The organism is Arcanobacterium pluranimalium, from assembly GCF_016907845.1.
In the GTDB taxonomy this organism is placed as follows: Bacteria; Actinomycetota; Actinomycetes; order Actinomycetales; family Actinomycetaceae; genus Arcanobacterium_A; species Arcanobacterium_A pluranimalium.
Genome location: NZ_JAFBCS010000001.1, coordinates 288,358 through 346,028, shown reverse-complemented (window position 1 = coordinate 346,028; position 57,671 = coordinate 288,358). Strand labels below are relative to the sequence as shown.

47 protein-coding genes and 3 tRNA genes (2 of these 50 only partly in view) are annotated in these 57,671 nt (G+C 50.2%); 24 read left to right on the top strand and 26 right to left on the bottom strand.

What is annotated here, in order from left to right:
* Positions 1-1,826, top strand: partial view of an oxidoreductase gene (locus JOD55_RS01425; protein ID WP_204398002.1) — the 3' portion only. The gene continues 448 nt to the left of window position 1, outside the view; only the last 1,826 of its 2,274 coding nucleotides appear in the window; its start codon lies off the left edge, out of view; the stop codon is at positions 1,824-1,826.
* Between the two features lie 192 nt (positions 1,827-2,018).
* Here the strand turns inward: JOD55_RS01425 and JOD55_RS01420 are convergent, their stop codons facing one another.
* The 8 genes from JOD55_RS01420 to rpmH form a co-directional block, all read right to left on the bottom strand.
* A complete protein-coding gene (locus tag JOD55_RS01420) occupies positions 2,019-3,326 on the bottom strand; it encodes a ParB/RepB/Spo0J family partition protein (protein WP_204398000.1) in 1,308 nt (435 codons plus the stop codon).
* 294 nt (positions 3,327-3,620) lie between these two features.
* Positions 3,621-4,622 carry a ParA family protein gene (locus JOD55_RS01415; RefSeq protein ID WP_275587004.1) on the bottom strand — a complete coding sequence of 334 codons (1,002 nt, stop codon included), beginning with the start codon at positions 4,620-4,622 and terminating at the stop codon, positions 3,621-3,623.
* Positions 4,623-4,927: 305 nt separating this feature from the next.
* Complete coding sequence (rsmG, locus tag JOD55_RS01410) at positions 4,928-5,584, bottom strand: 16S rRNA (guanine(527)-N(7))-methyltransferase RsmG (protein ID WP_204397998.1); 657 nt, start codon at positions 5,582-5,584, stop codon at positions 4,928-4,930.
* Between the two features lie 120 nt (positions 5,585-5,704).
* The gene (locus JOD55_RS01405; RefSeq protein WP_204397996.1) at positions 5,705-6,286 is read right to left on the bottom strand and encodes a Jag family protein; all 582 of its coding nucleotides are present in this window, start codon (positions 6,284-6,286) and stop codon (positions 5,705-5,707) included.
* Between the two features lie 34 nt (positions 6,287-6,320).
* The gene (gene yidC, locus JOD55_RS01400) at positions 6,321-7,478 is read right to left on the bottom strand and encodes a membrane protein insertase YidC (protein ID WP_204397994.1); all 1,158 of its coding nucleotides are present in this window, start codon (positions 7,476-7,478) and stop codon (positions 6,321-6,323) included.
* Between the two features lie 67 nt (positions 7,479-7,545).
* A complete protein-coding gene (gene yidD / locus JOD55_RS01395; protein WP_204397992.1) occupies positions 7,546-7,956 on the bottom strand; it encodes a membrane protein insertion efficiency factor YidD in 411 nt (136 codons plus the stop codon).
* Positions 7,949-8,332, bottom strand: coding sequence for a ribonuclease P protein component (gene rnpA / locus JOD55_RS01390; protein WP_204397990.1), 384 nt, complete (start codon positions 8,330-8,332; stop codon positions 7,949-7,951). The genes yidD and rnpA overlap by 8 nt, the downstream gene beginning before the upstream one ends.
* 7 nt (positions 8,333-8,339) lie before the next feature.
* Positions 8,340-8,480, bottom strand: a complete 141-nt coding sequence (gene rpmH / locus JOD55_RS01385; RefSeq protein WP_084707475.1) for a 50S ribosomal protein L34 — start codon at positions 8,478-8,480, stop codon at positions 8,340-8,342.
* A gap of 401 nt (positions 8,481-8,881) precedes the next feature.
* Here rpmH and dnaA point away from each other — a divergent pair, with 401 nt between their 5' ends.
* From dnaA to JOD55_RS01335, 10 genes are all read left to right on the top strand, one after another.
* Positions 8,882-10,552: a chromosomal replication initiator protein DnaA gene (gene dnaA, locus JOD55_RS01380; RefSeq protein ID WP_204397988.1), complete on the top strand. Its 1,671-nt coding sequence runs from the start codon at positions 8,882-8,884 to the stop codon at positions 10,550-10,552.
* Between the two features lie 396 nt (positions 10,553-10,948).
* Complete coding sequence (gene dnaN / locus JOD55_RS01375) at positions 10,949-12,082, top strand: DNA polymerase III subunit beta (RefSeq protein ID WP_204397979.1); 1,134 nt, start codon at positions 10,949-10,951, stop codon at positions 12,080-12,082.
* Positions 12,083-12,094: 12 nt separating this feature from the next.
* A complete protein-coding gene (gene recF, locus JOD55_RS01370; RefSeq protein WP_204397971.1) occupies positions 12,095-13,324 on the top strand; it encodes a DNA replication/repair protein RecF in 1,230 nt (409 codons plus the stop codon).
* The gene (locus tag JOD55_RS01365) at positions 13,321-14,013 is read left to right on the top strand and encodes a DciA family protein (protein ID WP_239538930.1); all 693 of its coding nucleotides are present in this window, start codon (positions 13,321-13,323) and stop codon (positions 14,011-14,013) included. The genes recF and JOD55_RS01365 overlap by 4 nt, the downstream gene beginning before the upstream one ends.
* Positions 14,014-14,375: 362 nt before the next feature.
* Complete coding sequence (gene gyrB / locus JOD55_RS01360; protein WP_420827030.1) at positions 14,376-16,352, top strand: DNA topoisomerase (ATP-hydrolyzing) subunit B; 1,977 nt, start codon at positions 14,376-14,378, stop codon at positions 16,350-16,352.
* An 83-nt stretch (positions 16,353-16,435) separates the two neighbouring features.
* The gene (gene gyrA, locus JOD55_RS01355; protein ID WP_204399664.1) at positions 16,436-18,952 is read left to right on the top strand and encodes a DNA gyrase subunit A; all 2,517 of its coding nucleotides are present in this window, start codon (positions 16,436-16,438) and stop codon (positions 18,950-18,952) included.
* Between the two features lie 66 nt (positions 18,953-19,018).
* On the top strand, positions 19,019-19,459 hold the full coding sequence (locus tag JOD55_RS01350; protein WP_239538929.1) for a DUF3566 domain-containing protein: 441 nt from the start codon (positions 19,019-19,021) through the stop codon (positions 19,457-19,459).
* A gap of 230 nt (positions 19,460-19,689) precedes the next feature.
* A tRNA-Ile gene (locus JOD55_RS01345) sits at positions 19,690-19,763 on the top strand.
* The gene (locus JOD55_RS01340; RefSeq protein ID WP_204397965.1) at positions 19,730-19,918 is read left to right on the top strand and encodes a hypothetical protein; all 189 of its coding nucleotides are present in this window, start codon (positions 19,730-19,732) and stop codon (positions 19,916-19,918) included. Before JOD55_RS01345 ends, JOD55_RS01340 begins: the two co-directional genes overlap by 34 nt.
* Before the next feature lie 24 nt (positions 19,919-19,942).
* A tRNA-Ala gene (locus JOD55_RS01335) sits at positions 19,943-20,015 on the top strand.
* Positions 20,016-20,260: 245 nt separating this feature from the next.
* Here JOD55_RS01335 and JOD55_RS01330 read toward each other — a convergent pair.
* The gene (locus JOD55_RS01330) at positions 20,261-21,616 is read right to left on the bottom strand and encodes a DUF5692 family protein (RefSeq protein ID WP_204397964.1); all 1,356 of its coding nucleotides are present in this window, start codon (positions 21,614-21,616) and stop codon (positions 20,261-20,263) included.
* A gap of 204 nt (positions 21,617-21,820) precedes the next feature.
* Between JOD55_RS01330 and JOD55_RS01325 the strand changes: the two genes are divergently transcribed.
* Positions 21,821-22,912: a hypothetical protein gene (locus JOD55_RS01325; RefSeq protein ID WP_204397963.1), complete on the top strand. Its 1,092-nt coding sequence runs from the start codon at positions 21,821-21,823 to the stop codon at positions 22,910-22,912.
* Positions 22,912-23,940, top strand: a complete 1,029-nt coding sequence (locus JOD55_RS01320) for a DUF5692 family protein (RefSeq protein ID WP_239538928.1) — start codon at positions 22,912-22,914, stop codon at positions 23,938-23,940. The genes JOD55_RS01325 and JOD55_RS01320 overlap by 1 nt, the downstream gene beginning before the upstream one ends.
* Before the next feature lie 143 nt (positions 23,941-24,083).
* On the opposite strand, the gene JOD55_RS01315 is transcribed toward JOD55_RS01320, so the two are convergent.
* Both JOD55_RS01315 and JOD55_RS01310 read right to left on the bottom strand, forming a co-directional pair.
* Positions 24,084-24,881, bottom strand: a complete 798-nt coding sequence (locus JOD55_RS01315; protein ID WP_204397962.1) for a CAMP factor family pore-forming toxin — start codon at positions 24,879-24,881, stop codon at positions 24,084-24,086.
* 319 nt (positions 24,882-25,200) lie between these two features.
* Positions 25,201-26,130 carry a hypothetical protein gene (locus tag JOD55_RS01310; protein WP_204397961.1) on the bottom strand — a complete coding sequence of 310 codons (930 nt, stop codon included), beginning with the start codon at positions 26,128-26,130 and terminating at the stop codon, positions 25,201-25,203.
* Positions 26,131-26,261: 131 nt separating this feature from the next.
* Here JOD55_RS01310 and JOD55_RS01305 point away from each other — a divergent pair, with 131 nt between their 5' ends.
* Together JOD55_RS01305 and JOD55_RS01300 are read left to right on the top strand one after the other, a co-directional pair.
* The gene (locus tag JOD55_RS01305; protein WP_204397959.1) at positions 26,262-26,783 is read left to right on the top strand and encodes a peptidylprolyl isomerase; all 522 of its coding nucleotides are present in this window, start codon (positions 26,262-26,264) and stop codon (positions 26,781-26,783) included.
* 8 nt (positions 26,784-26,791) lie between these two features.
* Complete coding sequence (locus tag JOD55_RS01300) at positions 26,792-27,424, top strand: rhomboid family intramembrane serine protease (RefSeq protein ID WP_204397958.1); 633 nt, start codon at positions 26,792-26,794, stop codon at positions 27,422-27,424.
* A gap of 484 nt (positions 27,425-27,908) precedes the next feature.
* On the opposite strand, the gene JOD55_RS01295 is transcribed toward JOD55_RS01300, so the two are convergent.
* Entirely contained in the window at positions 27,909-28,184 is a 276-nt protein-coding gene (locus JOD55_RS01295; protein WP_204397957.1) for a cell division protein CrgA, read from the bottom strand.
* Between the two features lie 164 nt (positions 28,185-28,348).
* On the opposite strand from JOD55_RS01295, the gene JOD55_RS01290 reads away from it, so the two are divergent.
* Positions 28,349-29,272, top strand: a complete 924-nt coding sequence (locus JOD55_RS01290; protein WP_338022170.1) for a class E sortase — start codon at positions 28,349-28,351, stop codon at positions 29,270-29,272.
* A gap of 44 nt (positions 29,273-29,316) precedes the next feature.
* Entirely contained in the window at positions 29,317-29,472 is a 156-nt protein-coding gene (locus JOD55_RS01285; protein ID WP_204397956.1) for a hypothetical protein, read from the top strand.
* 283 nt (positions 29,473-29,755) lie between these two features.
* Here JOD55_RS01285 and pknB read toward each other — a convergent pair whose 3' ends face one another.
* The 6 genes from pknB to JOD55_RS01255 form a co-directional block, all read right to left on the bottom strand.
* Positions 29,756-31,591: a Stk1 family PASTA domain-containing Ser/Thr kinase gene (gene pknB, locus JOD55_RS01280; protein WP_204397955.1), complete on the bottom strand. Its 1,836-nt coding sequence runs from the start codon at positions 31,589-31,591 to the stop codon at positions 29,756-29,758.
* Between the two features lie 115 nt (positions 31,592-31,706).
* Entirely contained in the window at positions 31,707-33,143 is a 1,437-nt protein-coding gene (locus JOD55_RS01275) for a peptidoglycan D,D-transpeptidase FtsI family protein (protein WP_204397954.1), read from the bottom strand.
* A complete protein-coding gene (locus JOD55_RS01270) occupies positions 33,140-34,705 on the bottom strand; it encodes an FtsW/RodA/SpoVE family cell cycle protein (protein WP_204397952.1) in 1,566 nt (521 codons plus the stop codon). Before JOD55_RS01270 ends, JOD55_RS01275 begins: the two co-directional genes overlap by 4 nt.
* Positions 34,705-36,147: a PP2C family protein-serine/threonine phosphatase gene (locus JOD55_RS01265; protein WP_204397950.1), complete on the bottom strand. Its 1,443-nt coding sequence runs from the start codon at positions 36,145-36,147 to the stop codon at positions 34,705-34,707. Before JOD55_RS01265 ends, JOD55_RS01270 begins: the two co-directional genes overlap by 1 nt.
* Positions 36,144-36,641 carry an FHA domain-containing protein FhaB/FipA gene (locus JOD55_RS01260; RefSeq protein ID WP_204397948.1) on the bottom strand — a complete coding sequence of 166 codons (498 nt, stop codon included), beginning with the start codon at positions 36,639-36,641 and terminating at the stop codon, positions 36,144-36,146. The genes JOD55_RS01265 and JOD55_RS01260 overlap by 4 nt, the downstream gene beginning before the upstream one ends.
* Positions 36,638-37,336: an FhaA domain-containing protein gene (locus tag JOD55_RS01255; RefSeq protein ID WP_204397946.1), complete on the bottom strand. Its 699-nt coding sequence runs from the start codon at positions 37,334-37,336 to the stop codon at positions 36,638-36,640. The genes JOD55_RS01260 and JOD55_RS01255 overlap by 4 nt, the downstream gene beginning before the upstream one ends.
* Positions 37,337-37,690: 354 nt before the next feature.
* On the opposite strand from JOD55_RS01255, the gene JOD55_RS01250 reads away from it, so the two are divergent.
* The 3 genes from JOD55_RS01250 to JOD55_RS01240 all read left to right on the top strand — a co-directional run bounded on the left by JOD55_RS01250 (position 37,691) and on the right by JOD55_RS01240 (position 40,525).
* A tRNA-Leu gene (locus tag JOD55_RS01250) sits at positions 37,691-37,774 on the top strand.
* Positions 37,775-38,027: 253 nt separating this feature from the next.
* Positions 38,028-39,143: an IS1249 family transposase gene (locus JOD55_RS01245; protein ID WP_204397472.1), complete on the top strand. Its 1,116-nt coding sequence runs from the start codon at positions 38,028-38,030 to the stop codon at positions 39,141-39,143.
* Between the two features lie 710 nt (positions 39,144-39,853).
* Positions 39,854-40,525: a hypothetical protein gene (locus JOD55_RS01240; RefSeq protein ID WP_204397944.1), complete on the top strand. Its 672-nt coding sequence runs from the start codon at positions 39,854-39,856 to the stop codon at positions 40,523-40,525.
* Positions 40,526-40,756: 231 nt separating this feature from the next.
* Here JOD55_RS01240 and JOD55_RS01235 read toward each other — a convergent pair whose 3' ends face one another.
* Both JOD55_RS01235 and JOD55_RS01230 read right to left on the bottom strand, forming a co-directional pair.
* Positions 40,757-41,161, bottom strand: coding sequence for a GtrA family protein (locus JOD55_RS01235; RefSeq protein ID WP_204397942.1), 405 nt, complete (start codon positions 41,159-41,161; stop codon positions 40,757-40,759).
* Positions 41,158-42,759: a xylulokinase gene (locus tag JOD55_RS01230; protein WP_204397941.1), complete on the bottom strand. Its 1,602-nt coding sequence runs from the start codon at positions 42,757-42,759 to the stop codon at positions 41,158-41,160. The genes JOD55_RS01235 and JOD55_RS01230 overlap by 4 nt, the downstream gene beginning before the upstream one ends.
* A 132-nt stretch (positions 42,760-42,891) precedes the next feature.
* Between JOD55_RS01230 and JOD55_RS01225 the strand changes: the two genes are divergently transcribed.
* Complete coding sequence (locus JOD55_RS01225; RefSeq protein ID WP_204397940.1) at positions 42,892-44,352, top strand: aspartate aminotransferase family protein; 1,461 nt, start codon at positions 42,892-42,894, stop codon at positions 44,350-44,352.
* Positions 44,349-45,341, top strand: coding sequence for a class II aldolase/adducin family protein (locus tag JOD55_RS01220; protein WP_204397939.1), 993 nt, complete (start codon positions 44,349-44,351; stop codon positions 45,339-45,341). Before JOD55_RS01225 ends, JOD55_RS01220 begins: the two co-directional genes overlap by 4 nt.
* Positions 45,342-45,531: 190 nt before the next feature.
* Here the strand turns inward: JOD55_RS01220 and JOD55_RS01215 are convergent, their stop codons facing one another.
* Positions 45,532-51,132, bottom strand: coding sequence for a S8 family serine peptidase (locus tag JOD55_RS01215; RefSeq protein ID WP_204397938.1), 5,601 nt, complete (start codon positions 51,130-51,132; stop codon positions 45,532-45,534).
* A gap of 275 nt (positions 51,133-51,407) precedes the next feature.
* On the opposite strand from JOD55_RS01215, the gene nadE reads away from it, so the two are divergent.
* Positions 51,408-52,229, top strand: a complete 822-nt coding sequence (gene nadE, locus JOD55_RS01210; protein ID WP_204397937.1) for an ammonia-dependent NAD(+) synthetase — start codon at positions 51,408-51,410, stop codon at positions 52,227-52,229.
* A 51-nt stretch (positions 52,230-52,280) separates the two neighbouring features.
* Here nadE and JOD55_RS01205 read toward each other — a convergent pair whose 3' ends face one another.
* The 5 genes from JOD55_RS01205 to JOD55_RS01185 form a co-directional block, all read right to left on the bottom strand.
* Positions 52,281-53,216 (bottom strand): DUF808 domain-containing protein, encoded by a 936-nt coding sequence (locus tag JOD55_RS01205; protein ID WP_204397931.1) that lies wholly within the window; start codon positions 53,214-53,216, stop codon positions 52,281-52,283.
* 99 nt (positions 53,217-53,315) lie between these two features.
* Positions 53,316-53,426: a methionine/alanine import family NSS transporter small subunit gene (locus tag JOD55_RS01200; protein WP_204397930.1), complete on the bottom strand. Its 111-nt coding sequence runs from the start codon at positions 53,424-53,426 to the stop codon at positions 53,316-53,318.
* 64 nt (positions 53,427-53,490) lie between these two features.
* Positions 53,491-55,152: a sodium-dependent transporter gene (locus JOD55_RS01195; protein WP_204397929.1), complete on the bottom strand. Its 1,662-nt coding sequence runs from the start codon at positions 55,150-55,152 to the stop codon at positions 53,491-53,493.
* A 211-nt stretch (positions 55,153-55,363) separates the two neighbouring features.
* On the bottom strand, positions 55,364-56,107 hold the full coding sequence (locus tag JOD55_RS01190; protein ID WP_204397928.1) for a TRIC cation channel family protein: 744 nt from the start codon (positions 56,105-56,107) through the stop codon (positions 55,364-55,366).
* Positions 56,108-56,114: 7 nt separating this feature from the next.
* On the bottom strand, positions 56,115-57,020 hold the full coding sequence (locus JOD55_RS01185) for a macro domain-containing protein (protein ID WP_204397927.1): 906 nt from the start codon (positions 57,018-57,020) through the stop codon (positions 56,115-56,117).
* Between the two features lie 260 nt (positions 57,021-57,280).
* On the opposite strand from JOD55_RS01185, the gene JOD55_RS01180 reads away from it, so the two are divergent.
* Positions 57,281-57,671 carry the 5' portion of a ribonuclease H family protein gene (locus tag JOD55_RS01180; RefSeq protein WP_204397926.1) on the top strand. The gene runs 83 nt beyond the window's last position, so the window shows 391 of its 474 coding nt (coding positions 1-391); its start codon is at positions 57,281-57,283; its stop codon lies beyond the right edge, outside the window.

Here is a 57,671-nt window from a genome sequence, read left to right as displayed (position 1 = left end):
AGCTCACCTCCGGTTTAGGACGTGTTGGTAACCCAGAATGCCTCGTGCACCAAAAGAAGTTCCCCCAATCGGCGTCGCTCAATCCAAACTTCTACATTCCTTCCATTCCTTCCCTCCCAATGTCTGATGTGAAACTTGGAAAGATCATCAAAAACACTGGTCAAGCTGCGGCTACAGCGAAAGCTATGGAAATAGACGGCGTTTATCTCCATGGGCATGAGGGATATTTGCTCGACCAAATGACCAGCCCGGCATTCAACCGCCGTAAGCTCGGAAAATATACCGACTGGCAGCGCTTTGGTGTTGATACTGTCAAGGAAATTAGGCGTCGTGTTGGGCCAGATTATCCCATCATGTATCGAATCGATTTGTCCTTAGCGCTGGAAGAAACGTATTCCGATAAGGTGCTCGATTCTACTTACCTCGGCAAATTCCGTGGTGGTCGCACGGTGGCCGATACCTTGAATTATATGGAAAGCCTAGTGCGTGCCGGCGTCGATATTTTCGACGTTGATCTCGGCTGTTACGACAACTGGTGGCTTCCTCATCCTCCCGCTTCCATGCCTGCCGGTTGTTTCCTTGATGTTTCCAAAATCGCGAAGGAACATTTCGAGCGCCATAATATCCTCTCCAACGCTGGCGTGCCTGTGCCGATCGTTGCCGTTGGTAAACTTGGTTATCCTGATCTTGCTGAGCGAGCACTGCGGGAGAATATGTGCGATATGGTGATGCTTGGGCGTCCATTGCTCGCCGACCCACAGTGGCCCGCGAAAGCGCAGGCAGGAGCGGTAAAAGACATTATTCCATGTATCGGTTGCCAAGAGGGCTGCGTGAACGAATTCGTTGAAGGTGGCCACCCTCAGTGCGCCGTCAATCCACGCACGTCATTCGAGTTCAAGTTCCCTCCGGTGCCGCCACGTACGGACAAGCCAAAGAAAATCGCGGTGATCGGTGCCGGTCCGGCCGGCTTAACCTTCGCCCACACTGCTTTTGCCCGAGGTCACGAGGTACATCTTTTTGAGGCTAGCGATCGCATCGGCGGACGTATTAACGCAGGTAGCGTGCCACGCACGAAGTTCGACGTCGGAAACTACCTTCGTTTCTTACAGCGGCGGCTTGACGACGACGTCGCCAAGGGTTTGGTTTTCAAAAAGAACACCGCAGTTACCCGTTCCGATCTGAAGGATTACGACGCCGTTGTAGTTGCGGTTGGTACCAATAATGCACTTCCGCCAATTGACGGAATCGATACGGTAAAGTGCGCACAAGCTGTGGATTTGTTTGAAAATCCGGCTTTGCTTGAGGGTGTAAAATCGGTGACCGTCATCGGTGGTGGATCGGTAGGTTGCGAGTTGGCGCATTGGCTAACTTACGAACATCATCGGGATGTAAAAGTGGTTGAAATGCGTAACCATTTCATGGACGGTACGTGCACAGCCAACCGTGGCCATCTCATCCACGCTCTCGAAGCAGCTGGCGTAGAGTTAATTAACGCTGCGAAAGTTGAGCGGATCGCAGGCGATAACGTTCAGATTGCACGAAATGTGCATAAGAACGTACCGAATCCTTACAATACATGGACACCAATTTTGCCAGAGAATATCGAGAATCCGCTGGCACCTAAAGTAGGTATCGAGATTGAGCGGCGCACCATTAGTGCTGATCTTGTGGTATTTGCTGCTGGCGGCTACGCGAATGACTCACTCTATTTCGATTTAGTTCACGCTGGCGAGCACGCAGAGGTACACAATATTGGTGACTCTTTCAAGGGCGGACGTATCTGGGAAGCTGTTAGTGCCGGATACCGACTCGGCCTAACTGTGTAATGACGGCGCTATTAATATTGCGAGCGTAACTTTGCCGGCGATATATCTAGGCCGGCAAGACAATTGGGCTTGGCGATATATCTAGGCTCGCAATACGACTACTATCCGGCAATACGACTATGCTGGCGGTGCTGTAACAACGGTCGTCTTCCGTTGTTACAGCACCGCCAGGCCGAGATTCAATTTCTTCTATCAATCACGCTTGATAACGTTAAGGATTCTTTCGAGATCATCCATCGAAGCGAAGTCAATCGTGATCTTACCTTTACGCTGACCCATCGTAATTTTCACCCGAGTATCAAAGGTGTCGCCAAGTTGAGCTGCAATATCTGCAAGTTCAGGTACCTGTGCACGTGCGCCTGTAGCGCGTTTGATCTTTGGCTGGGTATCGTCGCCCATCGCAACGAGTTCTTCGACTGCGCGTACAGACAGTCCTTCCGCTACGATCTTCTGCGCCACTCTTTCCATTGCTGCTGGATCTGGCAATCCAAGCAAAGCGCGGGCATGACCAGCAGAAATAACTCCGGCAGCCACTCGGCGTTGCACTAATGGCGGCAGTTTAAGCAAACGTAAGGTGTTGGAAATCTGTGGGCGCGAACGCGCGATACGACGCGAAAGTTCTTCTTGTGTGCACCCAAAATCGTCCAGTAGCTGTTGATATGCAGCAGCTTCTTCCAAGGCGTTGAGTTGTGCTCGATGTAAGTTTTCCAGCAAGGCGTCGCGAAGAAGATCGCCATCTTCGGTTCGGCGCACCACCGCTGGCACAACTTTATTTCCTGCTAGTTGTGATGCTCGCCAGCGGCGTTCACCCATAATAAGCTCGTATCGAGCATCAGGATATTCGCTTATCGGAGCGACTAACGGCCGCACTACGATAGGCTGGAGCACGCCAACTTCTTTAATGGAATCTGCAAGCTCCTGTAAATCCTCTTCATCGAAAACTTGCCGTGGCTGCTTCGTGTTTGGAACGATCTGTTCCACTGGAATCTCACCGAATGTTGCTCCTGGCACAGGTAGCAGTTCTTCGGATGTTTCACGTGAAACATCACCGTTCATATTCACGCGAACGGAATTCTCAGTAATGTTGTCAGACTTGCTCCGAGTAGCGTCTTTCGCTGTAGACTCTTTCTTACGAGAAACGCTCTTCTTCGATTTAGCCACAGGCTGTGAATTTCCGCCCTTGCCATGCGGACCAGCCTGCTCTATATCGGGCATGGTCGCAGATTTTGTTGCTACGAAACTTCCAGCGGCGTCTGAGTCACCGCGTGTGCGCACGGATTTACTGCGTTCCGTTTTTTCAGTAGCGTTCTTAGATTTGCGCGAATTTCCAGCTGTATCACTTGCTAATGTTTCACGTGAAACATCGGAAATCGCATTCGGTTTTTTATCTTCGTGTGGATTGTTGAAGAATACGTCGATAGGACTGTATCTATTTTCAGTCTGGCTCTCTGGAATGAGTGCACCAATGCCTCGCCCAAGACCTCTACGTTTCTCAGCCATATCTACTTATCCTCATCTTTCACTTTTCATTGGAAACACTAGTTTCGATAATCTTTAGTAAGTCATTTCTGGCAACTCAGAACCGCCAGAACACTAACGCTTGCCTAAATTATAAAGGAGCCGCTTAAATTACAAGGGCGCCATATTGATCTGGTGCAGCTTCGTTATATACATCAATACGTCCCTCACAATGCAAATAACTCCACGTATCCGCTTCTCTTCATCGTGAATTACCTCGAAAACGTTTCATTGGAAACTCTTCACATCGATCGTAACGCGCGGTAACGAAATCTTTCATGCCCGCGATGCCAGTTCTTTTGCTGCTGCCAAATAAGCAACTGCGCCTGTAGACCGTGGATCATAAGTAATCACGGTTTGCTGGAAACTCGGAGCTTCTGAAATACGAATATTTCGAGGAATCTCCACGCTGAGCGTCTGTTGTGGAAAGTAATTTCGAACTTCTTGAGCCACGTCTTGTGAAAGATTTGTTCGCTTGTCGTACATCGTGAGCAATATCGTGGAAATAACAAGCTGAGGATTGAGCGATTTTTGTACGTAATCGATCGTTTTCATGAGCTGAGTCAAACCTTCAAGCGCGTAGTATTCCGTTTGAATTGGAATCATGATTTCTTGTGCGGCGACCAAGGCATTCAACGTGAGCAGTCCCAACGACGGCGGGCAATCAATGATCACGTAATCGACATCAAATGTTTCACGTGAAACATTGACGAGTTCGTCTACGGCTCGCTTCAACCGATATTCACGCTCTTGCTCCGTTACTAGTTCAATTTCCGCAGATGAGAGATCCACCGTAGCGGGAGCGAGATATAGACGGTCTAAGTCCGGGCACTTAATCAATATTTCAGAAAGCGATCTTTTATTTGTAATAACGTCGTAGATCGACGGGATACCGGATTGATGGTCAACGCCAAGTGCGGTGGATGCGTTTCCTTGCGGATCAAAATCAATCACGACAACGTTCAATCCGCCATCTGCTAAAGCTGCAGCCATATTCACAGCGGACGTGGTCTTTCCAACGCCGCCTTTTTGATTCGCCACGGTGATCACACGGGCCTTAAGTGGCTTTTTGAACTTTGAGGATTTTACTTTTCGCAGTAGTTCTCGGTCTTGTGCCAATTGAGCACCAAGGGGTGAGTCCTCTGAAAATGACGAAACAAAAGAAGATGACTGCGCTTGTGATCGCTTTTCGGTGAACTGATTATTAGCGCTGCCTGAATCGGCATCGACCATTTTTCTTGGATCTACCACAATCACTCCTTGTTCTTGATACAACATGTAGTCTACCGTGATTCGCAAATATTCAATACCGAGGCCAAGAAATACAGAAGTATTATTTCACACGCTCACAATATACCCACTGGGAATTACGTCGTATAAACCGTCGATACATCGTCAAATAAAAATTTATACGCCTCAGCATCGGCCACGAAAACAGTGATACATCATCGATGTCAAAGCCAAAACACTGCGATACGCAAATGTTTCACGTGAAACATTGCTATTGGTTTGCTAACCATCACTGCAAACACTAACACGTTTTAGGATTTAACTGCTGACCACCAATCATCACTCATACGAATTCACGAAGCATGCTTGCGCAGTTCAACTACTCGCGTTCCTTCATCACAGCCCCATACCGGCACATCATGAACGTCGGCCCATTTCACCTTGTACTTTTTCAAATATGGAATAGCATCATCAATTTCTTGTTCGGCCTTTCCACCTTTCAAAGCCAGCAATGAACCACCCGGTTTCGTTAATGGTAACGTCCACGGAATTAGTTTCTTTAATGCAGCCACAGCACGTGCCGTCACGTAGTCGGTGGCATGTTTTCCTACCAATTCCTCAGCGCGCGAATGAATAATTTCAACGTTTCGCAGCTCCAACTTCTCCACCACATAACGCAGCCAATCGACACGTCGCTCCATCGTCTCAATCAAGTAAACTTTGACGTCTGGGCGCACAACTGCTATCACAACACCTGGAAAACCAGCTCCAGAACCCACATCGGATAGTGAAGAATTCTTATCTAAATATTCGCAAATTGGCAAGGAATTGAGGATATGGCGATCCCATAAACGTGCCATTTCACGTGGTCCAACTAATCCTCGTAACTGCCCCTCGTCCTCAAGGAGCTTTGCAAAAAGCAATAATTTGGCCCAAACATCAGCCCCAAAATGTTCAGCACCGCCTGCAGGCGCACACTGTACCGCAACATCTTCATTTTGATTCGTCATAATATAAGTTCACCATGATTCTTCGAAAAGGAAAACTCTCCGGCGAAAGCCGAAGAGTTTTCCTAAATATTTGCCTAATAATGAGCTTTAAGCTGATAAATAGCTAGCTGAATTTCAAATTCACTCAGCGCTATCTACATCCTCATCATCGGCAAAAGAGTCTTGATCGTCGTCGTGATCCTCGATTTCTTCATCATCACGAAGAGAAATAACTACGTGCCTGCCAACTCCAAAACCGGAGGAATCCGAGAATAAGCCGGCGGCAGCGACGACGTCGTGAACGACTTTGCGCTCGAAAGGATTCATCGGCTTAAGCGAAACATCCTCACCGGAAGCCAATACTTTCGCAACAGCTTCTCGTGCAATCTCCTGGATTTCCTTGCGATGACCCTCGCGGTAACCGAGAACGTCGAGCATCAAGCGCGAACGCATACCAGTCTGGCTCTGCACAGCCAAACGCGTAAGCTCTTGAAGTGCGTCAAGCGATTCGCCACGCTTGCCAATCAAACGCTTGAGCCGGCGGTCACCGCCATCATCGGCAACGATCGCCACGGCTGCACGATCCGCTTCCACCGAAATTTCAATATCCCCATCTAGATCTGCAATATCTAGCAATTCCTCAAGATAATCGGCCGCAAAATCGCCTTCTTCATCGAGGTTAGGAACTACGACGTCGTCCATTTCAAGTTCTTCTTCAGTCATTGTTTTCCTTCACGTCATTGCCTTGGTGGCAAAATCAGAAATTTCGATCCTTTTTAGTGTTTTGCTGCTTCTTTTTGCGTGCGTTCTTCTTCTCTTGTGCACGCTGGCGTTCAGCAAGGCGACGCTCGTAGCGCTTCTGTGCGCGTTCGGCGTCGGTAAGTCCATCTAGCCCGCGTACTTCGGTCGTCTCGTTCTTTTCTTCAGACGACGCCGTTTCCACAGGAATATTTTTTGCTACAGCTTTCTTTGAGCGAGCTTTGCCCAATGGCTGAACTCGCTGGCCACTTGGGCCTTCGAGCCCATTGTCATTTTCTTCCGGAGGAAGACCTTTTGCGATGCGCTTTTGACGGATCTTCTCCTGGCGCTTGCGATATGCCTCCGAACCTGGAGTTGGATTGTTGTTGAGCATCCACGTCTGCTGGCCAATATTCCAAATATTTCCGGTAAGCCAGTAAACCAATACGCCAATCTGGAATGTGGTACCAGTGAAAATGTAGATCATTGGCATGCCATAGAGCATGTATTTTTGCATCTTGTATGCAGGGTTCGACGGATCGAGTGCGCTTTCAGGCATGTTCTTCGTCATGAGCTGTTTCTGAGTGAAGAACAGTGTTGCAATCATCAACGCAATGAGTACAACGGCCACGACGATCACCGAACGTGGAGAGCTGAAGTTTCCTGATGTTCCAATCGAACTAGCCAAAGGTGCGCCAAATAGCTTCGATTCAGCGATATGCTTTGCTACTTCCTCATTGATTGGACCAAGTGAAGGGCGCATGTATTTACCCTCAGACAGTGGCAAAACTGCGTAAAGAAGCCTAAACAGTGAGAAGAAAATAGGCATCTGAATGAGCATGGGCATACACGAAGCAAATGGGGAAGTGCCATGTTCGCGGTATAGTGCCATCATTTCTTCTTGTTGGCGCTGCTGAGAAAGAGGATCTTTGCGACCTTTGTACTTCTTTTGAATCTTCTGGATTTCAGGATTGAGCTGCTGCCCGAGTCGTGCTGCTTTCGTCTGCTTATTAAAAAGCGGAATCATCAGGGCACGAACCACGATGGTGAGGCCGACGATGGAAAGTACCCAGGCAGCGCCAGCGCCATCACTCATACCTATCGTGGTAAGAAGCGAGTGAACGCCGGACATAATCCAGGCAATAATCCACATGATCGGATAAAGAATTGTATCCACTGTTCTACTTTCGGTTTAGATATTGGTCTGTAAATCCCATTCGAACGATTTGTTCGTTACGCCGCTTTTAATCCTGTTGATTAGACGTAGCACTGGAATCTAAAGCTTGTTTTTGCCTATATTCGATTAGTTCTGCATAGCCGAGTGGCTTTTTTGGCCATTGACCAGGTTCAGGAACCCAATCAACACCGCCTTTGCTCCACGGATTGCAGCGGAGAATTCTCCAACTAGTCAAAAGTGTACCCTTGATTGGCCCGTGAATCTGAATTGATTCAATAGCATATTGAGAGCAGGTAGGTTGATATCGGCAACGACGGGGAGTAGCTGCAGAAATATTGCGTTGATACCATCTAATACATGCGATGAATACGCGAGAGAACGGATTTCGCGAATACCGATGTCGGCTCAGCGGCGGAGTATCGTTCGATTCATTCACAGATTGTGAGCCGCCATGACAGGAATTTTCTTCGCTACTCATCACGATTCCTCAATATATGAAGGCGGCGAAACTCCCGAAGCAGAGCTTGCTCGAGTGTGTGCGAATCTGCTTCAGCAGCAGGGCTAAGAGCTCTAACAACGAGCGCACTACACTCTAGATCTTCGATGTAATTCCTGAGGATATGGCGCAGTTTACGAGTAACGCGATGGCGTACCACTGAATTGCCCACAGCCTTGCCAACCACAAAACCTATTTTTTTATCCACAACGAAGCCGACCTCATCGAGGCCGGCTTCGTTGACTTGCCCATCACATAATGTGTGGACAACTAGAAACTGATTTCCGCTGCGCTTACCGTGACGAAAAACTTGTGAAAACTCGCCCGATTTTCGCATCCGGTTTGCTGCAGGCAGCATTATGACATCAGGCGGATAGCTTAGCGCGACCCTTACGACGGCGTGCAGCAAGAACTGCACGACCTGCGCGGGTGCTCATACGCTTACGGAAGCCGTGAACCTTCGCACGACGACGGTTGTTCGGCTGGAACGTACGCTTGGTAGACATGGGTTAACTCCCACTTATTGAACTTACTTCATCAAAATATTCTAAGAATATTGACTTTCTCAGCATATTTTGATGTGTGTACCTTCTGTGCACACATGACCTTACGACTCTACGCGAGTTTTCGCCGTCAGGTCAATAAATAACTAGTGTGCCGTGACTGATATCTCAAGCCGAAAATCTGAACAATTCCATTTTATTTTGCTTTCCACACCTGTGGTTATTTTTTCGAAAATGACTTTTTGGTGATTTTGAGCCAAGAACCTGGTTAAATTACAAAGATGTAATATCCACAGCTGTGAATATCGCTGTGGATAACTGTGGACGTTTCCACAGTTTCTGTTTTATTATTAACGAGTTATCTGTTATGGGGATGAACTTTTACCTGAAATTGTGGGGCAATTATGACTGAAAACTTTGCTGCTCGTGATGCTTGGACAGCAGCAACGGAATTACTGAGATCAGCAGGAAAACTCTCAGATTCTCAAACTGCATTTGTGCGTATGGCACGCCCACTTGCAGCTGTCGATGAAGTTTTTGTTATTGGTGTTGGCTCTGATTTTGTTAAGGAATGGATCATTCAACACGTCTCGGCCGCCATGACCGAGCAGCTTAGCGCAATATTGGGCCGCGAAGTAAAACTCATGATTTCAGTTGATCCATCTTTGAGTGAACAACAAGCACCCACAACGTCAAACCCCGCTCATCCTAATTGGACACCCAATCAAGTTGATGAACGCCATGTACCCGAATCAGAGCATTTCACACATAGTGATTATCAACAGATGTCTGAGTTCTCTCATCAAGAGTTTTCCCATCAAGAATATGCTCATCAGGATTATCCCGTTTCAGATTATGTATCGGATTTTCAACAACCTGATTACTCAAATCACGAAGATTATTCGTCACACCAAAATTCTCATGCCCACACGACGTCGTACGTTGATCATCGCCCCGAATATCAATCGCGACTAGCAAAGAATCTTCCACATATTCCAAACTCGAATTCAGTACAAACACAAGCACGGCTAAACCCGCGGTACACATTCGAGACTTTTGTGACTGGCGAATCGAACCGATTTGCACATGCAACTGCGCTGGCAGTGTCCGAAGCCCCCGGCTCAACCTACAATCCACTTTTTCTTTATTCGGATTCCGGAATGGGAAAAACCCATCTGCTTCACGCAATCGGAAATTACACAGTAAAGCTCTATCCACAAAAGAAAGTGCTCTACATTTCTTCGGAAGAATTTACGAATGCTTTCATCAATGCCTTGCGTGACCAAAAAATCCATGCTTTTAAAGATCAATTCCGCAATGTTGATATTTTGCTGATCGACGATATCCAATTCATCTCAAACCGAGACTCCACTTTGGAAGAGTTCTTCCACACGTTCAATGCACTCTCGAATGCAAATAAACAAATCGTTATTACGTCCGATGTGGCTCCAAAGCTACTGACCGGATTTGAAGATCGAATGATTTCTCGCTTTGCCTCAGGTATTACAGCCAGCATTGATTTGCCAAACCTCGAAACGCGAATCGCTATTTTGGAAAAGAAAGCCACGGCCGAGCAGCTACATGTGCCACGTCCTGTATTGGAATTTATCGCTTCGAAAATGACTACGAACGTGCGAGAAATGGAAGGTGCACTGCGTAGAATCACAGCTTATGCCGATCTTGCACACAATCCAATCACTTTGGATATGGCTGAACTCGTGCTTAAAGATATGATCTCCGATCCAGAATCTGTGCAAATTACAGCAGGATTGGTCATGGCACAAACCGCTGCATATTTTGATATCAGCCTAGATGAGCTCAAATCTCAAACTCGCACTCGCTCACTGACCACTCCTCGGCATATTGCCATGTATTTGTGCCGTGAAATGACCGATCTTTCTCTTCCAAAAATTGCAGAAAGTTTTGACCGTCGAGATCATACGACCGTTCTTAATGCACTGCGAAAGATCGAAAAATTGATGGCAGAAAAGCAACACATCTTTAATCAAGTCTCGGAGTTGACCGCACGAGTCAAACAATCAGCGAAAGAGCAGGCACAACACCGAAAAGACTAGTTATCCACAAATGATGCGAACATCTCCGTGAGAAGTGACAAAATTTTGTGGATAACTTTAATCTTCCTGTGAATATTTTCCACATGAAAATGGTTCATCCACATATGTGAAGCAAAAATCATAAAGTTCTTAGCAGAATTACTCACTGTGAAAAGCGCGAAATTTCAATGAAAAGTCCAGATATCCACAATATTCACAGTAGCTACTACAACTACTACAAATAACTAAATGACAAAATTCGGACGTCAGCCGACTGCTCGAGAATGTTGGCGATGCGAAAAATTTTGAAATATTTTTATTCCAGAGATGAGTTATTAACAATTGTGGAAGCTGATATTGAAGAAAGCGCAAACTCAAGTAGAGTTACACAGTAGTACTGAAGAAAGTAGGTAAGCAGTGAAATTTCAAGTCGAACGCGAGACTTTCACAGAAGCTGTAACTTGGGTGGCTCGAACAATTCCCAACCGACCAGCTATTCCAGTGTTGGCCGGATTGAAAATTGTTGCCTCCGAGGAAGGTAAAATTTCGCTTGGCTCGCGCGATTCAGATATTACTTCGCACATCGATATTGAGGGTGACATTCAAATTCCAGGCGAAATCCTCGTCAATGGAAAGCTTCTTGCAGATATTTGTCGATCACTGCCTGCCAAACCAATTCTTTTCTCGCTCGAAGGTACAAAACTCGAAATTGAGTGCGGGTCAGCTCGTTTTTCCATGAAAACGATGGCAATGGATGACTATTCTGAACTTCCAGCGATGCCACCCGTCGTCGGAACTGTTGATGGAGATCAATGGCAAGAAGCAGTTTCGCAGGTCACTGTGGCTGCGTCGAATGACGACACTCTCCCAATGCTTGTTTCGGTATGTATTGAGATTGATGGCGAATCAATTTCCCTCATGGCAACTGACCGCTATCGCCTAGCTGTGCGAGATATTACGTGGGAGCCGGTCGATTCAACGATCAATAAGCGAATTTTGGTGCGTGGCTCGCGCTTACTCGATATTGCAAAATCTTTGGGCACAGCTGGATCAGTGGAAATTTCTCTCGAAGAGTCAGGATCTTCATCGTTGATCGGCTTCTCTGCAGGTGGACGTCAAAATACTGTGCAGCTTATTGAGGGTGATTATCCACAGGTGCGCTCCCTTTTCCCTGCTGATGTTTCCGGATATGCGACCATCAATCGCGTTAATATGCTTGATGCAATTAAGCGTTCACGTTTGGTTGTGGAGAAAAATTCGGCTGTGCGACTGTCTTTTACAGAGGGCGAACTTGTTGTTGAGGCAGGTCATGGCGATGCAGCTCAGGCATCAGAAGCCTTGGAAGCTAATCTTCATGGCGAAGATATTTCTTTGGCATTTAATCCGATTTTCCTCCAAGAGGGAATTAGCGTGATGAATGAGCAAAATATCCGCCTTTCTTACACGCATCCAACGAAACCGGCCGTCATCACGCCAGAAAACGACGAAGGAGAGGCAGACGAAAGTTTTCGCATGCTTTTGATGCCGATCCGCACGTTTGGATCCAACTAGTGTTGGCTAGGCGTGTACATCTCGGATCTCGCTCTCAATGATTTTCGTTCCTACCAGGAGGTAGTTTTACAATTACAGCCTGGAGTGACGACTTTTATTGGGGAAAATGGCCAAGGGAAAACCAATCTTATTGAAGCGATTGGCTATTTGGCGACGTTCTCTTCCCACCGGGTTGCTGCCGATGTTGCCTTAGTTCGTCAAGGTGCATCAGCTGCAGTAATACGGGCGAAGGTAGTGCACGACGATTCTCCAACCGTCGTTGAGTTAGAGATTTTATCAGGTAAAGCGAACCGTGCCCGGATCAATCGTGGGAACGTCAAAACACGTGATTTGCTAGGAATCGTCCGAACAGTTCTGTTTGCTCCAGAAGATTTAGAACTTGTGCGTGGCGATCCTAGCGCGCGCAGAAACTTTTTGGATTCACTGATGATTCAGTTCAAGCCGAGTTTGGCGGGAATCAAAAGTGAATACGAAAAAGTTTTAAAACAACGAGCTGCTCTGCTCAAAACTGCTGCAAAGATCAAACGCCGTGGCGGAATTTTCGATGAGACCAGCTTGGATATTTGGGATGCACAATTTGCTCGTTTAGGCGCTCAACTTATCGCCCAACGCGTTGCAATTATTCAACTGTTGCGCCAGCCAGTGCAAGATTTTTATCAAGAAGTTTCGGGTGGAAAAGGGATTGCGCGTATCGACTACGAAGCGAATCTCCTTAAGCGTCTTGAATGGCAATTGCCCAGCCCAGAGCATACACATACGGATCAGGCGCTCGCCGATATTGCGGCGCGCGAAAACGAGCTGCTCGACGTCGTCAATAACGAAAAAAAATTACTTGACCTTTTGAAAAATTGGCGAGCAATCGAAATTGAACGCGGCGTCAATCTCGTTGGCCCTCACCGCGATGACCTGCGGCTCACTTTGGGTTCTTTACCTGCGAAAGGTTTTGCTTCGCATGGGGAATCGTGGTCGTATGCGCTGGCTTTGCGCCTTGCTTCGTGGGTCGTGATGCGCGAGCAGAACAACGATATTTGGATGGAGCACGATGCTGAGCCTATTTTGATTCTCGACGACGTTTTCGCCGAGTTGGATTCGCGCCGTCGCGAGCGTTTGGCGAAGATTATTTCCCAAGCACAGCAAGTATTTATTACCGCAGCAGTTGGCGACGACGTTCCCTCCGAACTCGTGGGAGATCGCTTTTGGGTTGAATCCGGTAGCGTAAAATTGCTGGGTGATCAGGAATGACTGAAAACTCAGAGCGGAAAAATTCTCGTATGACGCCCGCTGTAGCTGATAAAACAGCTGATAAATCGGTGGATCGAGGATCTGATACGAATTTGGCACCGAGCAAAATTGCGGTTGCCAAAAGCGCTGCCGCAGAAAAATATGGCGATAAACTTCCACTTCAACGCCTTGAAGCTATGCGTCGATTGGCCTATGAGCGCGGTTGGGTGCGCGTAAAAATGGAGTCCTCCCAGGGTGTAGATTTATTTCGCCAGTCGGATAAGAAAATTGGCGCAGAAGTTTTTATTCCCTCCCCTGGTCAAGAGGTTGGATCGGGAGCGCGCTCTTCATGGCGAGATCCAAAGCCTTTGAGCATATTATTGCAGGCCACAGTCAAGGAGCGTGGTTGGGGTAGCCAGCTTGACGTTGCCTCCGTTGCAGCCCGGTGGCCACAACTTGTTGGTGAGACGGTGGCTGCGAACTGCGTCGTCGAATCTTTTGATCACAATGGAGTTTTAATTTTGCGTGCGAGAACCGTCTCGTGGGAAACACAAATGCGAGCATTAGCAGCCACTCTTGATATGCGCCTTGCCCAGGAACTTGGAGAAGGCGTGGTTAAAGAAATTATTATTAACGGCCCGCACGTGCGCAGTTGGAAGCATGGGCGGTTGTCGGTCAAAGGGCGCGGTCCTCGCGATACTTACGACTAATTGCAAGAGTTATCAATGATGCTCAAGCTTGGCCGAAGATGTGGGTAAAGATTTGTGATTATGCGAGCTGGTTCATTTCAAACACTGTGAGCACGAAGATGCGATGCGCTCGAAAATCGCCACTAGACGCGCTATACTTAATTTGCCCTTGTGGAATGTAGGTCCCTACCTCATCGGGGCTAAAATGGATTAGAAAGCGATTCTAGTTTTATTTTGAGATATGGGCCACATTTATTGGTGTGGTTCGCGCAAATTATGCAACGAGGAGATCTCTAAGCGTGTCCAACGAAGAAGAGCAGCCCAAAAATGAGGCGCAAACAAGTTCCACCCAAGCGGAAAAATCCTCTTATGGAGCTTCAGATATTACAGTTCTCGAAGGCCTAGAAGCTGTACGCAAGCGCCCAGGAATGTACATCGGCTCCACTGGAGAGCGCGGACTTCACCATCTGGTATACGAAGTGGTCGACAACTCAGTCGATGAAGCTTTGGCTGGTTACGCTAATGAAATCACTGTAACGCTGCTGGCAAATGGTGGAGTCAAAGTCGTTGATAACGGGCGCGGTATCCCTGTTGATATTCACCCAACTGAGGGTGTTTCCGCAGTTCAAGTTGTTATGACGGTACTTCATGCCGGTGGAAAATTCGGCAATGGTTCTTACGCCGTCTCTGGTGGTCTGCACGGCGTGGGTATTTCCGTCGTCAACGCCCTATCGACTCGGATGGATACAGAAGTTCGCCGCGACGGATACGTGTGGAGAATTTCGTACGAAAACGGCGTCCCTGTTGCTCCGCTTGAAAAAGGCGAAGCGACGGACGCAACAGGAACCACCCAAACCTTCTGGCCAAATGGCGACATTTTCGAAACCACAGAATTTGACTACGAAACCCTGCGCAAGCGTTTCCACCAAATGTGTTTCCTCAACAAAGGCTTGCGTATCACGCTCATTGACGAGCGTCCACAAGCAGTGCAAGAGGGCGACGAAGTTACGGGAGATTCGCAGAGCGTGGAGGATCTTCCCGCCTCCGGTTATCGCAAGATTTCGTACAAGTACGACGGCGGCCTGCATGATTACGTAAACTACCTTGTGCAAACAAAGAAAGTAGAACGCGTCCACGCCGAGCCGATCTACTTCGAAGCCGAAGACAAAGAAAAGAAGATTTCGGTGGAGATTGCGATGCAGTGGACGAGTGCTTACTCCGAAGCTTTGCATACGTTTGCAAATACGATTAATACCACCGAGGGCGGCACGCACGAAGAAGGCTTCCGCACGGCTTTGACCTCGATCATCAATAAGTATGCGCGTGATAAAAACCTCTTGAAGGAAAAGGATCCAAACCTCTCAGGCGAGGATATTCGAGAAGGACTTACCGCCGTCATCTCGGTAAAACTCGGCGAACCACAGTTTGAGGGCCAAACGAAAACCAAGCTTGGCAATACCGAAGCGCGTACTTTCGTGCAGCAGCAAACTTACGCCTATTTGGCCGATTGGCTGGATATGCATCCGTCGGAGGGACGCGAAATTATTCGCAAGGCTTCCCAGGCCTACTCGGCACGCTTGGCTGCTCGAAAAGCTCGTGAAGCCACTCGCCGTAAGTCGGTGCTCGAATCGGCAGCGATGCCAGGAAAACTCAAAGATTGCACATCACGCAACCCTGAAGAGTGCGAAATCTTTATCGTCGAGGGTGATTCCGCTGGTGGTTCGGCTGTGAATGGTCGTGATCCGAAGCATCAAGCAATTATGCCGATCCGTGGAAAAATCCTGAATGTGGAAAAGGCTCGGCTTGATCGAGCGCTTTCGTCCGACTCGATTCAAAGCCTTATCACTGCATTTGGCACTGGTGTGGGCGATGAATTCGATATTGCGAAGTTGCGTTACCACAAGATTGTTTTCATGGCCGACGCCGATGTGGACGGTCAGCATATTGCCACCTTGTTGCTGACTTTGGTTTATCGCTATATGCGGCCACTCATTGAGGGCGGATTCGTTTACCTGGCGATGCCGCCGTTGTATCGAATCAAGTGGACGAACGCTCCACACGATTATGTGTTCTCTGATAAAGAGCGTGACGAAGTGCTTGCTGCCGGTTTTGCTGCTGGTAAGAAGTTGCCGAAAGCAGAAGGCCAGGGAATCCAGCGCTACAAAGGTTTGGGCGAAATGAACGATTCAGAATTGTGGGAGACCACAATGGATCCGCAAACGCGCACACTCAAGCAAGTTTCCATTGGCGAAGCTGCAGCCACCGATGAAACATTCTCCATCCTCATGGGTGAAGATGTTGTATCACGTAGAAGCTTTATCCAGCGCAACGCACACGACGTTCGCTTCCTCGACATCTAAGGGTTACCGTGAGCAAAGAAAACGAAACTAACGAAGAAGTGTACAACCACGGAACGATTAAAGAGGTTGATCTCCAAAAAGAGATGGAGACTTCTTACCTCGACTACGCGATGTCGGTTATCGTGGGTCGAGCGCTCCCAGATGTTCGCGATGGTATGAAGCCAGTACACCGTCGCGTTATCTACGCGATGTGGGACGGCGGATACCGCCCTGATTCGTCATTCTCCAAGTCGGTGAAGATCGTTGGCGACGTAATGGGTCATTTCCACCCACATGGCGACGCCGCAATTTACGACACGATGGTACGCATGGTCCAGCCGTGGAACTTGCGCTACCCACTCGTTGCCGGACAGGGAAACTTCGGAACAGCAGGTGATCTTGGCGCAGCAGCTCCTCGATACACCGAGGCGCGCATGGCTCCGCTAGCAGTAGAAATGGTGCGCGATATTCACGAAGATACCGTGAATTTTGAGCCTAACTTCGACGGTTCGGTGCAAGAGCCAGTTGTGCTCACCTCGCGTTTTCCAAACCTGTTGGTTAATGGTTCTGAAGGTATTGCGGTTGGTATGGCAACGCGCATTCCGCCGCACAATCTACGCGAAGTTGCGGCAGGTGTGCAGTGGTACTTGGAGAATCCCGAGGCTTCACGTGACGAACTTCTAGCTCAGCTTCTGCTTCGTATTAAAGGTCCTGATTTCCCAACAGGTGCGATGATCCTTGGCACTCGCGGTATTGAAGAAATGTACCGCACTGGCCACGGTTCGATTACCCAGCGTGCAGTGGTAGAAGTTGATGAAATCAACGGTCGCCAGTGCTTAGTGGTGACCGATCTTCCTTACCAGGTCAATCCAGATCGCTTGCTCGACAAGATGGTTGAAGGCATCAAAGATGGCCGTTTGCCTGGTATTGCAGATATCCGTGACGAGTCCTCAGGACGTGCTGGCCAACGTATCGTGATTGTGCTCAAGCGCGACGCCGTTGCCAAAGTTGTGTTGAACAACCTGTACAAGCACACCCAGCTCCAAAACAACTTCCCAGCCAATATGCTTGCGCTGGTAGACGGCGTGCCGCGTACGCTTTCGCTTGATGGCTTCGTGTTCCATTGGGTACAGCACCAGATGGAAAACATCCAGCGCCGCACCGCTTTCCGTTTGAAGAAAGCCGAAGAACGTTTGATGATTTTGGAGGGTCTGGCAAAGGCTCTCGACCAGCTCGATGCTGTTATCGCTTTGATTCGCGCATCTCAGACACCTGATGAGGCACGTCAAGGCTTGATGGAGTTACTCGATATCAACGAAATTCAAGCCGATCACATTCTTTCGATGCAGTTGCGCCGCTTGGCAGCTCTGGAACGTCAAAAGATTCTTGACGAAAAAGCCGAGAAAGAAGCTTTGTGTGAAGAGTACCGAGATATTCTCGCCAAGCCTGAGCGCCAGCGTCAGATCGTGTCGAGTGAATTGCAAGAAATCGTGGATCGCTATGGCGACGATCGCCGTACGACGATTCTTCCGTTCGACGGCGAAATGACCGTTGAGGATCTTATTCCAGAAGAAGACGTGGTGGTCACGATCACCCGATCAGGCTTCGTCAAGCGCACGAAAGTTAGTGAATACCGAGCTCAGCATCGTGGCGGTAAAGGTATCAAGGGCACGACGCTCCGTGGCGACGACGTCGTCGAACATTTCGGTATCGCCTCGACTCACGACTGGCACCTGTTCTTCACAAATATGGGGCGCGTATACCGCATTAAAGGATATGAGCTGCCCGAAGGCTCACGCGAGTCCAAAGGTCAGCATATTGCCAACCTTTTGGCGTTCCAACCAGGTGAAACTATTGCCTCGGCAATTACGCTGCGCAACTACGATCAAGCAGATTACTTGATTCTCGCCACCGAAGATGGCTTGGTTAAGAAAACAAAGCTCACCGACTATGACTCGACGCGTACTGGTGGATTGATCGCTATCAAGCTGCGCGAACACGAGGATGGAACTACGGATCAGGTAGTTTCTGCGCGACTGATCAACGAAGGCGATGACCTTCTGCTTGTGTCACGCAACGGCCAGTCCTTGCGTTTCACGGCGACAGACGAGGCGTTGCGACCAACTGGCAGATCGACGTCGGGCGTAACGGGAATGAAGTTCCGCACCGGCGACAAGCTGCTCACGATGGACGTCGTGCGCGACGACGCCGAAGTATTTATCGTTACCGAAGGCGGATTTGCTAAGCGGACCAGCGTTGATGAATATCGTACGCAGAGTAGGTCGGGAATCGGTATTAAGGTGGCTAACCTTGTTGAGGCGCGTGGCGAGTTGGTGGGTGCGTTGATTACACAGCCTGGCGACGAAGTCATGGTTATTATGCAGTCAGGCAAGGTCGTGCGGTCATCAGTCGACGAGGTGAATTTGACGGGACGTAATACGCAAGGCGTGAAGTTCGCACGTCCAGACAAGAACGATTCGATTATTGCGGTGGCACTCAACCTTGAAAGTGCGGGCGAGGAGGAAATCGAAGCCTCGGCGGACGGCGTCGTCGAAGAAAATACTACAGACGTACAAAATGACGCTGAAAATGCGCAAACGAGCGATAGTATTAGCGAGTAGAACAACTTATCAACCAGAGCTGACGTAACGAGCGCTGCTCATTACTAGGCGTGACGGAGAAATATTATGACAGCTTCGACTACCGAGAATCCCAAGAAACCTGCGGTAAAACCAGACGGGGCAGAGAAAAAGGCTAAGAAGACCGTCGGTATCCGCAAGGTACATATGACGATCTCGCACGTTGACCCATGGTCCGCATTGAAGATTTCTTTCTTAGTATCGGTTGCGATTGGGATCATGATGATCGTAGCGTCGATCGTGCTATGGCTGGTTTTTGATGCGATGCACGTGTGGGCGGGAATTGATGATCTTCTCAAGACGCTCAACTCCGAACAGCTGATGAAGCTTGGGCAGTTCCTGCAATTTGGGCGATTAATCCCGTTCTCGGTGGTTGTGGCAGTTGTTGAAGTTGTGCTTCTCACAGCGCTTGGCACCTTGATGGCTTTGATTTTTAATGTGATTGCGGTGCTCGTGGGCGGATTGCATATCACGGTCACTGACGAATAATCGTTTAAAACGAGTGGCAGACCGATCAGTTGATATTTGCTCAGCTCAGGCGAGTTAATGATGTGAAATTCAACTGATCGGCTGCTACAAGAAAGCCAGGGGAACGCCAAGGTGAAGCTGTTAGCAGTCAAAATGTGAGGTGCATTGCTAAGTGGGTGTTCAGATTTGGATATTGACCCCGAAGTGAGTTAATCTTATTCGGCACCGTTAATGGTGCAGCACCTCAAAGAGGGCCTATAGCTCAGTCGGTTAGAGCGCCACACTGATAATGTGGAGGTCGATGGTTCGAGTCCATCTAGGCCCACTGCTTCGGGAATCGATGGTAGAGGAGATGCGATGAAGAAAGCGATCGTCTGGATTGCTCTTGGAGTTGCTGGATACGTTCTCTTCCTCAAAGGCTCGGAAGCTGCTCAACGTCAAGGAACTTGGCATCAGGCAGCAAATAGGGTAGAGTCCTAGAAGCAAGATGCCTCAGGTATCAAAGGGGCTTTGGCGCAATTGGTAGCGCACCTGCTTTGCAAGCAGGGGGTTACGGGTTCGAGTCCCGTAAGCTCCACAAATAAAGAAGCGAGCGACTTTCGTCGCTCGCTTCTTTATTTGCGCTGGCAGCTTTTCGCTGCGTGGCCGCCGAGATTTGGTGTGGATTTTGCATGATCTCGATATATGTGGAGATGTGTGCGAAATCGCCCCAAAAGTGAGGGGTAAAGGGCAAGGCCGGGTTTAAGGCCAGATTGTGTGCAAAGCCTGAGCCAATTTTTCCTCAGTTTTTGGCAGGCTTGTTCTCGCACCTTTTCAGCTTCGCTACTTTTCCCTACTTTCGTGAGAGAGCGTCACATCCCATCGTGGATCGGCCAACACACCTTTTTCGATCAGCTTTGGGTCTGCCGCGAGAGGAGTGCGCAGTTTTGGATACCGCTTATCTTCTTTCCACCACGGCATCCATCCCACGTAGCCCTCGCGCGGCGGAACGTGACTATCGGGCTCAAAACCGAGCTCAAGCGGCGTCTGCTTGACCATATCGGTTAAGAAGTACTTGTCGCGGTCATCGGCATGTTCCTTAACCACTCGCTTGAATGCCCCCAATTCGAAGAACAGACAGTTCGTCAGTGGATTGCGCTGGAACTTCTTCATTTTCATTAGCCAATACACAAATAGCCACACGTTAAACAAGAATGCCGCCCAGGCGCACACAATATTCGCCATAGGATTCATTGTGGCGTAATTAGTCATTGCACTGGGCTGCACTAACAGCTGTGGGAAAATATTATTTGCCGCAATCCAGAACATTAACGTAAAGCAACGGAACCAGATCCATTGACCCTTCGCCCAGGTAAACGCAGGAACTGTACAAGCCAAGAGCAATGCAAGCGTGCAGTACCAGGTGTAATCTGCAAGGGCATTGTACAAGAATGCGTGATTCCACAGGTCGTAGGCGATAATCCACGGCCAAGCCATATCTACCCAAATAAGGCCGCGCACCTTAGCTTTACCAGGTGATGTAATGAAAATTTTGCCCAATCCAGTGATCGTAATGATATTCAAGAAACCAGCTGCCGCAGTCAAAAGATTCCAGTAACCACCCATTGTGCGGAAACCGGTTGCCGGATCGATACCGATACCTTTCGCAGCAAAGTTGTGGGCGACGGCGTCGTACCACTCGTCCGAAAGGACGGGGGCTGCAACTGCACGCGTCTCAGGTAGTCCGGCGATCATCGAAACGGATCGTGCGGCGTCGATCTCTTTCAAACACTGAGCGCTAGCTGCGCACGCTTGATAATCCTTGGCTTCAAAAAAGATCGTTATATCTCGAATATTTGCCTCGGTGATATTCACTGCCAAACCGATCCACAAGGCAACGCCCAGCCAAAAGGCGTATCTATGTGCCTTCATCGGATTGCGCTTTCCCCAGGCGAGCAAAAACGCCGTCATCGTTGCGGTGGCCACCATAATGACGAACTTTCCGAACGGAAACCATCCCACCATTGGTACGCCGTGGGCAATGACATAAGGTGTGACGAGTATTCCTCCAGCTGTCCAAAGCGCAAACGCCGTCCATACCCAGCGTCGATTGATTTCAGCAACGAGTATTTGCAATAGGAATACTGCGATCCAGCACAGGTAAACCCAACTAGAGCCAACTTCCCATAAGAACCCCATCGTTCTTCCTCCGATATCTACAGGGTATTAGCTATTAAACTAAACCCCATTTTTGTGTATAAAATGCGTGCCTCATTTTCTAAAAGTCCTGTAAAACGAATAGAAATCTGAGATACAATGAACCCATTCTAGTTCAAGGATGAATAGAACGAAACCACGCATATGCGTGGCAAACGGACAAATATCTTAAGATCGGGGAAGAACATGTCTCGTACACGCAAACGCAATAAGCTCCGCACATTAGCCAAAGTGGCGACGACGGGTGGCGCGCTCGGACTTGTAGGTATGTTTTCGTTTAGCCAGCTTTCTGGAAAAGCTACTAAAGAAGAGAATGAGTGGGTATATCCATCGGACGATCTGATCGACCGCTGCTACAACAATGGACGGTCCTCAACGTATGCGATCGACATTGACGCTCCTGCCTACGCGGTATATCGGCACCTTAAACAAATCGGCTGCGATAAAGCGGGATCATATTCTTCGGAATTTTTAGAGCGAACTTTCGCGCGTCTTCCTTTCTACAATTCCTATGAGATTCAAGAACAATGGCAAGGCGAGGACGCTCTGAAACCGGGAGACACAGCCGGATTCGACTTCACAGGAATGTCGATGGAATGGACGGATATTGTGCCCGGTAAATACATCTCCCAATGGGTCGATACCAAACATCCACCTAAAGCACCCGGATCATTTGCATTCCGTTATCCCGGCATGAAACATTACGCCGCTGCGTGGTGCTTTTACGTAGTGCCACTTAAAGGGGAGCGGTGCCGACTCATCAATCATTGGCGGATCGGCTTTGAGCCAGATAATGGTGTAGCTGCGGCAATCAACTGGATAAATATCGAGCTTATTGGCGGATGTATGGCACATCTCCAAAACCTATATATCAAACGGGTTGCAGAGTTCCGTAAGAAACCTCAGATCCAGGCGCGCATTAAACGGGCTGTGCTGGGCGGAAAAGTCTTCGGCTTTGGCACGCCTGCTGGACGATACGATGGCACTGAGCTTTACGAAGACACATACAATACCTGGTTGCGCTATGGGCGTCTCGATCCTGCGTGCAATGAGGTTCGACCGCCGGTTACGCAAAACGAACAATGGCCACCAACTGGGCCAGGAACTCCGTGGGAGCATATTGTAGACGAACACTATTTCGACGGCTGGGAAGAGCCAGAGTTCTCTTGGGACGAGCAAATTCGCCAGAAACAAGAAAAGACGTATCTCAAGAATTGGGGGAAGAAAACTACCACGCCAAACGATTCTCATCCCGCGACATCGGCAGGTGAGAGGTAATGACTCCCGATTATCCAACGCTGTTCTTCTTCGAAGTGGGGCAATGGTGGGATTATGTGATGCTCGTGGCAGTGATCGGTGCGCTCGCGGTAACTGCCTGGCTGGCTATTCGTAGTAAATGGGTAGCGATTGCGGTGTTTATCGTGATTCCCGTTGCGCTGACGATCTTCTGGTGGCCATATTCCACTGCTGGCACAAGTTCTGCAGGCTGGTTCCCGATTGTGAAACAGTACTCCGCTTTGCTTGGATCACTTTCCCTCGTTGCACTGCAGTATTTCCCCAAGCTGCGCACAAAATACTGGTATTTGTGCATCCCACCCCTCATTTTGTCTGTCAACATTATTGAGGCGGTGATACGCGACTTCCAGTGCTACTTCATTCACGGCGTCGATCCATCAAATCATATGGTCACATGGGGTGGACCGTGGAATATTATGAATGGAATTGCTGGAATTTTGAATTTCGCAATGATTTCAGGATGGGCAGGCATCTACGTATCTCAAGGCAAGGACAAACGCATCATCTGGGGTGATCTAACCCTCGGGTGGATCATCGCCTACGATATTTGGAATTTTGCCTACGTTTATAACTGCCTGGCAGATCGTGCGTGGTATTCCGGAGTGGCGCTGTTACTGGCGTGCACAATTCCAGCATTTATGACGGTCGGAAGAGGAGCCTGGATTCAATACCGCGCGTATACCCTCACGTTTTGGTCGGCAATTGTGCTAACGTTCCCGCATTTTATGCACGATTCGATGTTCGCTCATCGCTCCGCTCATAACCCGACGGCGCTCTTCACCGTTTCATTGTTATCGTTACTGATCAATGTGGGTGTTTTTGTTTACCACGTCAATAAGATTGCTCGTACACGGCGCAATCCTTTTGTCAGTGAGGTATATGGGCACGGTAATCGCGAAGCCATGATCGCTACCGAGCCGACAAAGGCTACAAAGACTACAAAGACACCTGTGAAGATACTTGCAACATCGCCGAATGAAGCGCTTGCTCAGACTCCCAATGAGAGATAAAAGGACTGAGGTGGTGTGTTGGTGATAAAAGTGGTGGTGTGGGTCAGTCCCACACCACCACTTTTGTTTTGCACTAATTTCTAGTTTCTAGTTGCGGTGTGCACTAGCAACTTGCAGCACTCACTCGCAACTAAGGGCAAAAATCACTTCTTGTCTGGAGCGCTGATTGCCTTTGCGTAAGCTGCGTTGAGAGCAGTTACTTCATCGTGCACTTTCTGAACTGTTGCACCTGGATCGAGCGATACGCCAACTGCATGAGTGATAGCTTTGTTCAGCTCGTTGTAAACCGCGAAATCCTTCTTACCGAGGATGTTCTTATCGCGGTTAATGCGGGTTTCCCAAATATCCTTGCGCAGTTCGTGCTTTACGTAAACGGTAGCGATGTCACCAGGGGTGAGATCTGGGTAGGTGCTTACGCGAGCGAGAGTATCGATCAGATCTTGCTTGGAAGCCTTCAACTGGTCTTCGGTTGCGGTGAAGTTGATGATTCGGAGAATCGCCTTGGTTACGGAGAATCCGATTTCAACGTGTGCAGCCTGAACCTTGTTCTGAAGGGTGTGTACGGCAGTGTCGATGGTGATGCCCACCTGGGTTACCAACTCAGCGCGAGCAAAGATGGTGCTTGGATCGAAAGCAATGACGTCACCAGCGATGATTGCCTCAATCTCCTTGCGGAGTTCAGCAGCAGTCTGGAAAAGCTCCATGAATTCCTTGCCCCAGTTAGGCTGAGGAACTCCCTCATTCGCTTTCTTGATCTTGTTCATGGCTGCATCAATATCAGCCAAGGCCTTCTTGGCTTTTTCTTGATCAGCGTTGCTGTAGGTGGAGACAGCTGAGGTGGCAGCTGCTTCCGGATTGGAATCCTGCTGTGCCAAGCTTACGCTTGCGCCTGGTACAACCAGCGTGGCGGCCAAGGCCATCGAAACGATTGGATTCTTCATCTTAGTCTCCTCGAATATTCGATTATTTGCTAGAACGGGGTGTTCTAACAATTTTGAGTTTATGACGCATATGTCCAAATTTGGAAGAATAATTTTAGATGTCCAAAATGTGATACAATTTACATTTCAACTATAAGACAGTTCTGACCTTGCCTTGTAGTGACTATTTCGCGCTATAAAAGGAAAAGGTTGTGGATTCGAAATTTAATTCGAATCCACAACCTTAATTAGTTCTTGCCAGAGAGTTTTGATAAGTAGTAGCCTAGTTAGGTTAGCCTTGCTAAACTCTGGCAGTTTTTAGTCACTTTTTAGTCAGTTTTCAGTCGTTTTTCTCAGCTACAGCTTCAGACTCTTCCTTCACGGCGTCATCCGAACCCAATTTGCTAGCAGCATCCTTAACAGCATCAGCTGCGTCACGAGCTGCATGCTTAGCCTTCGTGCCGGCCTCAGATGCCTTTTGTTTCAAATCCTCTGCAGCCTCTGCAACTGAATCGCGCAACGTCGGTTCATCGCTCGACACAGCCACATCTTCCCAATATGCCTCTGCCCACGGATCTTCAACCGGTTGGCTACGCTTCCAGAAATAGTAGCCAACAGATGCAACTGAGCCAACGATCAGCGTAGAGACAAAGCATTTCTTGCGGCGTGCCTTACGCTTTTCTTTCTTCTGAGCCTTCATGATTTCCTTTTGCTTCTTGAGAGCTTCTTTCTTGGCTGCATCAGCTGCAGCTTTTGCCTTTTTCGTGAACTCTTTCGAACCAGACTTAACGTCGTCGATCGTAGCTGTAGCTGCCCCCACAACCATAGGGATATAGTCTGAACGAACTTTCTCCGAGGCATCCTCAACGTACGGACGAATCTTTTCTGCGGCGTCTTCCACAAATGGACGAGCCTTGTTCGCGGCGTCGTGAGCTGCTTCATTCACTCGCTGTGCCGTTTCTTGAGCAACTGGAGCAATACGCTTTCCGGCATCCTCTAAGCGTGGACCAGCCCAAGCGCGCAACTTACGGCCAGCTTCCTTTGCTTCATCAAGGAGATCGGAAACAACTTCCTGAGTTGCCTCCTTGACTTCAAGAACCTCTGCCTTAGCCTTCTTCTTATTCTTGCAATGGATAATCGACATAGTGCCACCTCCAGGCGTCTTGGACGACTCCGGGAGGGAGACGTCGCGTCGAAAGATCGAACCAATGATCAGAAATGATGAGATCGAGCCAACGATCAAATCGAAATCAGTGATCGATATAGTCAATCATTACATTTTAATAGCCATTCTTTCAGCAAACCGTGCAAATTGTGGATAAATTAAGCTGATAGCAAGCACTTTCCACAGAAAGTGATGGGAATTCTTACCTAGCCTTGCGAGTGTGTGAAAATAGGGTTATGAAAGCAACACTACATACAAGTATGGGCGATATCGCCGTTGAACTTTACCCACAATACGCACCGGAAACGGTGGCAAACTTTACCGAGCTTGCTACCGGAAAGCGTGAATGGGCAGATCCTCGCACAGGTGAGCGCGTCTCGCGCCCTCTCTACGATGGAGTTATCTTCCATCGCGTGATTGATGGGTTCATGATTCAAGGTGGCGATCCGCTCGGAACTGGTACCGGCGGTCCAGGCTACACTTTCGACGACGAAATCTCGCCAGAAGTGAATTTCAACGAGCCATACATGCTCGCAATGGCCAACGCTGGCACGCGCATGGGTCGCGGTACGAATGGTTCGCAATTCTTCATCACCGTTGCGCCTACCACCTGGCTGCATGGTAAGCACACGATCTTTGGCAAGGTTGTAGACGCCGAATCCCAAGCAGTGGTAGACAAGATTGCCACCACTCCAACGGGCGCGATGGATCGTCCGCTGGACGACGTCGTCATCAATAGCATTACCGTAACGGAGTAACGCACTCTATGACGTACTATTCGGACGCCACATCAGGTAGTTTTCCACCTCACCGCAATAATGGTTGGGATCGGACACGCCAGATGTGGCGTTCGTCGTCGATTCCGGTGACGACGGCGTTTATCGGAATCTGTGTGGCAGTAGCGGTGATTGAATTCCTATTTCCGCAGGTGGGGATAGATTTACTCTTTTTCCCACCGCTCGCTTTTGACGAACCGTACCGATTCGTCACTTCGGCATTTTTGCATGGCGGAATCATGCATTTGCTGCTCAATATGTATGCGCTGTGGATGCTTGGTATGGCCTTGGAGCAAAGGCTTGGGCGCTGGCGTTATATTGGCTTGCTTGTTGTGAGTGCTATCTGTGGAAACTTGGCTGTGTATGCCTACTCGTGGTTGAGTGGAAATTGGGCTGTTGCTGCTGTTGGCGCCTCTGGTGCTGTGTTTGGGCTCTTTGGCGCAATGCTGTTGCTTGCCCGTGGCTCGTCGAATTTCCGGGGCATTTTCGTGTTGCTGGTGGTGAATTTGATGATGAGCTTTATGATTCCACAAATTTCGTGGGAATCGCACGTAGGTGGCTTAATGGGCGGCTTGGTGTTTACTGCGCTCTTTTGTGGAAGAAAGTATCGTTCGAGGTACTAGCTCGAGGTACTAGCGGCTAGTGCCTTACTATCCACATTTCACCACACATTGTGTGAAGAACGATCAAGCAAATCGCTGTGGACATTACCCACAAAATGGTCACAACCTGTGGAAATACATCCATGTAATTCTCCACAGCTGTGTGTAACTTGTGGATAATTACATCGATGTAATTCGGATAGAATATTGCGACTGCCTTCTAGAAGTACACGGGATGAAAACTAGAAGCACACGGTATAAACAGCGGAAGTAGGCGACATGTAGAGTGGAAGCTCATGACATCAACATCTGAAGCAAGCTGCATCAACAACTGAAGCGAGCAACATAAACAGTAGAAGCACACGGCATAACGAGATAAAAATTTGGGAGAGGGCATTAGCCCTCCCCCAAATAGAGTCTCTATCTCAAAATCGCCATAACGATGTAGACAAGCAAGGTATTGGTATAGCAATGAGCTGCTTGCTGCCAATCAACGGCGATATGGCTACTTCCAGCCCATCGTCATGAGGAATCCAACCAACATCAGACCGATTCCAACAAAGAGGTTGTAATTGCCATTGCTAAAGAATGGGAATGGATAGCTACCATTCGTTACATAGGCCGTAACCACAACAATAAGGCCAAGAATAGCAAGAGTCACCATCAATGGCGCATACCAACGAGGGGAATGCTTATCGATCTTCTCAACTTTCTTGCTGGTAGCACGTGCCTTAGCAGTTTCGCGATCAACCACCTTGCGACGCTTTTTTGATTCAGGCATAGCAATCCTTATCTACAACAATGTTTTCCACACTAAGACTATTCTACATGCCCGCAAAACACGAAATATTTCACGTTTAAAGCACAGAATTACTTGGGCAGTTGCCATGATAAAGAACTAGCAGATTAGAATATTTTTAGAAATCAAGTAAAGAAAGAGGCTCCGTGGGCAGACATTCAGACCAGCAGCAAGATCGGCTAGAGGATCTCCTCTCAGACCCTCAGAATCACAGTGTCGACGACGCTCGGATCGATTACGCAGAGCCGCAGGACTTGTCGTCGTCACCGTCGTCTCCGTCGTCTTCACAAACGACTGATGAGGAAAAAAAGAAAAAGAAAGGCGCCGGTTGGTTCAGCCGGATCCTCGGCGTCTTTGGCGAACTACTCATCACTGCAGGTCTGCTCATCGGATTATTCATCGTCTGGCAGCTGTGGTGGACGAATGTAGAAGCAACCGCCTCAATTAATTCCGAAGTGAGCAAATTGCACGACGATTTCGGCGAAGTGCCACAAAAGATTGGCCAGCCTCAAAGCGGCGAGCCGCCAATCATTTCGCCAAATAAAACCGAAGGTGCGCCACTAGCAGTTATGCACATTCCTGCGTTCGGATATGATCACGCCACCCCAATCAAGGAGGGCGTATCGAAGAAAGTGCTTGACAGCGGCGCCTTTGGGCACTATCCCAAGACTGCATTACCAGGTGAAGTCGGAAACTTTTCCACTGCCGTGCATCGCGAAGTTTACGGAGCCCGCATGTTGCACGTAGACACGCTCGAAACTGGCACCCCGATCGTCGTCGAAACCCCAGACGCTTGGCTCGTATACAAGATGGTCGGATATGAGATCGTTGACCCATCCGATGGCCACGTCATCTTGCCTGATCCTTTCGTTGCTGGAGAAGCTGTGAAAAACGGGCGCAACATACCTGATACCAAGCCCACCCGGCGTCTGCTCACTATCACAACCTGCCATCCACCGATGGTGTCTAATAAACGCTGGATTGTGCACGCTGAATTCGATCACTGGGTTAAGCGTTCAGATGGAATGCCACAAGAGCTCGTAGATCCAGACGAACAAGCAAATAAGTAGCGAAAGCACACAATAGCTAACAACAAGCCCTAAAAGGAAAATAAATGTATTCAGCGATTTGGCGAAAACTTCCCGGACCCACCTGGCTCAAAATTATTGAAGCGTTCATCATCATTTTTGCGGTGGTAGCGTTTCTGTTCACCTATGGATTTCCCTGGATTGTAGAGCACACCAATATCATCGACAACACAGTCGGATAATGTGTGAGTGCTCGTAGGTGATAACTGTGGGCCTTATGTGGCTATACGCGCGTGGCCATACGCAGCCTTACGTGGCGTTACGGTGTGGTCTTACGCGGCGTTACGCGGCTACGCTGCGTTGGTAACACCTACGAGCATCCAAAGTACCTATGCTGCTCATGAGCCTGAAACAGGCCGGCCAGCCTTAACTAGGCCTGCAACCGTCAAACAGATTGGCAAGCGTCAAACTGGCCGGCCAGAGCCCTCCAGCCTCAACTAGCCGAAGCGGCAACTAATCTACCTGCTATTTGCCAGTTCCGTTATTCGTATTATCGCCAGGAGCTGGAGGTTTAGGCGTAGGAGGAGTAGGCGTTGGCGTAGGTGCCGGCGTCGGAGCTGGCCCATCAGAGATTTGTAAGGTGATGCGCGCCGTCACATCAACAGGACCAGCCAAAGGATCTTGCTTGATCACAGTGTTCTTCGGCTGATCGCTCGCAACACGCTCGGTGTTATACGTCAGATGCAGCGCCGACAAGCTGTTAATCGCATCCTCTTGCGTCTTTCCTACCAGATTTGGCAGCTCAATTTTTCCTGAGGCCACATACAGGTGGATCGCCGTTCCCTTGGAAACGCTGCTGCCTGCACTTGGCTCAGTGTCGATCACGATACCTTTTTGGGTACCTGCCTGGTTCGTGGTCTCCACACTGCCTACCACCAAACCTAATTTCTCAAGCTCAGCGCGCGCCTGCTCTTCTGTGATTCGACCCGTATTCAACGTTGGTACCGTCACTGATCCTGGACCTGCCGAGAAATGCACAGTGACTTTTGTGCCCTTATCAACCGAAGTTCCCGTCGCCGGATCAGAAGAAACAAAGCGCCCAACTGGGATCTTATCGTCATTAACCGGGTCACCCAGCACGAATTTCAATCCAGCACTTTCCAGCGTCTTGCGCGCCCCGGCCTGATCTGCATTTGCCAAATCTGGCACATCAACTTTCACTACGGCAGGAGTGCTAGGAGTTTCAGTATTATCGCGGGTGAGAGCATAGGTAATACCAGCGGCAGCAAGCAAAAGCAGGAAAACGATCAGAGTGATAATCCACCCCTTCTTCTTTTTCGGCTTCTCTTCCTCTGCCACCGGCGTCATACCCGTTTGCGTATGCGTCATCGCTGCTGCTCCTGTGGGAACGTAAGCTGGTGCCACCGTCGTCGCGTCAGAAGGTCGCGGAGGAGTGGGGACGACGCGCGTCTGCCACGTATCGACGTCGGGTGCCAATACTGCTCCGCCACGTGCGGCACGCAATAACTCAAGTCGCATTTCAGCAGCGTTCTGATAGCGGTCTTCGCGCTTTTTCGCGAGCGATTTCATCACCACGCGATCAATCGCATCAGGAATATCTGGAGCGATCTGAGAGGCGGGCTTCGGCGTCTCAGACACATGCTGATATGCCACAGCGACGGCCGAATCGCCTTGGAACGGCGGTTTACCAGTCAAAAGTTCGTAAAGCAAGCAGCCAGTAGAATACAAATCCGAGCGAGTGTCAACTACTTCACCGCGTGCTTGCTCTGGGGAAAGATACTGCGCAGTACCAACAACCGAGTTGGTAGACGTCATGGTAGCTGCTGAATCGGCGATAGCCCGCGCAATTCCAAAGTCCATCACTTTGACCTTGCCATCTTGGGTCATCATGATATTGCCCGGTTTAATATCGCGGTGAATGATCCCCTCTTGGTGGGAATACTCAAGAGCGGAAAGCACACCGGCCACTACCTGCACCGCTTCATCAATCGGCAGAGCTTGACCATTAGAGAGCAGCTTGGAAACAGTGCTACCTCGCACATACTCCATCACGATATACGGTAGCGCGAGCGTGCGGCCAGCAGCAGTCGTCACATGCTCCTCAGACGTGTCATATACAGCCACGATCGCAGGGTGGTTGAGAGCCGCAGCCGACTGTGCTTCACGGCGGAAACGTGCGAGGAATGTTGGATCAGCTGCAAGATCGGCGCGTAGCACCTTGATTGCAACGGTACGGGAAAGGCGAGTGTCATATCCGATATGCACCTGCGCCATACCACCGCGACCGATGAGGTCGCCAACTTCGTATCGTCCACCGAGGATGCGTGGAATGTCCGTCATTGTTTCGCGCTCCTGTATGCGTCTAGATAACTATCTTTGTTAATACTGCTCGTTGAAAACGAAAAAGTGTAGCTAGGAATGGTTGCAATTCCATTACAAAATGCGTTTATGCTGATCATTTTCCTATCACCGCCCTGATGACGTTGCGCGCGATCGGCGCAGCGGCGTCGTTTCCATAACCACCGTTTTCCACAAAAACGGCAACTGCCACACGCGATGTGCTGGCAGCTTCGAATCCCACAAACCACGAGTGGGCATCACGGCCGCCGCCAACTTGGGCTGTTCCTGTTTTTCCCGCAACAGGGACACCAGTGAGTCGCGCAGACGTACCTGTGCCTTTCTCGACTACGTCAACCATCATTGAGCTCAGGTGTGCCGCCGTCTCTTTGGAGATCGGCTGCCCGAATTCCTCCGGTTTCGTTTCAGAAATGGTTTCCAAATCCGGTGAGAGCACCTGATCGACCAAATAAGGCTTCATTTCCACGCCATGATTAGCCACAGTCGCAGCGATCATCGCCATCTGGATTGGGCTGGTGAGCACATCACGCTGACCAAAAGAATCCATTGCTAGCGTAGGTTTGTCTTTCGCAGCAGGGAATACCGAGGGGCGAACGAAAAGTGGAATCGACAGTTCTTTGTGGAATCCGAACGCCTGCGCCATCTTTACCATCTTATCTGAGCCTAAATTGACGCCAGCAATGGCAAAAGTCGTGTTACACGATTCCACAAATGCGGTGCGAAGCGAACTTTTACCGCTTCCATCTCCACATTTACCCTCATCATTACCGATCTTGGCCGTGGTGCCTGGCGGTGACCAAACCGTTGGAGAATCAACAGTGGAATCCGGCGTCATCCCGCTTTCCAGCATCGCGGCTGCGGTAACCACTTTAAATACTGAGCCTGGCGGGTAAAGATCGCCACCCAAGGCGCGGTTGAGGAAAGGTTTGTCTTGAGCCTCATTGAGAGCCGTCCATGCGGCCTTTGCCTGGTTATGGTCGTGTGTTGCAATGAGGTTCGGATCGAACGAGGGCTTAGATACGAGCGCCAAAACTTTTCCGGTGGTCGGTTCAATTGCCACCACCGCGCCACGGCGATCCCCTAATCCGTCGAATGCGGCCTTCTGAGCAGCTGGGTTGATCGTTAAAGCAATTCCGCCACCCTGTGGAGCCTGACCAGTAAAAAGATCTTGAATTCGGGAGGCTACCAGCGAAGAATCAGAGCCGCCGAGCACGGAGTTTTCGGTGCGCTCAATGCCCGTCATCGAGTTATGGGCAATCGAAAAGAAACCAGTGATATGGCTGTAATATTCTCCGCCGGGGTATTTGCGTAAAAATTGGTAGGCGTCGTCGATTGGCTCAGACTGGGCAATTGGCTGACCAGCCACAACAATCGGCCCTCGATTTGTGCCATACTCGCGGTAAAGCGTGCGCACATTGCGCGAATCAGCGTTCAGCGAGGGCGCCGCGAAGAACTGGATATACGTCACTGCCAGCATGAGCGTAATAAACATGAGGGCAACAACGGTAGAAAGTTTTCTCAATGGCGGATTCATAGGCGTACCACCTCGGTAAGCTGGGAGTTTCCGTCGTCTTCGTCGATATGCTCGTTGTTGATATGCGAGCTTGAGTCATGATTAACGGAAGACGACGCCGTCGCACCCCGTTCTGAAAGGCTCGCGTCAGATGCGGCATCAGTTGAGACAGCGTCGTCGCCAATAAGCTCACGCAAATTAGCTGTGTCGATGGCAGAAAGCGGTGTGGAGACGGGCGTAACTGGGCGGCGCGCGTCGTCGGACATGCGGATAAGCACGCCGATAATAATCCAGTTCGCGAGCAGTGCCGAGCCACCGAGTGCCAAAAATGGCATCGCTAAGCCGGTCAATGGAATCACGCGCGTCACGCCACCAACAACCACGAAGCACTGCAGGGCAATCGCAAAGCCGAAACCTGCAGCCAGGAGCTTGCCAAAACCATCACGCAAATGAATGCCAGTGCTAAAAGCGCGGAACACGAGGATCAGGTAAAGGCCAAGGATGGCGAGCAGACCGATCATGCCCAGCTCTTCGCCAAAAGACGGAATAATAAAATCGGAGTTCGACGCATAGGATTTGGTCGGATAACCGTTACCCCAGCCAGTGCCGAAGAGTCCACCAGAAGCCATGCCGAACAGACCCTGTACGAGCTGGTAAGAGCCGTAGGCCTGGTCGTAAACATCGCCATCAAGAGCGTGCAGCCACACCGTAAAACGCGCCTGAATATGCGGCATAAGCTGCACGATTACATAAATTCCGACGGTAGATAGTATGCCGCCAATGATCAGCCACGACACTCGTTCAGTAGCCACGTAGAGCACAGCCACGAACAGGCCAAAAAACAGCAGTGCCGTTCCGAAATCTTTCTCAAGGGCAAGGATTGCCAAACTCGCAGCCCATGCCACCAAAATTGGGGCAAAATGCCGCAATTGTGGCAGTTGGATACCGAGAATTTTTTTGCCGGCAAGAGCGAGATTATCGCGCTGTGAAATCAAATATCCGGCGAAGAAAATAACGAATGCGATTTTGGCAAGTTCCGCCGGCTGGAACGAAAAACCGGCCACACGAATCCACAGGCGCGCACCGTTGATCTGCTTGCCAATCACCGGGAGCATCGGCAACAGTAGCAACGCAATACCTGCTAGCAAGGAAATATAGGTATATTTTCGCAATTTGCGGTGGTCGCGAATGAGCAGAATCGCACCTAGCATCAGCACTACGCCCACCACGCTCAACACCAGCTGGCTGCCAACTTCCGTTTTCCCGCTCGTTTTCACTAGCGTGGTGTCGATCCGGTGAATCATCACCAGACCGAGTCCATTGAGAGCAACGGCAATGGGAAACAGCACTGGATCGGCCCATGGCGCGAGCTTTCTGATCAGCACATGTGCGCCAAAAACAACCACTGCCAAAATTCCGGCAACCAAGGCAAAATTGTTGGGAATGACCTGGATATTTGCCGACGGCGACACCCCGATTGACACCAGAATCCACGATATGAGGCCCAGCGCGAATGCGATAACAAGGAGGCCAAATTCTTGGATTCTGCCTGTTCTTGCAGGGTGTTGGCTAATTACGCTCATCAGTTTCCACCTGAGGATGAAGCTGGAGGATTCGTGGTGTTCGGGGAGGTCACGCCCGGCTGCGTGGTATTGGGTGAGGTGGTATTGGGCGTCGTGCCTGGCGTCGAGGTGCCGGTGCCTGGCGTCGTCGTTCCTGCGCCCGGCGTCGTGGAACCAGGGGTGCCAGGTGCCGGATTAGAAGGCGTACCCGAACCCGGATTAGACGGATTTGCCGGATTGAGATCGGTGGTTGTTGCTCGTTGCTCGCTGAGCGTGGCAACCACATCACGTGCCTCACTCAACGATGAGCGCGTAATCGGCGTCTCCAAACGCTGCTGCACAACCTTGGTGAGATCCTTGATTCGGACGTCGGTGCGCTCCTCCAGCGAATGCAGAGTAATAGGGCCGATATTTTGAGGAATCCCCTTGTAGATCCCGATGTTTTCACCAGCGGGCGCCACAAAATATTGGCTCTGCGTCCAAGCATAAGCGGCCGTTAAGCCGATTCCTAGCACTGCGAAAACACCCAAAATTGCTGCAAGTCGAGCTAAAGGTTTGCGTCGGCGAGGAGTTTCTTCGAGCACTTCTTCTGGTGACTCCACGGGCGGTATTAGCTGCGCTGCCTGTTCGGCTGCGGAAGGCTTGCCATCAGTTCGTATTGAATGCGTGAGAGGTTTGTTGGCAGCAGCGCCGACGACGATTGCGCCGCGATCGCATTCGCGCAGGTCTTGCACGTCGGCAGTTGCGTAAACATCAGCGATAACTACCGTGACGTTGTCTGGCGCGCCTCCGGCAAGGGCAAGCTCTACAAGCTGCTGACCACATTCGTCAATATCTGTGCAGCTGATGAGTGTTTGGGTGATTGTTTCCTTGGAGACGACGCCGAAAAGCCCGTCCGAGCACAGAAGCCAGCGATCACCCGGTACAGCTTCGCGCACCGATTCGTCGAACTCCAGATCACCTGGATTATCACCCAGAGCGCGCATAATAACATTGCGTTTTGGGTGATTTTCTGCCTGCTCAGGAGTGATTTCTCCGTGATCCACAAGGTATTGCACTAGAGTGTGATCACGAGTTACTTGGGTGAGAACGCCGTCCCGGAGAAGATACGCGCGCGAATCACCAATATGTACCATTGCGAGTTTGTTATTCGAGCGCAGCAAGCTGATGCAGGTAGTGCCGAGTCCGGCGAGTTGCGGATCGTCTGTTGCACGTTGAATGAGCTCGTCATGGGCGTCAGAGAGCGCACGACGCAAGGTTGGTAGAAGATCGTCAACGGGGTGAACGTCGTCGATCTGGGAGAGATGTGCCACTGTTACCGAAGATGCGATGTCTCCGGCAGCAGCTCCGCCCATTCCGTCGGCGAGCACCAACAGATTTGGCGACGCGTAACCGGAGTCTTGATTGTTTTTACGAACCAGACCCGTATCGGAAAAAGCGCAGTAGCGTAGCTGAATCGTCATGAACGAAGCTCCATCACAGTTTTACCGATTGTGATCGGTGTGCCAATATTCAGCGGAATTGGGTGGTGGATGCGCTCTTGACCAACCCATGTGCCGTTAGTGGAGTTGAGGTCTTCAACGTAATAGTACCCGGCGTCGTAATACACGCGCGCATGACGCGACGATGCGTAACCGTCGTCGAGAACTAGGGCAGAATCGGGCGACCTGCCAATAAGGAGGGCTTGGGTTCCTAACGGAAGAGCCGTTCCAGTGAGGGGGCCTTGAGTGACTACCAGTTTGAGCTGCGGTGCGGCTGCTTTTTCTGAGAGCGTGGCGTTCTTGCCATGCGCTGCAGACGCCGCTTGCGCGCGTTGGTTTTTCTTCCGCGTCTGACGACGATCTGTGACCGTGTTGCCGAATACGTCGTTACGTATAGTGATAAGCATAAATAGAATGAAAAGCCACAGTAGCAGGAGGAAACCGAAACGCAAAAGCGTGATGAATAATGTGCTCATTGACCCTCCGGCGAGGTCCAGAACATGATTTTTGTGCGCCCGATTGTGATCGTGTTGCCATCGACGAGGGTTGCTGCGCTGATTCGATGCCCTTCGACGAAAGAGCCATTGGTGGTGTCGAGGTCTTTAGCAATAACTCCACCAGGCGTGATGCGCAGTTCAAGGTGTTTGCGCGACACCCCGGAATCATCGACTGTAATATCGCAGCTCGATCCACGGCCAATAGTGGTGAGCGCGCCGGTGAGGACGTAGCGGTCGTTGCCGATTTCGAGGATTGGGTTTTGCGCCGAGGCGTCGGAGGTGGTGGCAGGGGCTACGGCGCCGCGTTTTGACGTGCCGCGCACGGAAATCTTGCCCCGAGTGAGATTTGAGTCTTTATTGAAGCGGATGGCGATTGGACCGAGGAAAGTGTAGCGCTGCTCTTGGGCGTGTTGTTTGGCGACGTCAATCAGCTCACCGACGAGCTCATCTTCGCCCCATTCGGCAAGTTTCGAGAAATCTCCTGGTGAAAGACTAATTAGGAAGTCGTTGGGGACGACGGTGCGGTCGCGGGTAATTGATGCGGCGCGATCGTCCATCGACTTCTTGATTCCCGAAGCGAGTTCAACTGGCTTGAGGTCTGAGTGAAAGGCGCGCGAGAACATGTTATCAACTGCGTTCTCGACGCTGCGTTCGATTTTATCGAAAGCACCCATCCGTGGCTCCAATCTGTTTTAGCGCTTTGGTGTAGCAATATGGTTTGCAATACATAAAAGCATAGTCACTCAAAGATTACTTTGTTTTTCTGCTGTGTGGTACCTAATTGGCGGCCTGCCATGCATTCTGGTGTGGAGAATCACCTTGTATGTTCTATTTGTCTACTTGGACATCGGTTTAGTAGGCGTGTAAGCTGATCGTTGCTACGGATTGCTTGTTGTGCAAGACCGGATTGTTGGAACTACTGGATGTGGGTCACTCGGGTGGTGGGTCACTGGAGCGGCGGACCACTGATGGTGGGCTGGCATGTGGTTCAGGTTCTTGCTTGATTACAGGAAATCTGTTGAGTACTTGCTCAAGTGGCGGAATAGGCAGACGCGCACGGTTCAGGTCCGTGTGCCCGCAAGGGCGTGGGGGTTCAACTCCCCCCTTGAGCACTAAAGGTTAAGGAACTCCTGTATTGCAGTTGAGGCTGTATGCAGGGGTTTTTACTTTGTGGTGCGTGAAAGCCGGGCTATAGGACAAATCGTGTTGGTTTTTGGGTGTGTTTTTGTTGGTGTGGTAAGCAATAGTCGGGTTTGAAGTCGGTTTGGCTCGAGTTTTTGGTTGGACATTTCGTGTTGGTTTTGGCCTGGTTTTTTGTTGGTATTGCGGGTGAAAGTAGGGTTTGAACTCGGTTGACTTGAGGGTATGGGAAATCCTCGTTGTTCATTGTGTGGTTCAGTTACCCAAAAGTGGGGCAAGAGTGGTTCTGGTCGGCCCCGATTCCGTTGTCTGTCGTGCCGGGCGAGTCAAAGTCGTTCTAATGATGTCACTGCTCGTTATTTCGCAGCTTTTCTCAATTTCGTGACCTCGGATCTGCGTTATCGGGATCTGCCTGGTCAGGGGCGAAATGCTCGGCGTCGATTCCACCAGTTTTGGCAGTTATGGCCAGTGAGTCCAGTTGTTGAGGAGGTTCATCACGTGGTTTTTGTGGATGGGATATATCTGTCACGCAAACTTGTTGTGCTGATCGCTTGTACGAAAACACATGTTCTTGGCTGGTATGTAGCACGTCGTGAGACAACGGCTGCGTGGCAAGCATTGTTTTCACGTATTGCACCACCAGATGTTGTTGTATGTGATGGTGGTCCAGGAATTGCTTCGGCTGTGAAAATTTCATGGCCCACTACCCGTATTCAACGCTGTGTCTTTCACGCTTTTAGCACTGTCAAGCGCTATACCACGAGCCGGCCACGTACTCGTGCTGGTGTTGAGCTTTATGGTCTTGCGAAAGACTTATTACACATCCACACGCGTGAGGAAGCGCTTGCATGGATGGGTCAGTTAGCGGTGTGGAATACGGCATGGAAGGCGTTCCTTGCTGAGAAAACTCGCCTTGCGAACGGTCAGATTGTTCCCACTCATGCACGGCTTATTCGTGCTAAAAATTCGCTTAATACTCTGGTACGTCATGGAACGTTATTTACCTATCTTGATCCGAGTCTGAGTATTGATGATGACCCGATTCCTGCAACGTCTAACCTGATTGAATCCCTGAACTCGCGTTTACGACATGTGTTGAGATCGCATCGTGGAATGCCGATCGATCACCAGGTCAAGACGATTTTATGGTGGTGTTATCAACACACGGAGTTTCCTAACACGCCAGCGCAGTTACTGGAAACTACCTACACGGATAGCCAAATCGAAGCCATGTTCACCCGAGCCAGTCACCACCATGCCCAAGAAGAAATCCAGCGATGGGGAACAGCAGCGAACTGGACCGATTTCCACCACAACGGCCAATGGCAAGGACCGGTATAAAAAACCAACACGATTTGTCCTATAACCCTGAAAGCCGGGTGTTTACTAGGCATTCTTAAGTTCTGACATGTATTTCGTACATTCTTGTACATATATGTCTCCTTTGTGACATCGAAAAATGTGGGCATTGGGTATGACGTGGGTGTTGGACGGGGCGTGGAACGAGTTTTTTGGGGCGCTTTTGGCAACATCTCAACATATTTTGAGATGTTGCCAAAAGCGCCCCAATTTGTGCTGGTTCTTGATGTAAAACTTTGGGTTGGGTCTCTTGGTAAAGTTTTAGGCCGGGTCTCTTGGTAAAACTTTCGGTTGGTTCTCGACGCGGAAGTCAAGGGTGATGCTGTTGTTAGAGCTGAGCTAGGCATTGATGTAAAAGTTTGAGCAAGGTCTCACTATAAAGTGGTAAGAGTGTGGTGCGGCACAGGTCAACATTGAGTCGAAAGTCCTAGAATATAAATAACCAACAAAGTATGTATATGCTTACATGTTAGATTAAATGGGAATATGTTCTTGTTAAGAGTGGATTTCATAAAGCGAGATTGTTTGTGCTGTTGGGTGCCAAAGTTTTCGCTCAATAATATGTTCACTATAAAGTTGATATTTCAATCACTTTAGATAGTTGATAAACGCCTAGTAGATGGCTAGGCGTTTTATGGGGAAGCTAAAGCCTCTTCATAACCACAAAATCTATAACTAGGTTAGGAATTGTAATGGTGGCAAAGATTTATAAAACGCTCGCAACAATACTCGGAATTGCCCTTATAATGATCGGATCAGGTGCAGCATATGGCGGAAAGTTCGCACATTCTTTTGTGGCCGATCAGCTTGGCGCACAAAAAATTGAAATGCCGCAAAAGGACGCCCTTGACGGACAAGTTAAGGGCGGACGCATTGCGCAAGAAGACGCCGATGCTCTCTATCCTTTCGCCGGTGAAATGATGACGACGGGCCCACAGGCGCGCGCGTTCTCTGATCACTACATCGCGGCACACATGAAAGCTTCGGCAAAGGCTGCCAAGATTCCAGACGAAAAGGCAACTTTCGAGGGAATCGGTGAGATCGTCAACGAAGAAAAAGCTAAGCTTGGCAAAGAGCTCAAGGCTGCTAATCCAGCTCTCGACGACAAAGCCGTCGATGGCGCTGTAGCCAAGGAAATTGCTAATAAGGCAACAACCAACGAAACCGCACAGAAGATCGCAAAGCTCAATGATCTTCGCACCAGCACTTTCCTCAATGGAAACTCCCTGCGTGGAATGCTGCTCAATGCTTATGGATGGTACTTGGTTGGCACGATTGCCCTCTATGCAGGAATCGCCTTGATCGTGCTGGGTGCAGTGCTTCTCATTGGCGGAATTGCAATCAAGCCAAAGAAGCAGTCCTAGTCACGGGCATAGCAATGTAACGTGCGTCGTTACGTATCGCATAGCAATGCGGGGAGCATAGCAATCAACGTATAGCGACGCATAGCAACGTAAAGTTTTGGGGCGCTTTTAGCAACATCTCGATATATATATCGACTAGTTGCTAAAAGCGCCCCAAAACGCCAAACATCCTTGGTCAAACTCCCAAACGCCCTAAGTGCCCCCGGTCAGGCACCCAAAACGCTAAACACCCTAAGCGTCCTTGACTGCCGTTCCCTCCGAATTGCGAAACACGACATACTTCCACCAGATGAACTCACCAACGAAGTTGATAAGCATCGTCACGCCTTTTACTAAGTAGTCATTCCAGCCAGCGTCGGTGAGCACCGCAGTCCACCACGACGAAGCTGGAATAAATACCGCATAGAAAGCGGCGACTTTCAACATCGCGATCGGAATATTATTTGCTGATTTGAATGTGAATTTGCGGTTCACAGTGAAGTTGTAAATCACAGAGAGAGTGAGCGAGATTGCTTGTAGCCATGCTGGCGTCAGCGGAGTGAGCCAGTCGAGCAATGCGAAGCTGCCTGCCTCAACCAATCCGGCACTAAGTGAGAGCAGCGTAAAGAGTACGGCTTGTTTTGCTGTTGAGTTCATTTTCTGCCTCCATTGAGCATTGCGAACGTCTTTTTATTGTTCTTATACAGCGAGATAAATGCGGCGAAAGTGTGATCGTAGACGGCGCGGTTATCTGGGTTAGGGACGTAGCGATGGCTTGGTTTGATGAGTTGTGCCCCACTATTTACACTGCTAAATACCCCTAAACCGCAGGCAGTTACGATCGCAGCCCCCACCGACCCCACGTTTTGTGGGTCTTCAACGATCTCAACGGTGCGCCCAAGAATATCCGCCAAAATCTGACACGTGGTTGGCGAAAGTGCTCCACCTCCAACGAAACGTACTGTCTCTGAGGTTTTCACTTTCCTCTCCTGCGTCTCCAAGAACCAGCGCAAATGGAAGCAAACTCCCTCAATAACAGCGCGGAGCATATCGCGTTTGCCTGTCTCGATACCGAGGTTGAAAAACATTGCGCGCGCATTTGGATCCTCGAATGGGCAGCGATTCCCGTGCAACCACGGCGTGAAAATGACGCCGTTGCTCCCCGGTGGCGACGTCTCAATCACCTGGGACATGTACTCGTATAGCGATGTGTTTTGCGCTTCTGGATTGGCTGTGGCGTCCTTTTTCTCCAGGTATATGTTGATTTCGTCCAGGGCGAGGTGATCGCGAACCCACTGGAAGCACTTTCCCGCGGTCTCCATCTCTGCAAAATAGTTGTAAAAGCCGTGCTGAGCGCCGGTAACTGAGGCGATCATTGCACCGAGGTCGACTTTTTGTTTGTTGGTCACTGTACCTACCCACCCCGAGGTTCCCCAGTAAATATGGGTGTCGTTGAGCTTGGTTGCGCCTGCGCCAACCGGAATCAGCGAAGAGTCCCCACCACCAGCAATCACTTTGACGCCTTCGCGTAGGCCGAGTTCTTCAGCTTGTTTCGCTCGTAGAGGGCCGACGACGGTCGTGGAAGTTACGATTTCGGGCAAGTGATCCATGTTTATGTCGAACAGTTTGCACACTGGCTTCGACCACTGTGGAGTCTTGGAGTGAACATCAAGGAGCAAAGCAGCGAAAGCCGAATCTTCGCTCATGATGAAACGCCCGGTCATGCGGCCAATCAAGTACTCTTTCACGTCTAGCCAGCGGTGAATTTTGGCAAAGACTTCCAGTTCGTTATCGCGCACCCACAGGTATTTCCATACTGGGTCTTTCACGGATGCGGACACTGCTCCGGTGTGGCGCAGACTCACCAATACTTTCCGGGCGTTGAGTCCGGAGATGCGTATGCCGTGTGCTATTCCTTCTCGGCGCTGTTTTTCGGCTCGCTGATCCATGTAGCTCATTGATGGGCGCAACGCATTTCCCTCTTTATCTACCAGAACCACCGACTGCATTTGGGAGCAGAAGCTGATCCCTTCTACTTGGTCGATTTCTTCAGGGAATCGCTCGCGAAGTTCTTTTGTGGAGTCACAGAGGGCTTCCCACCATTGGTTGGGATCTTGCTCGGCTCCGCCGTCGGGATAGATGCGCAGATCGTATTCGCGTAGTGAGCTTCCAACTGTGGTGAGTTTCTGATCTTCTAGCTGGTAAAGGCACGTTTTAACGCCACTGGTGCCGATGTCATACGATAGTAGGTGCATAATTCTCCTCAACATCGTTGTTAAAGGATAGATATATTTCTAAATCTATCTATGACTTAGGGTATCGTTAAAAGTGTGTTCGCGATAACATTAAATTGAAAATGTTTCAAAACAACTCGATGAGGAGTCACCATGTCGATGAATCAGCCAAGCGTGCGCAGCATTGTGCAACAACTCGACAACCTTATTCAGCAGCCAATCTATTCGATCAACCCAACAGCATTAAAAAACTATGAAGAAGAGTACTTCAACAAAAAATGCGCCAAGAGCAAAGCGATGATTGAATCTGCACGCGAAGTTATTCCAGGCGGTGTGCAGCATAACCTCGCGTTCAACCATCCATTCCCGCTGGCATTTGATAAAGCCGAGGGAGCGATTTTGCGTGACGTCGACGGCAACGAGTACTTCGATTTTCTGCAGGCAGGTGGCCCAACGGTTTTGGGATCTAACCCAGAGAGTATCCGCTCGAAAGTAATCGATCTGCTCAACACTTGTGGCCCCTCAACAGGACTTTTCCACGAATATGAAGCGAAGCTCGCTGGATTGATCTGTGAACTCATCCCGAACGTCGACATGTTCCGCATGCTTGGCTCGGGTACTGAAGCAGATATGGCAGCAATCCGCGTGGCGCGCCTGGCCACTGGCAATAAGCATGTTTTGAAGATGGGCGGTGCCTATCATGGATGGTCAGATTCGCTCGCCTATGGAATCCGTATCCCTGGATCGAAATTCACGCAGGCACACGGCGTCCCACTCACCTACTTCCGTTATACGGATGAATTCTTCCCCGGTTCACTTGAAGATTTGGAACGCAAGCTGAAGGCTAAGAAGTTCCGGGGCGGCACGGCAGCAGTGCTCATTGAGCCAATTGGTCCAGAATCAGGCACACGCCCAATCGATAAAGAATTCCTGCTCGGCGCCCAAGAACTCGCCCACCGCTACGGCGCTTTGTTGATTTTCGACGAGGTTGTGACGGCATTCCGCATTTCTGAGCACGGCGCCCAAGGATACTTCGGTGTTGAACCTGACCTCACTGTATTTGGCAAGGTCATCGCCGGTGGATACCCCGGCGCTGGCGGTCTTGGCGGTAAGAAAGAGTACATGAAGTACCTCGCTGCGGGCATTCAAACCGGCGACAAGGTTAAGAAAGCGCTGATTGGCGGAACTATGGCTGCCACTCCGCTCTCTTCGCTGGCGGGCTACTACACCTTGAAAGAGATCGCTGAAACTGGAGCTTGCCAAAAGGCCGCTGACATGGGCGATCGACTCACGTTGGGTTTGCAAGAGTTGATTCGCAAGCATCACCTGCCGTTCGTAGCATTCAACCAAGAGTCGGTGTGCCACCTTGAAACGGTTGGAACCATGCACTTTGCTATCAATTGGAAGAAGCCATGGACGATTCCGAACGTGTTGAAAGAAACCTCGAAGCGCAAGAAAGAGATGGAGCATATGGGCGCTGCTTATATGGCCGAGGGTTTGGTCACGCTCGCTGGATCGCGCCTGTACACATCAGCGGCCTACACAGAAGAAATGATCGACGAGGCTCTGCGTCGTTTCGACCGCGTCTTTGCCCATGTTGAGGTTTTGCCATGAGTTTCGAGATTCAGAACAACATCATTGCCACGTCGCAAAAGCTTCTTGAGAAGCACCTCGTTGCGCGTACCTGGGGAAATTTATCGCAGCGTATCGATGGGGAGACGTTCTATTGCACTCCGTCAGGAAGGGATTATAACGATCTCGTTCCGGAGGAGATGATCAAGGTGCGTTTGGATGGTAGTTACGACGGCGATCTCAAACCTACCACTGAACGCTCGCTTCATGCGCTGATCTATTCGGAGCGGCCCGATGCCCAGTTTATTATCCACACGCATCAGCCGTATGCGTCGGCGATGTCGCTGGGTAATAAGCCGTATCCGCTTCCGGCAGATTTGGCTCAGAAGATCGGAAGTGACTCTTTGCCGATTGCTAACTATGGTTTGCCGGGGCAGAAGAAGCTTCATAACGCCATTATGGAAGTGCTGCGCAATACCGGTGCCCATGCGATTTTGATGAAAGCGCATGGCATGATTGTGTTTGCTCCGAGTGCAGACGACGCTCTCCAGCTTGCGTTGGACGTGGAAGAGTTCTGCCGGGCGGAGTTCGCTAAGCGCACCTCGTTGGTTCCCGATGAGTCGATCACGCCGAAGATGTGGAAGCGTAGTGATGCCAATATTCCGAGTGAAGCGGCGCATATTTTTGCCAAGCGTGACGATGTTGAGGTCATTTATGCCGACGACGATCCAGTAGTGCTCAATTTCAAGGATAAGCTCGTGCCATATTTGGACGATTTTGCACAGCTGGTGGGACTACGCATGACCGATACTCCATTTGCGAATGCTGTATTTGGTGCTGAGACTGTGTACTACTTGGGCAAGGATGCGTCTGATGCCGAGGCAGTGCGCATGGTTGTGCATAAAAATGCGCTCGCGGCGACGATGGGTCGTAGTTTTGCAGCGAAACCAATTTCGTTCTTTGATCGAATTTTGATGAATGCTGTGTATCGGCTCAAATATTCTAAGCTGAAAGACAAAAAGTCGGTATAATGTGAATTAGATACGGCTTACACTATACGAAATCGTGTCAGAGTACTGTATTTTCATTGGAATGCTAATAGGTTTGGGCGGGAATGGAATCATTCCCGCCCAAACCCTTGTTTGTGTCTCAATAGTCAGTTGTTACTAGATCAAGCAAGCTAAGTGCAAGACCTAAGCCAAGCACCTCGAAAGCTCACTCCTAAACTTGGAAAGCATAGTACCTTTGCTCAATGAGTTCCCCACTGGAAGTGAACACTTCGAACAATGCGGTGTAGTTGCCTGGGCTCAAAGACCACCGTTTCCATGCGTCGGTAGATTGTGAGATCCACTGACCTTTGGAGTGATCGTAGATGACTGTTCTAAAGCGCGCTTTAGGATTATATGACGCAACACCGGATAACATCATCAATCCATCTTTTCCAATATACGTGCCGCTAATGTCGAGCAGATGGGGGTATTGGAAAGTAATGGTGGAATCACCTATATAGGCTTTCGTTACCTTATTTCGTGCTTCAACTCGGAGCCAGTAGGAACCGCTTGCTGCTCTCCAGCTTGCCCAGTTTCCTGTGTTCCAGTCTTGTATTAGTCTCCACTCGTTCTTCTGAACGTTGTATGCCAAGAATCGATACTCGATCTGATCGGTGTTCACCGACGGAGCGGCACCAACGGCCATATCCTCTTCACGCTGAATCCACAGGAGGGAGAACGTGGTACCGGAAAGATCACCCTTGAGTTTCGGGTAGGCGAATGCGATGGTCTTATCGCCAATATAGGTCTTTGTAACCTTATGGCGTGCTTCTACTCGAAGCCAGTAAGTTCCCGGAGCTGTTGCCCACCCTGCCCAGTTGGACGTGTTCCAGTCTTGGAAAACGGTCCACTTGCTATTTTGCACGTCGTAGGCGAGGAAGCGGTATTCGAGCTGGTCAGTGCTTGGCGACGGCGATACACCCACAGCCATATCGTAGGTGCGTTCCACCCACAACAGGGACAGCGACGTATTAGCGAGCACCGGCTCACCCACATTCAACGTCAGTGTTATAGATTTAGTCGTTTGTACACCGAACTGGTTTTTGGTTGTGATCACCACGGTTTGCTGCCCGTTGACGAGCGGGGAGAGCGACGTCGCCGTCACAACTGCATTCGGATCAATGCCTGCTGCGTCGGACGTCAGTGATGCCTTGTAATTCGCGGCGATACTTGAATACAGCTTTGCCTGGTCAACGAGTTGGTCGCTGGTGATATTCATCGTCAGAGTGTCAGGGCCAAGCAGGGTGTATCCGAGATTGACTGCGTATGGGTAATCCCGCGAGACAGTATTTCCTGCGACGTCGGTGCCCGCCACCGTAATCTTGTGGTAGCCCGGCACCTTAGCAGAAGCAACGATTGCCTGTTGCAAAGTTGTTTCCGACGACGTTGCCGCAGCCTTGACTGGAGCGTTCGTGCCAGGAATCAAAACTGATTCAACCGCTCCTGGGGTTTGCGAGAATTGTGTCGATCGCGTTCCCGCTTCAACTCCATCGAGGTAAACTTTAATATTCGATAGATAGGAGTCGTTGACCGTAGCAGTTACTGGAGTATCAGCATTGATCTGCGATCCGGCCGTTAAACCGGTGAGATCTGCTGTTGGGGCGGTTTTATCTACCACCACCGGGATCAATCCAGAAAGTGCATTTCCGATCTGATCCGCAAAGGCAATCAGCAATTGATCACCCTGCTGAACAGGTATTTTCTGTTCAAAGGTGCGAAGATTGGACGCAGGACCAATGCCGCCGTATTCGAACACTTCCTTGGCGGAAATATCGTTCAACAGCAGCTTGTAGCCCCAACCGTCGTCTGAAGCTGAACCGCGGAAAGTAACCGAGTCTTGGTTTGTGATCAGCGTTCCACCATAGAGCTTCGGATCGCTGAACTTCACGGTTGGTGGAGTCACATCAAACAGGAACGACGAAGCAAAGTCGCTGTGTACCGCACCAGTTGAGTCGTACACCTGCACGCGGAAATCGTTGAAGCCGGTCGTTAAATTCAGCGTGATATTAAACGTGCCATCTCCTGGCATATTGGCATCAATCGGAGTGTTAGACGTGTAAGCGCCGGTGCTGAGCGCACGATCTCCAGGCTGGAAACTGATCCGCTTAGCGTCACCTAAAGTGCCTCGCACGGTAAATCCTCGTGGCGTGGCATCAGGCGAAGCTGGATCAACCACGCAGGTCACGAGGCCGTTGCAGTTCGCATTCGTCACTGCAGGCTCAACGAATGTGGCTGTGGGGTTATTCGTCGGCACAGCGAGGGTCGCGAGTGTGTTATTCGCCTGATCAGAGGCGCTGACGGTCAAGGAATTGAGCGATGCCGCATCCTTGATCGTGAAACGGAACGTTCCGTCGTCGGCAACCGAAACATTCTGGCCGTTGATATTGAGCGTCAGCTCAGCACCTGCCCGAGAATCGGTGACTGTTCCTGAAACAGTAGCCGAACCGTCGTCGCCAATCAAAAGCTTCCCATCAGAGGTGAGCGACGCGGGATCGAATTTAACTTTCGGCGCAGATGAATCGTAGGTCGGAGAAAGAACGATCTCCTCACCAGTTTGATCTTCGCCAACGAAAGCACGGATTGTGAAGGTGTTTTTCCCTTCTTCTAGTGGAACAGTGATGGAGAATGTGCCATTTTCAGGAGTGACTTCTTGATTGTTTACAAGAATTTTCGAGATGTCGTCATTCACAACGCCCCGGATATCGATGTTCCCATCGTGCACGAGTGGGCTTGACGGACCAATCACCGAAGACGTTAATAGATCCGTGTTTGCTACCAGCACTGACGTTCCCGAAACCAGCTTTGAGCTGACCGTAGAGTTCAGTCCACGGTCATAGACGTAAGCAAAAATTTGAGTCGAGCCATCAGTGGGGAGCGCGATGGAATAAGTGTTGGATCCTGTTGGCGTAACTGCGAGATTGGCTCCGTTGGAGGACTTCGCAGTTGGAGCCTGTAGAATTCCTGAACCGGTATCGGCGACTGTTACTCCAACTTGCCCATTGGCCACAGATCCGAAGTAAAGAGTCGGTTTGGTGGTGTCGATTCCGAACGAAAAATCTTTGGTCTGCCAGTCAAAATCGGCTCCTACCTTGGCTTTTACCCGATAGGTGTAGCGTCCATCTGGAAGATTCTTGTATGCAACTGCTTGAGGATCCCACGTGTTTCCGTCGAAGTTTCCTGAAGACGCTGCGTATCGGGACGAGCCGCCAAGTCTCGTGACCATACCGGCGATTTGGCGCCGTATTGAGACTTCTTCACCCAGCGTGGTGATGAATTGCGTTCCGGTTGAGTTCCAAATTTCGTAGCGTGCTTCGGTTGCGTTTCGTAGCAGCGAAAGTACAGGGGTGGCGTAGTCAAGATTTCCGTCACCGTTGGGTGAGAGCCACATTTCGTACGATCGTGACGACGTCGATACGGGCACGTAGCTTCCCTGGTACTGCAAGCCGAGGAAACTTTCGTAGCCGAACTTGCTACCGTCGTCGATAATTTTTTCGGCGTTCCAATTTCCAACGAAACCAAGATATGGAATAGCGATACTCGGTTCTCCATTAGTGGCGGAAGTCAGCTGAGCCCAACCCTCAATATAGTGCGATGAGCTGGTGTTTGGTGTGAGCGTGAACGTCACTTGCGCGCTGGCACCGGGTTGTACCGTGATGGTTTGCGCGCTCGCGTTCAGGCTCTCGGAAGAAATGGAGGTAGTGGTATCTTGCTGAGCAGCGTTAGTCTCATTAAGTACCTTTTGTGCAGGCACAGTGTATGAAACTGCACTAGTTCCACGGTTGTTGAGGGTTACGGTAAACGAAGTTGGCGCATTAACTTCGCGAAGCGAGGCGTAGGGCTTGCCATTTACCGTTGCGAACACATTATTTTGTAGTGCAAGATCGATTCGCGCTAGACCAGCGCCAACTTGGCGTGGTGCAAAGGGCTTGCCTTGTGCATTAACCGGGATTTGTGCGGTGTTCATCAAGGCTGTTTTGATGTCGTCAACTTTTTGGGTGCCCGCGAGAGTTGGAAAGCGCTTGGCGAAGCTTTGCAGCAATAGCGCGCTAGTACCAGCGACGTTTGGCGTCGCCATTGAGGTGCCCGATTTGTAGCCGTACTGGTTGGCGTTGAGCGTTGAGTTCACACCGCCACCGATTCCAGAGATTTGCGGTGCGAAGTCCAGATTTGGGGTAGGACCCCACGAGCTGAACGACGACGGTTGTAGCGTTGTTGGAATCGTTTTGGTGGATTCTGATGTGAAGCGAATATTTACCTTTTTACCTGCTTGGAGGGCTGTGCGCATAAGCAAGGCATCGCTGCGATGGATCGAGGTGCCAGGAATTTTGAAACTTTCAATCCCGGACATATTCACGAAGTCTTTACCAAATGTTGCCGAATTGAAGATCACCACGCCTTGAGCTTTGTGATCAATAGCTGCTTGGTATTTTTCGGCGAAAGTTGTGGTGCCGCGCTCAATGAGTGCGTATTTTCCGGTCAGGTCTGTAATCCCGAGAGTCGTGTAGTCTTCTGTGCGCCCTAAACCAACGTCAACTAATTCGTGATTAGTTCCATCAGGCGTTCCGGTGGCTTGAATGTATGGCATGGAAGTATCAGCGGAAACGCCGTCGTTCCAATAACCCGTGAACGAAATAACCGATGCGTTATCGATGGAACCTATAGCGAAAGCGTCAGTGAATACGGCAGGAGTACCGATGGTGGCGTCGTCGAAGTATCCGATCGTGTCGTTAGTTTGACCAACAGGAGAGAAGTTGAGTCCCTCGTTTCCAGCAGCCACCAGCGTGATAACTCCCGCGTTTCTAGCTGCGGCGATAGCTCGGAAAGTGCCATCGGAGGTGTTGTTGGCACCGTTTGGCGTGCCGAGCGACATATTAATAACGTCTGCTTTGAGTTTCACTGAGTCCTCAATTGCAGCAATAATATCGGAATCGCTCGCACCTCCACCCTTGTTCGAGAACACTTTCATCGCAAGGAGCTGAGCATTTGGAGCGATTCCATCAATGCGCCCTGGAGGTGCCGGCGAATCGCCAACGCCGCCATTGGCTCCAATAATTCCGGCCACATGCTGGCCATGTTGCGAGCCGGTGGTGTCGATGATGGTGTAGTTTTCGTCTGCGTAGTTGTAACCAGCAGGAACTTTGCAGGTGAAACCTTTGGCAGAGTCGAAGGTCTGGATCTTTGATACGGCACATTTTCCGTCGTCAAGACGAATATCTTGATGAGTGGCGTCGATTCCGGTGTCGATCACCGATACCACCATGCCGGTGCCGTCCACACCTGCAGCCTGGAAAGCAGCGGACGTTCCGTGCAGCTCACGAGCATTGGTTTCGGTAGGGTAGTAAACTCGTTCAATTTTTACTGATTCCACGCGAGAATCGGTTGCGAGTCGTGCGATATTGGCCGATGGCATCGTTGCCGAGAAGCCGTTAATGAGGTAGCCGAATTGGCGGTCAACGGTGAGGCCATATTTTTGCTGCCAGTCGTTGAGGAGTGTGCTTTGGTTAGCGAGATTGCTTTGTTCGGTTGTAGACGACGGTGTGCCCGGCTGTTGCTTGAGGATTACCATCACTTTCACGGAGTCGCTGTTGAGATTGTCAACTCCACCTAAATCTTTGAGTGATGGTGGCGTTGGCTGTGGTGGATTGGCAACTTGTTGTTGGATTGCGGTTGCTGGAGTTGCGGATGCAGTGGTAGCTAAGACAGAACTTTGTCCGCTGAAAACTAACAGTCCACCTAAGAATGTGGCTGTGTATAGATATAGACGGGAACGCATATAACCCCCCAAAAAAATAGTTAAAAGTTAAAGCATTGTAGGTAGCGAAATGTAAGCGAAACAGTTCAGTTTGCTTTAATCCGTCTGTGTATGGTGCTACTTTTAATACCCAAATACTATTGATATTGCACTCAGTCTTGCACATTCTCAATAAGCCGTCTATAGAAAAATGATCAATTTGCTGTGAACATAATTACCCAAAACCGCTGGTTGTATGTGATCCGCTACTCGTTTTGGACTTTTTGTTGTGGCACAGCCAGAGTAGGCTACGTTCTATGCGAGAACTACAGCGAGAAATTATTGACGAACTCGGCGTGCTCCCGAGTATAGATCCTGCCTCTGAAGTGGAAAAACGAGTAGATTTTCTAGTCGAATATTGCCACCACACTAAAACAAAGGGTTTTGTGTTGGGCATTTCTGGTGGTGTGGATTCGAGTCTGGGAGGGCGTCTCGCCCAGCTGGCTGTAGAACGTCTGCGTGAACAAGGTCACGAGGCGACGTTTGTTGCCGTTCGTCTGCCCTATCGGGTTCAAGCAGACGAAGACGACGCCCAGGCCGCTTTGCGTTTCATCCAACCTGATCGCGTGGTCACGTTTAATATTGCAGATGCCGTTGATGCTTTTGAACAAGAATACGATCGCTCCGTTGTTGTGCCGATGACCGATTTTACCAAGGGAAACACTAAGGCACGCCTGCGCATGGTGGCGCAGTACGCGATTGCTGGAGATGAACACTTGCTTGTGATTGGCACCGATCATGCCGCTGAGGCCGTTACAGGGTTCTATACAAAATATGGAGACGGCGGTGCGGACGTCACCCCGCTCTCCGGTTTGAACAAACGCCAGGTAAGGGCGCTAGTTTCCTACCTTGGCGGAGAAGAATCGGTTGCGATGAAAGTTCCCACCGCCGATTTGCTCGATAAGAACCCAGGTAGAGCCGATGAGGACGAGCTTGGTCTTCGTTATTCCGATATCGACGACTACCTTGAAGGGCAAGATATTGACGAATCGGCAGCTCAAAAGATTGAGTCGATGTTTATCCGCACTCGTCATAAGCGCACGATGCCAGTAACTCCATCGGATATGTGGTGGAAATAGTAGCGAATTCTGCAAAGGAAAAGGAATAAATCGCCACGGTGATTGCCGAGATTAGCTCGAGTGCCGCTTGTGAACTGCCATCACCGGAACTGCGAAAACTGATCCCCAGATAAAACCAAAGATCATAGAAAGAACGGTATTGGCAGTCCAGCTCAGGAATCTACCGATTCCGGGCAGACTTTCAAGGGAGTGCGAGGCGCTGTGTACGGCGTCGTATATGGGACTCCACCCCAAATCCGCCAGGCCTTGAATGAACAGGTGACCACCGACCCACATCATGGCCAGTGTTCCCACCACCGAAATGAATGCCATAACTTTTGGCATCGCATTTACGAGTCCTGCTCCGATGCGTTTTCCGACGTCGCTTGCGCGTTTTCTGCTCATGAGTCCCACGCCGAGATCGTCCATTTTGACGAGCACGGCCACGGCACCATAGACCCCAGCAGTGATGAGGATTGCGGTGATGATCAATGCTCCTAAAAGCAGCCCAAAAGTTTCATCTTTGACTTCGTTAAGAGCAATCACGATGATCTCTGCCGAAAGAATGAAATCGGTGCGGATGGCTCCTCGAATCACCGCCTTCTCGGCGTCTTTACCCTGGTCTACGGCAGGTTTTTCCTGCTCTTGATCATGAGACGTGAAATGTTCGATCACTTTTTCACTGCCCTCGAAGCACAGGTACGTGCCACCGAGCATGAGCAGTGGAGTGAGTAGCCAAGGCGTCCACTGATTCATGGCCAGTGCTAGGCAAATAATAATCAGCTTGTTGACGATTGATCCTTGTGCGATTCTCCAAATAATGGGAAGCTCGCGTTTTGGTGATAAACCGCGCACATATTGCGGAGTTACTGCGGCATCGTCTACAACTACCCCAACGGCTTTGACGGAAGCTTTGCCGGCGGCAGCAGCGACGTCGTCCACACTTGCTGCAGCGAGTTTAGCGATTGCCGCGACGTCGTCGAGAAGAGCAGCCAGACCACCAGCCATAAAGAAAACCTCCGAGAAAAATCGTGCCAAAACGGCAGTGCTGAATCCAGTGTACTAGGTTCAACTCGATTGAATCTCGGAGGTTTTCCAAATAGTTTTCTATTCAGAATCATCCATTGGATGAGTGGTGAGGTAGACGATAGAGGCGATCAGGCCACCCCACACCGTACCTGTGGCAACAATCATCATGACGATTGCGGAAGTTCCCATAATAGTTATCCTTTTGTGCTTGAGAGCTTTGCGTTTGAAACGCTTGTGCTTGAGGTGCTTTCGGTTATCGGGCTGTGACTGCAGATTCGGACGTCAACAAATCCGAGTCAATATCCGTGCTGGTAGCGTGACTAGCCGCAGTAGCGCAACTGGCCGGAGCGTCGTCGTAACCACCTGAAGCTTCAATGCCATGAAAAGTCATCGGATTGAAATCATCGACCGGAGTTTTCCACCGCAGCAGGCTGAAAATAATCGAAGCGAGGATCGTGCTTGCGATCATGGCCCAACCGAATGTGGCGTTGAACCATACCGGATAACCGCCGTACGGCTCTTTGATCAGTTCAATCACCGTAGCTGCGAGAATAACCGTTAGTACAGCTGGGACGAGCACGGCAACCATGGCGTACCACCACGGACCGAGTTTCATCATTGAGTTGTAGTTCAGGTGCGCGCGCAGCAGCGGCAGGCGGCGCAGCACGAAAGAGACGAGGATACAGGCCAAAATAGCTGCACCTATAATTCCTAGTTCGTTGATGTACTTGTCCACGACGTCGAGGGCGTTGAGGCCATCGGTTGTGGAGAAGATAAATACCGAGGCGACGCCGGAAACGCCTGTGATCCACATGGTTGCGGCGCGACGAGAGATGCCGAACTTCTCTTGGAAGGCCGCGGAGGTGACTTGTAGCAAGGAAACGAGCGAGGTAAATCCAGCAATTGTGAGCGAAAGGAAGAAGACGATTCCGAAAAGTGGACCGCCTGGCATCATCGAAATAACTGCCGGGAAAGTTACGAAAGAAAGGATTGGTCCGCTCAAACCTTGCAGCTCATTTACTGGAATACCCTGCTGAGCGGCCATAAATCCGAGTGTGGCAAAAACGCCGATACCAGCGAGGATTTCGAAAGAGGAGTTGGCAAAGCCGGTAACGAGCGCGGTTGGCACGATATTAGATTTTGCTTTGAGATAGCTCGAGTAGGTGAGCATGATTCCAAAACCAACCGACAGTGAGAAGAAAATTTGAGAGTAGGCAGCGATCCACACACCGGGGTCGGAAAGCGCCGACCAGTTTGGCGTGAAGAAAGCGTTGAGTCCGTCAAGGGCACCTTGCAAGAAGAGGGCACGAATAACAAGAGCTGCGAAAATAACCACTAGGAACGGGATAAAGAATCGGTTGATCCGTTCGATTCCGCGCGTCACTCCCAGTGCCATCACGATGAATGCGGCGATCCATACGAGCGCGAGCGGAATGAAGATTCCCACCACGATATCGGCATTTACGCCAGGTTCTCCCACTTTGAGGAAGTCTTTGAGGAAGAACGAAGTGGTGTCCTCTCCCCAGGCGAGGTTGGTGGAGAACATGACATATCGAACTGCCCAGGCGAGAATCACCGCATAATAGGAGGTGATAACCACGCAGATCATCACGTGGAACCAGCCGATTGACTCCCAGGCTTTCCCAAGGCGTCGGAATACTGTGGGCGACGAGCCGTGGTAGCGATGCCCGAGTGCGTAGTCAAGGAGGAGAATCGGAATACCAGCGGTGAGAAGAGCTACGATATACGGAACAAGAAATGCGCCTCCACCATTGGTGTATGCCACACCGGGGAAGCGCCAAATATTGCCAAGTCCGATGGCTGAGCCGATGGCAGACATGATGAATCCGAATTGGCCAGACCATTCTTCACGATGACCGTGATGTTTTGAGTGATGCTTTGCTGCAGCAGACATGATTCCTCCGTGAATTATTTTCCGGATTTACAAGCTACACGGGTGTATCACATTGAGGAATATGTGTCCACAATGTGGAGATAGTGCGCTTCTAGCTGCAGTTATGTATTTGCGTATTTGTTGGTTGCGCTTACCTTGTAGGGTGGGGCTGGCTGGTTGCGTTTGCCTAACAGGTTGATTGCGTCTGCTTTACAGGGCAGGTTGGCCGAGTTTACCCGATAGGGTGATTATTTTGTTGCTGTTCCTCATGTTGACGCCGCAAAAAACGCAAGTTTCGGCGTCCAGCTTTCGCTGAGGGTTGCTGGAGTCGCCGTTTACGCATTCTGCTGGTAGCTGTGCGAATATCGTAAGCTTTCGGGAAAATCCACTGGTAGCGGCGTGCAAGTATTCCAAAAATAGAGCACAAGATGATCGCCGATCCCATGCCGACGGCATATTGGTGTCGGCTTTGGAAAAATACCATTTGAGCTGCCGCAAAAACGGAGAACGTGGCATACAGTGGGTTTCCACCGAAGACGGCGGGGATTTGGTTCACGAGCACGTCGCGTATCATTCCGCCACAAATCGCGGTCACAACACCCAAAAATATTGACGATACAACGCCAAGACCAGCAGAAAGTCCTTTAGAGGCACCTGTGGCAGACCAACACCCTAAGGCGAGAACGTCCCCAAAATTGAGTGCACGCTGCGACCACTTACTCTCCAAAGGCACAAAATAAGCAAATGTGGCAGCACCAAATGCGCCGCCCAAGTACCAAGGATCGGTCAATGCGACTGGAAATCCGATTCCGAGCATCATATCGCGCAGCAAACCTCCGCCAAGGGCGGAGGCCGCACCGAGAACTAAAAATCCAATCAGATCAAATCCGTGTTTACGTGCGAGGGTAGCACCAATCAAACCGTTGGCGATTACGCCAGTAACGTCAACAAGACGGAACAGATCTTCTGGATTCACGAGACTCCTAATCAGCTATCCAACGAGCTAATACGTCCATATAGACTTCAGCATCTTCGTCAGAGTGCACTGAGAACACCACAAGATCCATCTCAGAAGTCCGGTTCTTCATCCAGTCTTCCACAGTGCCCAAAGCGATCTCGGCGGCTTCAAGAACAGGGAATCCGTTCCATCCCGTTGAAATGGCTGGGAATGCGATGGAGTGGATATCGCCTTTTTCTACGGCGAGATCGAGGGCGTTCCAATAGCAGTTACGCAAGGCGAGACGATCGGCGTCGGTAGCTTCGCGGTTTTTCACGTCCGGACCGAGAGCGTGAATAATGTACTTGGTAGGCATGCGATATCCGCGCGTCATGGCGACGTCGCCCGGTTTTTCATTCTCGCCCTGCAATTCGATGATTTTTGCGCAATCGTTGCGCAGCCATGGACCCGCTTGTGCGTGGATTTCAGAATCCAAGCAGCCGTGCAGAGGAATCGGGCAGCCAGTGAGTTCAGGAAGTGCAGGATTGACGACGGCGTCCACCACGAGTTGGCGAATATCGCCACGGTAGAGCACTACCTGGTTTGCGTCGAGATAATCGCATTCGGGCAGGATTTCTGAGACGCGCCGCAGGTGAGAGGCCTCAACGCGTCCGCGCTTGCCTGTCTCACGGTAGAGAAGCGTGTTGATGGCGCGGGAGGTGATTGGGTCGATAGCTGCTGGCTCACGCAACGAGAGCTCGGCTTGAAGCCAACGGAACAGACCGTCGTCGGTGGAAAGATGTGCCATGGACGACGTGCCAGTGAAATGCTTGTTGCGCAGCCCGCCGAGCGCCGTCATGAGAAGATCGTAGTTTGACCGTTTGTCTTTTTTGGGATCCGGGAAGTCGCAATCGAGGTTGATAAGGTCGCGATATTCGGAAAGCTTCAGCATTGTTGCCCTTTCTCAGTTCTACTTACTAGATTAGCGAAGAATGCGCACATCTGAAATACAGGGAACGTGCTTTTCGCGATAAAATAGCAGCCGTCGTCGTAAACAATCGGTATAGAGATGTTGTGCACGGAGCGAAAGCGCTGCTTGAATGCTTGTGAACGAGATGGATGCTCGTAAATGAGTTGTGTGCTCGTGAATGAGATAGCACGCGAGCGTTGCGTTTGAGCGGTGTGCGTCAATGAGAAACGAGATAAAGAAAAATGCCAGTTCAGAAGCCTATTGGGAAACCACGCCCCGGATTTGATTTTGTGATTGCCACCGATGGCTCGTGTTCTGGAAATCCTGGCCCAGGTGGTTGGGCTTGGGTTGAGCAAATCTCGGGCAAATCCGAATCGGGCGGTTCGGTACAAACCACTAATAATATTATGGAACTCACGGCGATGATTAAGGCGCTTGAATACGTTGGCCCGGAGGGGAGCCTGCTGATTCGGGCGGATTCGTCGTATGTGATTAATTCGATGACGAAGTGGGCCAAAGGTTGGCGCGCCAAAGGTTGGCGCAAGTCGGACGGTAAACCGGTGCTCAATCAGGAGCTGATCGAACGGCTTCTCAACTTGTATGAATCGCGCACAGGCTACACAGAGGTGGAGT

Excerpts from the sequence above, each read along its gene's own strand:
- JOD55_RS01420 (WP_204398000.1), bottom strand. The coding sequence starts at position 3,326 with ATGGCTGAGAAACGTAGAGGTCTTGGGCGAGGCATTGGTGCACTCATT.
- JOD55_RS01415 (WP_275587004.1), bottom strand. The coding sequence starts at position 4,622 with ATGTTGTATCAAGAACAAGGAGTGATTGTGGTAGATCCAAGAAAAATG.
- rsmG (WP_204397998.1), bottom strand. The coding sequence starts at position 5,584 with ATGACGAATCAAAATGAAGATGTTGCGGTACAGTGTGCGCCTGCAGGC.
- JOD55_RS01405 (WP_204397996.1), bottom strand. The coding sequence starts at position 6,286 with ATGACTGAAGAAGAACTTGAAATGGACGACGTCGTAGTTCCTAACCTC.
- yidD (WP_204397992.1), bottom strand. The coding sequence starts at position 7,956 with ATGAGTAGCGAAGAAAATTCCTGTCATGGCGGCTCACAATCTGTGAAT.
- rnpA (WP_204397990.1), bottom strand. The coding sequence starts at position 8,332 with ATGCTGCCTGCAGCAAACCGGATGCGAAAATCGGGCGAGTTTTCACAA.
- rpmH (WP_084707475.1), bottom strand. The coding sequence starts at position 8,480 with ATGTCTACCAAGCGTACGTTCCAGCCGAACAACCGTCGTCGTGCGAAG.
- dnaA (WP_204397988.1), top strand. The coding sequence starts at position 8,882 with ATGACTGAAAACTTTGCTGCTCGTGATGCTTGGACAGCAGCAACGGAA.
- JOD55_RS01365 (WP_239538930.1), top strand. The coding sequence starts at position 13,321 with ATGACTGAAAACTCAGAGCGGAAAAATTCTCGTATGACGCCCGCTGTA.
- gyrA (WP_204399664.1), top strand. The coding sequence starts at position 16,436 with ATGGAGACTTCTTACCTCGACTACGCGATGTCGGTTATCGTGGGTCGA.
- JOD55_RS01350 (WP_239538929.1), top strand. The coding sequence starts at position 19,019 with ATGACAGCTTCGACTACCGAGAATCCCAAGAAACCTGCGGTAAAACCA.
- JOD55_RS01330 (WP_204397964.1), bottom strand. The coding sequence starts at position 21,616 with ATGGGGTTCTTATGGGAAGTTGGCTCTAGTTGGGTTTACCTGTGCTGG.
- JOD55_RS01325 (WP_204397963.1), top strand. The coding sequence starts at position 21,821 with ATGTCTCGTACACGCAAACGCAATAAGCTCCGCACATTAGCCAAAGTG.
- JOD55_RS01320 (WP_239538928.1), top strand. The coding sequence starts at position 22,912 with ATGACTCCCGATTATCCAACGCTGTTCTTCTTCGAAGTGGGGCAATGG.
- JOD55_RS01315 (WP_204397962.1), bottom strand. The coding sequence starts at position 24,881 with ATGAAGAATCCAATCGTTTCGATGGCCTTGGCCGCCACGCTGGTTGTA.
- JOD55_RS01305 (WP_204397959.1), top strand. The coding sequence starts at position 26,262 with ATGAAAGCAACACTACATACAAGTATGGGCGATATCGCCGTTGAACTT.
- JOD55_RS01300 (WP_204397958.1), top strand. The coding sequence starts at position 26,792 with ATGACGTACTATTCGGACGCCACATCAGGTAGTTTTCCACCTCACCGC.
- JOD55_RS01295 (WP_204397957.1), bottom strand. The coding sequence starts at position 28,184 with ATGCCTGAATCAAAAAAGCGTCGCAAGGTGGTTGATCGCGAAACTGCT.
- JOD55_RS01285 (WP_204397956.1), top strand. The coding sequence starts at position 29,317 with ATGTATTCAGCGATTTGGCGAAAACTTCCCGGACCCACCTGGCTCAAA.
- pknB (WP_204397955.1), bottom strand. The coding sequence starts at position 31,591 with ATGACGGACATTCCACGCATCCTCGGTGGACGATACGAAGTTGGCGAC.
- JOD55_RS01275 (WP_204397954.1), bottom strand. The coding sequence starts at position 33,143 with ATGAATCCGCCATTGAGAAAACTTTCTACCGTTGTTGCCCTCATGTTT.
- JOD55_RS01270 (WP_204397952.1), bottom strand. The coding sequence starts at position 34,705 with ATGAGCGTAATTAGCCAACACCCTGCAAGAACAGGCAGAATCCAAGAA.
- JOD55_RS01265 (WP_204397950.1), bottom strand. The coding sequence starts at position 36,147 with ATGACGATTCAGCTACGCTACTGCGCTTTTTCCGATACGGGTCTGGTT.
- JOD55_RS01260 (WP_204397948.1), bottom strand. The coding sequence starts at position 36,641 with ATGAGCACATTATTCATCACGCTTTTGCGTTTCGGTTTCCTCCTGCTA.
- JOD55_RS01255 (WP_204397946.1), bottom strand. The coding sequence starts at position 37,336 with ATGGGTGCTTTCGATAAAATCGAACGCAGCGTCGAGAACGCAGTTGAT.
- JOD55_RS01245 (WP_204397472.1), top strand. The coding sequence starts at position 38,028 with ATGGGAAATCCTCGTTGTTCATTGTGTGGTTCAGTTACCCAAAAGTGG.
- JOD55_RS01240 (WP_204397944.1), top strand. The coding sequence starts at position 39,854 with ATGGTGGCAAAGATTTATAAAACGCTCGCAACAATACTCGGAATTGCC.
- JOD55_RS01235 (WP_204397942.1), bottom strand. The coding sequence starts at position 41,161 with ATGAACTCAACAGCAAAACAAGCCGTACTCTTTACGCTGCTCTCACTT.
- JOD55_RS01230 (WP_204397941.1), bottom strand. The coding sequence starts at position 42,759 with ATGCACCTACTATCGTATGACATCGGCACCAGTGGCGTTAAAACGTGC.
- JOD55_RS01225 (WP_204397940.1), top strand. The coding sequence starts at position 42,892 with ATGTCGATGAATCAGCCAAGCGTGCGCAGCATTGTGCAACAACTCGAC.
- JOD55_RS01220 (WP_204397939.1), top strand. The coding sequence starts at position 44,349 with ATGAGTTTCGAGATTCAGAACAACATCATTGCCACGTCGCAAAAGCTT.
- JOD55_RS01215 (WP_204397938.1), bottom strand. The coding sequence starts at position 51,132 with ATGCGTTCCCGTCTATATCTATACACAGCCACATTCTTAGGTGGACTG.
- nadE (WP_204397937.1), top strand. The coding sequence starts at position 51,408 with ATGCGAGAACTACAGCGAGAAATTATTGACGAACTCGGCGTGCTCCCG.
- JOD55_RS01205 (WP_204397931.1), bottom strand. The coding sequence starts at position 53,216 with ATGGCTGGTGGTCTGGCTGCTCTTCTCGACGACGTCGCGGCAATCGCT.
- JOD55_RS01200 (WP_204397930.1), bottom strand. The coding sequence starts at position 53,426 with ATGGGAACTTCCGCAATCGTCATGATGATTGTTGCCACAGGTACGGTG.
- JOD55_RS01195 (WP_204397929.1), bottom strand. The coding sequence starts at position 55,152 with ATGTCTGCTGCAGCAAAGCATCACTCAAAACATCACGGTCATCGTGAA.
- JOD55_RS01185 (WP_204397927.1), bottom strand. The coding sequence starts at position 57,020 with ATGCTGAAGCTTTCCGAATATCGCGACCTTATCAACCTCGATTGCGAC.